Genomic DNA, 56,839 nt, shown 5'->3' with positions numbered 1-56,839 from the left:
GGTCGATCAGCTGGCGATACGCGCCCGCGTGGATGCTGCACCGCTCTTTACGCCCGCCGGCCCGGAAGCTCCCAGAGGGCTGATAGCCAGGCTGCTGAGCTTCCGTCCGTAAGTAATTAAACACAGGCAGGCCCGCGCCTGCCTGAATCGGCTTTCGTCCTGATCCGCATGAACGCGCTGCCGGCATCGCATAAAACCCCGGCGGCCCTGCGGGCCGGAAGTAACCGGTGCTGACGCACCGGTCACCTCCCTTCGCCTGCGCTTTCTCTCTCCGGGATGCTGTCTCCCGGTCTTCTCTCCATGCTTCCTGCTGCTCTCGGTTCTGCTGTGCTGCAGCTGCTTCTCCGGTTTCCTGTATCTGAAGGTCAACGGCATTAACAGCCTGATGGCCCCCTCCGGCTCCCCGGCGTTGCCGGGTCGTCGAGCCCTACTCCGCTAACCGGCAAAGCCGGTAAGCTCCGCCGAACCCCTGCGGGTTCCGGGCCTGTCGGCTAGGGTCTGATGGCGAACGGCAAGGTCAACCCCTGCAGCCGGCTGTGCCGGCGCGCTCACTGGCCACAAAAGGACGTGGCCGCTGCGGACCGGACCGGCACCGGGGTGTGCCGTTCCGGGGCTGTGCCCTGTTCATCCTTCCGCGTTGTGTTTCGTTTCCCGGGTCCCTTCGCCGTGCAGAAACCTGGCACCCGGGCGTCTTCACGCAAGGGTCGCGCGCTAAACGGCGGCACCCGGTCCCTTCGGGCTGCGGCTTTGCCGTTTCCCCCTGCGTTCAGCCTGATGCCCGGTCGCCCGTTCTGCCCCCACGGCGACGGAACTCGGAGAAACATCACATGCAACCACACGGGAGAAACAACATGTCACAGCAGAACGTCAACACCCCGGCTCCAGAATCTAAAGAATCATCTTTTTTTAACTGCGAAAACTATCGCGCAACGTATTCGCCGGATGACAACAAGCTGCGCCTGTATTCGCTGCACCGTCTCGATGAGGCAACGTATAAGCGCGTCAAGGATGCAGGCTTTAAGTATGCGCCGCGTCAGGCGCTCTTTGTGGCGCCAATGTGGACGCCCGATCGCGAAGACCTGCTGATTGAGCTGGCCGGCGAAATTGAGGATGAAGATCAGTCGCTCTTTGACCGCCAGGAGGAGCGCGCGGAACGGTTTGAAGAGTACAGCGAAAAGCGCGCCGCCGAGTCAGGGCAGGCGCTGGCCGCCGTAGACAGCCTGGCTTCGGCCATTCCCTTCGGGCAGCCGATTCTCGTCGGACACCACAGCGAGCGCCGCGCTCGTAAGCACGCGCAGAAAATTGAAAACGGCATGCGCCGCGCGGTCAGCCTGTTTGAAACGTCTGAATACTGGGAGCGCCGGGCAGAGGCGTCACTGCGTCACGCAGCTTACAAGGAGCGCCCGGACGTGCGCTGGCGCCGGATTAAAAAGATTGAGGCCGATCTGCGTAAGGCTGAGCGCCGGCTTCAGGACGTGCAGAAATTTATTAAACTCTGGTCGTCCGCGAACCTTGACCGGGCAATGGCCCTTGTTATTGCAGGCGTCGATCACCTTCACTGCTGCTTTACCCTGGAGAAGTACCCGCGCCCGCCGGAGAAAAGCCAGTATGAAGGCAGCCGCAGCATCTGGTCAGCCCTCGAAGACGACATTATTACCGCCGAACAGGCCCGGGACATCTGCATTCCGTGCCATGAACGCACCATCGCGCGCTTGAGCCGCTGGACCGCGCACTACCGCAACCGCATCGCCTACGAGCGCGCCATGCTGGACGAACACGGCGGCGTGCTGGCCTCAGATACCGAAATGGTGCCGGGCGGCCAGGTTAAAAGCCGCGGGGAGTGGCTGACCATCATCCGCGTAAACCGCAGCGGCGGAAAAATCAGCTCGCTGGTGACGCCTGAGTATTCATTTATGTCACGGGGAAACGGTGCCGTCATCACCATCACGCCCGATCGCATTACGGAATATAAAGCGCCCAGCGCAGAGGAAGCAAAAACGGCGAAGGCGGCCGCGAAGCGCCCGCCGATTGTGAACTATCCGGGCGAAGGTTTCGAGCAGATGACTAAGGAGCAGTGGAGCAAAAAGCACGCCGATTTTAAACAGGTGAAGGGCATAGCGGCCGGCGACGATCACAAGGCCTACCGCATCCGCCGTGTGATGTCCACGGGCTACACCCTGTCGCCGGTGTATATCACCGACATGAAAACGGTTGAGGTTCCGCGCTGACAAATCAGGCTCCCCGGCTCGCCCGGGGTTTTATGTATATACAGATGAATATACAAAGTGCCGGCGTTGCCGGCACGGGAGAACGAAAAATGCGTACCGAACTCAGCGCGCGAATCGCGCAGATGCAGCAGAAACTCAGCGGCCTGCAGCCCGCTACCCGGGTGCATGCAGATACACAGCTGTTTGTTTCGTCCGATCTGGTGTGCCGGAAGCTTGTCACCCTGGCCGACATCCGGCCGGGTAGTAGGGTGCTGGAGCCGAGCGCCGGGACCGGCGCCATTGTCCGCGCGGTGCTTGCGGCCGTGCCGGAGGTAATATGCCAGTGCGTAGAAATGAACGCGGCGCTGGCTGAACATCTCAGCGCGACGTTTCCTGAAGTGGCCGTGACCTGCGCGGACTTTCTGAGCTGCGCCCCGCAGCCCGTTTATGACCGGATTATCATGAATCCGCCTTTTCGCCACGGCGATGATCTGAAGCACATCCGGCACGCGCTGAAAATGCTGGCGCCGGGCGGTAACCTGGTGGCGGTCTGCGCAAACGGTCCGCGTCAGCAGCGGGAATTTAAGGATATTGCGACGCATCAGGAGGCGCTGCCGCGCGGGACGTTTGCTTATACGGACGTTTCAACAATGATTGTACGCATTGATGCCTGATCGCCTGCCTTACCGGCTTCGCGCCAGCGGGGCCGGATTAGTGCCGCCAGCTGGGGCCGCAAACGTCAACGGCGGCTGATAACGGCTGCGGCGGCTGCGCCGCAACGGCGGTTACTCTCCTTTCGCCTGCGCTTTCTCTCTACGCGATGCTGTCTCACGGTCTTCTCTCTCTGCTTCCTGCTGATGTTCTGCTGCTTCTCCGGTTTCATGTCCATGAAGGTCAAGGGCTCTGACAGCCTGATGGCCCCCTCCGGCTCCCCGGCGTTGCCGGGTCGTCGAGCCCCACTCCGCTAACCGGCTCTGCCGGTAAGCTCCGCCGGACCGCATAGCGTTCCGGGCCAGAAGGCTAGGGTCTGATGGCAAACCTACACAGAACAGCAATCCATAAGGTGAAGGTCTCTTAAGAGAGAAAAAACCGCTGAATTTATCAACGGAGTCTTAAGCAGGGACTGTAAAGCAATAGGCGATTCAGACGCCATGCCGATAGAGGTACGGCAGTTCATGATCGCCCAGATTCTTACGAATCATTGCCACAGGCAGATCGTAAGAAACTTCTGCGTTCAGACTGGAAATCATGCCTTCAACCAGTTTATAAGCTCTTTCACTCAGTTCAGCTGGCTCCAGGCAGTCAAACTCATAAACCACAGAAACTATTGCAAAAGCCAGGTGCTTACATCCTTCGCCCTTATAGCCCCACGAGTAGCCGCTTGTTGTCTGGTATAAATTACCACGCTGGATCAACACTTCTGGTGTTGAGTCGGGGCTGTATTGCCACAAAGCTACCCAGGCACCTTCCACAACGCGGAGAAGAATTCTGGCCGTGTTCTCAGTTGGTTTTCCAGGGTTCACCTCAACATTGCTGAAATCAAAATCATCCAGGGTAAGTCGCTTTTCATCTGACATATCAAAAACTCCATCTGTCATTGATCATTAATCATTGGTCATTGGGCATTAGTCATTAAAAACCCTAACTAATTTTTGAAGGGATTTCACTCAAAATCCCGGTATGTCTCGAATAGGCTGACCGGGCTGGCTTTTTATGGAAAATCCTGAAGAAACTCTGAATGTCTTTATCAGCTTCTCAAAGATGTATTAACGCCTGCTTTTGGTACAGAGCAGACATTCAAATCAAAACCCTGATGGCCCCCTCCGGCTCCCCGGCGCTGCCGGGTCGTCGAGCCCCACTGCGCTAACCGGCAGAGCCGGTAAGCTCCGCCGGACCGCGATGCGTTCCGGGCCTTTCGGCTAGGTTCTGATGGTAACGGCCAGGTCAACCCCTGCAGCCGGCTGGCGCCGGCGCGCTCACTGGCCACAAAAAGACGTGGCCGCTACGGACCGGCCCGGCACCGTGGCGTGCCGTTCCGGGGCCGTGCCCTGTTCATCCTTCCGCGTTGTGTTTTGTTCCCCTGAGCCCCTTCGCCGTGCAGAAACCTGGCACCCGGGCGTCTTCACGCAAGGGTCGCACGCTAAACGGCTGCACCCGGTCCCTTCGGGCTGCGGCTTTGCCGTTTCCCCCTGCGTTCAGCCTGATGCCCGGTCGCCCGTTCTGCCCTCACGGCGAGGAACTCAGAGAAACATCACTTAAACCACACGGGAGACACAACATGTCACAGCAGAACGTCAACACAACGGCTTCAGAATCTAAAGAATCATCATCTTTAAAAACCAAAAAACCACGTCGTCCCGCGAAGGCTGACAAAGCTGCAGCGGCGGCCGTCGAGCAGGCGCTGGAAAAAATCGACATCGAGATGATCCCGCTTTCACGCCTGGTGGTTTCCCCCCTCAATGTGCGCAGCAGGGTCTACGTGCAGTCGCGCATTGAGTCGCTTGCCGCCACCATCAAAAATGTCGGCCTGCTGCATAACCTGATCGCGCACGACATGGCTGACGGGATGCTGGGCGTAGCCTGCGGAGGTCGCCGTCTCACTGCCCTGCAGCTTCTGCTGTCGCAGGGCGTGTATCAGCCCGATCAGCTGATCCCGGTCAAGCGTGTCACGGAGGAGCTGGCGCGCGCAGCCTCAATGGTTGAAAACGGCGAGCGCGAGGATATGCACCCCGCCGAGCAGATTGCCGGTTTCCTGGCGCTGGCAGACGAGGGCAAAACGCCGGCGCAAATTGGTGACCTGATGGGCTACAGCTCGCGCCACGTTCAGCGCTGCCTGAAGCTGATCGACCTTGCTCCTGCCATCCTTGACGAGCTGGCTGCTGATAAAATCACGCTTGAGCAGTGTCAGGCGCTGGCGCTGGCCGACACGCATGAACGCCAGCTGGAAGTATGGGAGCAGGCCTCGGGGTATTACAACGCCTCCGCTGAAATCATTCGCAAGCTGATCACCTCCACTGAGACGGCAATCAGCCATTCTCCAAAGTTCGCCTTCATTGGCAAAGACGCCTATCTCGCGGCGGGCGGCTCCATTCGTGCTGACCTGTTCAGCAGCGACGACGAGGGCTATATCGACACGGCGCTGGTTGAGCAGCTGACGCTGCAGAAACTGCAGCAGATTGCTGACGCCGTGCAAAAGGAGGAGGGGTTTGCCTGGGCAGAGGTCAGGATGGACAGCCGTTTACAGAGCTGGAGCAGCGAGGTGACAAAAACGTATCACCTGCTGCCGGAGCGCTTCCCGGAGCTGACGCCGGAAGAAGACACCGAGTTGAGCGAGCTGCGGACAAAGCTGAAGCTTTCAGAAGATGACGCGCTGGACGTGACGCTGAGAAAGCAGATCGCCGCCCTGGAAGAAACGGGCCTGAAGCGCAGCTGGGCAGGCGCGGACAAGGATAAGGTTGGAGCGATGATCTGCTTTGAGCGCGGCAGCTGCTTCATTCAGCGCGGGGTTCAGCGTCGGGCCGATCTGCCCAAAAAAGAAAAACCCGAAAGCAAAGGCGATCTGCAGACCCTTTCCGAAGACTACTCCGCGACGCTGGTCCGCTCGATGTCCTGCGAGCGTTCGCTGGCCGTACAGGCGGCGCTGAGCACGGAGCCGGAAATTGCGCTTGCCATGCTCACCTGGACACTTTGCCGCAGCACCTTCAGCCATAAAAGTTATGAAGGGACCCCAATGAAAATCAGCCTCACGGATAACAGCACGGCGCTGGTAGCCGCAACGGTTGCGAAGGAGGAGACAAAAGCCTGGCGGTTTCTGCAGGCGCAAAAGGCGCAGTGGGAGGCAAAGCTCCCTGAAAACTGGTCGCAAGACTTCCGCTGGCTGATGGGCTGGAGCACGGACGAAGTGCTGCAGCTGCAGGGATTCTGCAGCGCCACGGCGGTGTGCTGCTTTCAGGACCGCGTCTATGGGCGCAGCCAGACCAGCAATCTCGATACGCTGGAAACGGCGCTGGGCTTTGACCTGGCGGAGTGGTGGCAGCCGACCGCTGAAGGTTTCTTTAAGCGCATCAGCAAAGAGCAGATTGCCGGGGCACTGACGGAGGCAGGCAAAACGGGCAACGCCAGCGACGCGGAGAAAATGAAGAAAGGCGACGCGGCTGAGTTTGCCGAAGAGGTCATGAAGGACTCCCGCTGGGTGCCCGCGTGGATGAAACCTCTGCGGCCTGCGGCAGAAAATGACAGCGCAGACGACACGGGCAGCGAAGGCTGACAGCGACAGACCGCCCTCCGGGGCGGTCATTAAAGACAAGGAGAAAAACCATGAACATGATCCCCCGTCATTTATCGCTCGTTCCCGCCTGCCCGTATACTCTTGCGGTCAGTCTGGCCGTCGCCGAGGTTGAAAAGCGCCTGCAGGGCAGGGCAACGCGCGGTGCACACCCCTACGCCAGCGCATTCATGCGCCATTACTGCGGGACGCGCACCATCAAGGCCGATCAGCTGCGCCAGGTCATGCCGGAATACTCACCTGGCGATCGTACCGCGCCACCCGCGCGGGAGTACCTGGCCGCGCTCGATATACTGATCGCCTCACGTGGCGAGCGCTGTCCCTCGCCGCTGTCGCAGGATACTGGCTCAAGGCTGTTTCCTCTGACCGCCGCCCGTTTCACGGAGCGACGGGAAAAACGGCTCTCGCTGCGTCAGAACAGGGAACACAACCGGGAATGCCGTGAGCGCGAACAGAAGCGCAGACGCTATCAAAACCGCCTGGCGCAGGCGGCGCTGGAGCTGGCGTTTCAAACGCCGCAGACGGCAGGGCGCTGGTACGTTCACTGGCAGGACAGGGACATCTATGAAAACGATCTGCTGTCGCTGGTTCTGACATGGCTGAAGCGGTTTGTGTCATGCAGGCATATCGATCTGTGGGAGTGGCATGACGAACCGTTGTGGCGCGTAATGCTCGACATCAGCATTCTGGCCGGAGAAAGGAGCACCTTTAGCAGAATGACTGAGCGGTTCGCGCTGCCCGTGCTGCTGACATGCCGACCCTGATCCTGTGAAACCGGGCGCATCGTGTCCGGCTTGCTGCCTGCCCTGGCCGCGACTGGAAAGCGGGCGACCCTGCGGGCCGGGTAAAGACGGTGCTGACGCACCGCCTCTCTACCTTCGCCTGCGCTTTCTCTCTCAGGGTCGCTGTCTCACGGTCTTCTCTCTCTGCTTCCTGCTGTGCTGCAGCTGCTTCTTCGGCTTCCCGGCGCTGCCGGGTCGTCAGCCCCACTGCGCTAACCGGCTGTGCCGGTAAGCTCCGCCGAATCCCTCCGGGGTTCGGGCCTGACGGCTAGGGTCTGATGGCAACGTTAAAAATTATGTGTGTCATAGCTATTCTGAATTGATAACAACATGAGATGAGCTTTGGATATTTACTGGTTCAATTATATGCGAGATAATGAAGGGGGGTTAGTGCAAAAATAGATATTTCAATAAGATATGAGGAAATGATATGGCTGGCGGATACTGGGAGAAAGGTCAAAATCCATACTGGAATTATGACTCTGATGCAGCTTTTGCAGATAAGCAAAGGATAAATGCAGAACTTGATACATTCAGAACCAAGCTTGAAATGCAAAAGGCAAAAGATCGCGAGGAATTTTCACGCAGGCAAGCTACTTTGGCGCTAAATACAGCAGTAAATACTCAAGTTAGTTTAACCAAAAAAATTGAAGATCTTAAGCTGGCGTTTTTTAGGTTAGCAATGAAATCAAATATATTTCAAAACACCTTAGAAGAATTGATTGTAAAACATCCCGAAATGATAGATGAAATTTTAGATTTAATGCAATTACATCGAGATAAGTGTAATAATGAAGAATATAGAAAAGAATGGTGGGGCTGGATATCAAATTCTGAACTTAACCATGAGCATAATTACTTGAAGTTTCCTTTTGAAAAGCGAGAGTTAAAGAAAGACTAACGCTGTAGTTTTCTGTTTCTGGAAATAACTTCTACGGTATCAATTATTAATATCACAGGTGCTTACTAAGCACTTTATTAAGGTGGTGTTAATATAATAGAACAGCTATCAATGTCCCTCGTTAGTATCCATTTTTTTATCTCAGTAAATCATTCATCGCAAGAACTCTTCTTTATGATGAACAAAGACTGGTATTAGTAATATCTGTTTTTGGCACTTAGCGGACACAAGTATCAACAACCTGATGGCCCCCTCCGGCTTCCCGGCGTTGCCGGGTCGTCAGCCCCACTGCGCTAACCGGCTGTGCCGGTAAGCTCCGCCGAATCCCTCCGGGGTTCGGGCCTGCCGGCTAGGGTCTGATGGCAACTGCCAGGTCAACCCCTGCAGCGGGCTTTCGCCCGCGCGTTCACTGGCCACAAAAGGACGTGGCCGCTAAGGACCGTTCCGGCACCGTGGCGTGCCGTTCCGGGGCCGTGCCCTGTTCATCCTTCCGCGTTCTGTTCTGTTCCCCTGAGCCCCTTCGCCGTGCAGAAACCTGGCACCCGGGCGTCTTCACGCAAGGGTCGCGCGCTAAACGGCTGCACCCGGTCCCTGCGGGCTGCGGCTTTGCCGTTTCCCCCTGCGTTCAGCCTGATGCCCGGTCGCCCGTTCTGCCCTCACGGCGAGGAACTCAGAGAAACATCACTTAAACCACACGGGAGACACAACATGTCACAGCAGAACGTCAACACCACGGCTTCAGAATCTAAAGAATCATCACTGGAAATAGCAGGGCACAATGTCAGCTTTTTCAGCAACCTGCATGTGCGCGACAGACAGGGCAATTATGCTATGGCTACCGTCAGCCAGATCCTTACAGAGGCAACGCGCGCGATAGATTTCCGCTACCCGACTGGCACGGTTTTCGAATCAGCGGCTGTATCAGCCGAATTTTTTCGGGCAAAGCTGTCCGGGCTTGAAAGAGAAGTATTTGCTGTGGCTTTTCTCAATAACCAGCATCAGCTGATGGCGTATGAAGAACTGTTTAAAGGCAGCATTGCATCGACTGAAATTCATCCCCGTGAAGTTGCTAGGGCAGCATTACGCCATAACGCAGCTGCAGTAATCATGAGTCATAACCACCCTTCCTTCAGCACAGAGCCGTCGCGTGCAGACGAGCAGATAACCGTTCGCCTGAAGAAGGCGCTTGAGCTGATTGGTGTGCGGGTAATCGATCACATCGTGGTGGCGGGTAATGATGCCATATCAATGGCAGAGCGAGGGCTTGTCTGATTCAGGACAGAAAAAAGGCAGGGTGTTAACCCTGCCAGATTCCGCCCCTGGTATCTACGACGAAGCCGGGGCATCAGAGAAACGCTGACCACAGAACAGGAGATCAATGTGTCTACAGCACAAACCTTATCACTGGATAACCAGCCAGTAAACCCGGAGTTAACCGGGACGCGCGAGCCGGTGCGAATGGACGTTATCGAGGAGATTGCCGCGACGGCTGCGGGAACTGAGCGACCGGCGCTTATCTGGGGCAATACGGACAGGGCAACGGTTGCAGCCGAAGCGCTTTGGGTATTTGCCCGGCGTACCGGTTTAGACGGAAGCGGGGACGAAGCTTACATCGCCGTGCAGGATCTGATAGCTAACCTGATGCACCTGTGTGAACAGGAGGGCATAACGGACGAAAGCGTAACATTTGCGTCGCTGGTCAGTTCGGCGGAAATGCATTATCAGGCCGAGCTGGGCGAATGTTAAAGGCAGTAAGCGCGGGGCTGGCTTTGGCCCTGCAGCTGCATAAGCCGCGGCTTAAAAGTGGGCGGCCCTGCGGGCCGGGAAAAACCGGTGCTGACGCACCGACTCTCTCCCTTCGCCTGCGCTTTCTCTCTCCGGGACGCTGTCTCACGGTCTTCTCTCTCTGCTTCCTGCCGCTGTGCTGCAGCTGCTTCTCCGGTTTCCTCTCCATAAAGGTCAACAGCATAAACAGCCTGATGGCCCCCTCCGGCTCCCCGGCGTTGCCGGGTCGTCAGCCCCACTGCGCTAACCGGCTGTGCCGGTAAGCTCCGCCGAATCCCTCCGGGGTTCGGGCCTGCCGGCTAGGGTCTGATGGCAACGGCCAGGTCAACCCCTGCAGCGGGCTCACGCCCGCGCGTTCACTGGCCACAAAAAGACGTGGCCGCTGGGGACGCCCGCGTTGCGGTCGGGTGTGTGCCTGCTCATCTCCGGTGCGGTGGTCATGTTGCGGTACGTCCCACGCGGCGGGCGAATCAAAGCACCGTCATTCATCAGATACAAGGGTGAAGTGCACGCCTGCGGCGCCCTTGTATCTGCTGCCTGCCGTTGCTTCTCAGCCCTTTGCCGCGAGGAACTAACCGAAACATGAATTAACCACCTGACAGGAGAACCAGCATGCACACACAAAACGTCAACGTCGCCGCTTCAGAATCTTCCAAAACATGGGTTAAAAGCCAAGGCAAACCTGCTGACAACCTGGTTTTCGTGCGCATCGATACAGGCAAGATATTCAGCCAGGCGATTACGCTTAAAGACGGGAGCATCGTAGCAGTATTTAACTTTGAAACGCTGGAAGAACTGCAATTGCAGTATGGCGACATGGCACTGATGACCGAATCCGAGGCTGATGCCCTGTTCTGTACGCGTCTTTTCAGGCCGTGGGAAGAAATTACCGAGGCGCGCTGGATTGATCAGCTGACCGTGCTGCCGCCGCTGGACTGGAAATCAACCCCGACAGGCGAAACGTTCAAGTGCAGCGAGATGTATTCAGGCAAGGTGACGCACATTTTTGCGCATATTCGCGGGCGTTATTTTGAGTGCCGGGACTATGCCTCGAAGAAACATGCGGATCTGCTGCTGAGTGCGGTGCTGGCAATGGCAGGGAATAACACGCATTAAAAAAGCAGGCCTGAGCCTGCTCTCTTAACGGCCGGGCGTGCAGCAACACGGTTCGGCCAACATCAAAACACGAAGGAGTTAACTTTATGTCTGATACACGCATCCTCGCACACGCGAACCTGGCTGTAAACCTCTCTACTCTGGCAACACCAGCACTGGAGCATGACACCCTGACGGCGGCACAATTTATGGATCTTTACGCATATATCTGCGACGCAGGAACGTTTGCGGGATTCAGCGCCGTACCGTGGGAGGAACTGGGCATGTGTAGCATTATTCATGAGCCGACCGACGAGCCGGAAGGGCTGCGCATTTATCTGCGCGAAAGCTGGCCGGTAGCCGTGCTTGAGTTCGACGTGGGCTACAGGGTGATCCCAGGCATGATCACTAACCGCTGGCTGCGGAGCTGAGGGCAGCAGATTAATAATAAGCCTGAATGAATTTTGTACGCTGGCGTGGAGTATAGCAGGCCAGCGGGATATACTGACAGCAGGCGCAGAACGGCTGCGATCCTGCCCGAAAGGGGAAAATACATGTCGGCAACTGATATGAACGAGCTGAACACCAACAAAATTAATGCTGAAATTGCCAAGCTTATGGCAGAGACGCAGAAGCTGAACGCGGAGGCGGGAAAGCTGACACGCGAAACTTTCTGGTATCCGGTGGCGATTGCCAGCGGCATGATTGGTGCAGTGGCAACGGTAACAGTGCTTGCAATGAAGGCACTTGGGCACTGACAGTGTATTACTGCAAGCGACATCAGCCCCGAAAGGGGCTTTTTTATGACTGAATATTGAGAAGGTCTGAACCGTTTGCGGGCACCGCTTTAAAAGCGGGCGGCCCTGCGGGCCGGGAAAAACCGGTGCTGACGCACCGGTCATCTCCCTCCGCCTGCGCTTTCTCTCTCCGGGACGCTGCCTCACGGTCTTCTCTCTCTGCTTCCTGCTGCTCTCCGTTCTGCTGCTGTGCTGCAGCTGCTTCACCGGTTTCCTGTTCCAGAAGGTCAACGACATTAACAGCCTGATGGCCCCCTCCGGCTCCCCGGCGTTGCCGGGTCGTCAGCCCCACTGCGCTAACCGGCTGCGCCGGTAAGCTCCGCCGAATCCCTGCGGGGTTCGGGCCTGCCGGCTAGGGTCTGATGGCAACGGCCAGGTCAACCCCTGCAGCGGGCTCACGCCCGCGCGTTCACTGGCCACAAAAAGACGTGGCCGCTGGGGACGCCCGCGTTGCGGTCGGGTGTGTGCCTGCTCATCTCCGGTGCGGTGGTCATGTTGCGGTACGTCCCACGCGGCGGGCGAATCAAAGCACCGTCATTCATCAGATACAAGGGTGAAGTGCACGCCTGCGGCGCCCTTGTATCTGCTGCCTGCCGTTGCTTCTCAGCCCTTTGCCGCGAGGAACTAACCGAAACATGAATTAACCACCTGACAGGAGAACCAGCATGCACACACAAAACGTCAACACCGCCGCTTCAGAATCTTCCAAAACATGGGTTAACGGACCAAAAATCTGCGTCAGTGCAAACGATCTGCGCACGCGCTGGCACGTCACAGGCAAAAACGGCGAAAAGGTCACGCCGTCAGAGGGGAAGCACTTCCCGGCGCGAAACGGCAGCTATGGCACGGACGTGCTGCTGCTTGATGAAACAGATGTCAGCGCGCTGATGGCTGCCGGACATACCGCGTTGCCGTGTGTGACGAGTTCAGGCGGAGGCATGACGGCGCTGTACGACCTGGGCGAAAACGCTGACGGGCGATACATCATTGCCAGCCGTGGCCAGATCTTTTACCGCACGGCTTTCTGGCAAGATGCTCGCCGGGAATATATGCGTCGTGCCTCTGCGGTGAGGGCTGAAGAGGCAAAAGCATTTTTTGACCGCTTCCACGAAGCGAGTGACGCAGGGCTGGATTATCACCTGGCCAGTGACGTCGCACGCGGCGTTATCTCGCTGGAAAACGCGCTCAATCCGGTGCCAAAAAATCAGGTAACTGCCGGTGCCGGTGATACCACCCTGAACGAGATCCCGTTCTGAAAACGTTGTGCGGCCTAGAAGGGCGGGCCGCTTTTTCGTCTCAACTGATTTAAGGAAAACTGAAATGAAAATGCACAATGCGCAGGCAGTGATTATCGGTCAGGTTGTCAGCACAATTCTTTACAATCGCGGGTGGGGTGTCGTGTTCGCCGTTCACTGTGAGCAGAAACCGGCATCAGTTGGGTCGCTTTCAGGCTGCGTATCTTATGGCGGTAATGCCACATTTGATATTGCGTTTGAGAGCGGCGGAATATCTCGCGGGCTGCCGGAAAGTATCCTGCACGGAAAACAGTGGAGTATATTTCCGGAAATAAAAAGCGGGGAAGAAACGGCGCGCATTGTAAAACATGCCGAGTCGGAAGAGCGCCGTAAGCAGCAGGAAAAAGAGGAGGCAGAACGCCTTTATGCAGCTGAGTGTGAGCGTTTAAAAACGGCCCGGAATATGCCGCGCTCTCGCAGGATAAAAACGGCGCTGTGCAGGTGACGTCTAACATCCGCAAAGAGCTGAAGGCAAAATTTCCGGGTGTTAAATTCTCGGTTCGTAAGCGCAGCTATGACAGCGTAAGCGTTAACTGGACTGACGGGCCGACAGAGGAAGAAGTAAAAGCCGTAACCGACAAGTACAAAGACAGTTATTTTGATGGTATGCAGGATATGTCCGTTTCCTGTGCCTCTCCTTTTAATCGCATTTATGGGGGCGTGGGCTACGTTTTTACCGATCGGGATTATTCGGACGCGCTGAAGCAAAAAGCGGTCGATGTGGTTTCTAAAAAATTTAGCGGCAGCCTGGACGGCGAAGAAATTACGCTGGCGCGCTTTAACGCAGGCAATTTATATAGGGTCGGGCGCGATTACTTCTGGCACAATCAGGGCGTGCAGGGTGAGATAAACCGAACGCTTGCGGAAATAAAATAACAGTCATCGGGGAGCCAATTGGTTCCCTTTTTTTTTGCCTATTATCCGCTGCCGATATTAAACCGGAGACGGATAAATATAAAGCGGCGCGATGCAGGGAACAGGCGTAATGTAAGAAAAAGGAGATGTTTCTGCTGCTACCCGTTCCCGGCATTGAGCCGGGGCGGGTAATTCTGCGCGCGAGCTTCTTTGTTGTCTTTAAAATAACCCTGCGCAGAATGATAAAGATGCATTGCGCGCTTTGTCAGTTTCAAAATCTGTTCAGCCGCTGAAAGCTTTTCGCGGGATTGTGCCTGATTTGATGGCCTTATAATGTTTGTCAATCAGCATCGCATAGTTATAGCGGTTCGTTACGGTGACAGGCTTGTTTTTCATTCCCGCGTTGTACATTCCTACCGCCAGCCACGTTGTGCCGTACTGATTGAAATTACGGCGCAGCAGCATCGCACCGATATAAATGTTCAGGCACGGATCGCTGAGCAGCTTTTCTTTACTGAGGCCGGGATACTCCTTCTTCAGCCGCCGCATCGTTTCCGAATTAATCTGCATGAGGCCGTAATCACTGCTGCCGGGTTTACCGTCCTTTGTCAGGTTAGTATTAATGGCCCCCGGGTTATAGCGGGATTCCTGCCAGGCGATAGCGCGCAGATAGTCCGGATCGATGGAATACCATTCGCCGGCTTTAATAAAACAGTCCGCATTCACGCTGGCGGAGAAAATGCCTGTCGCCAGCAGGGCTGCAGCGTGAGTGAATAAACGCATTGCGGCTCCTGATTTGAAAAGTTCGGGGGAGGTGTCAGGCTCAATAATATCATAAGAGTTGAGTTTTTACACACCACTCGCAAATTTATTTTTGCATATTAAACTATTTAAAATCAGCGAGTTAGTTGTAAATCGTAGAGCATTTAACCAGCGTTAACTTACCATGCGGTAACCCTGTGGGATCCTGAAGGTTTTTCAAAGGTTACCAAAAGGTTTGTTTTAATATTATCAGTAAGTTAAAATCAAATTTCAGCCATTGGTTTCCAGATGGTTACTCCATTTTAGACCGATTGTTACCTGATGGTTACCAGTAAACCTATGCCCGAAACTTTGCATCCGGACTGGTCCGATGTGAAACTTGTCTGCGTGAATTAAAATGAGAGAGAGAAAAAAATATGAATGATGAAAATTCAGCAAAGCGTAACAGGGTTAACCTTACCATCCCTTTTTCACTGCTGGAAAAGATTGATGCACACGTCGAAAAAAAGCTGGAAGACGGTGAGTCTCGCGATACTGCTAACCGATCAGCGTTTGTGATGGAAATGTTCAGGCTCGGCCTCCGTGTTTATGAAAATAAAATAAATAAAGATGCCTCTGAAAAGACACTTGACCAGAAGCTGGAATTTATCGCTAAAAATGTGCTCGTCAGTGGCTTTATCACTGACGCTATCTTTGGCATTCAGAAAGAAACTGTCGATCCCGAAAAGGTCATCAAAAATGAAATGGTTCTGGACCCGGAGTGGGTGAAGGCTGTCAATGAGCGTGTTGCAGGAAAATTGCAGGAATACTTTAAATAATTAATCATTACCTGATGCGCATCCCTTGCGCATCAGGTGAAATGGATTATCAGTCTTTATTACTCTCTGAATCAGTATCCTCTTGTCGCAATACTTCAAGCTCTTTTTTCTGCGCATCACGAATATAACGCCGCAGGGTAAGCGCATTTATTCCGTACTGCGTGTAAACCTGCTTACGGGTAATTCCGTCCCGCAGAACGGCGTTAACGGCCTGATCGCGGTCGCGTTTAGACAGCACGTTTCGATTATCGTACTTGACGCGTTTTTCCTGAATGTCGGGTGAGTCTTTCTTTTCCCTCCATGCATCTTTTACGGTAGAGACGGTCACGCCGAGAATATCGGCCGTCTGTTGCAGTGTTTTTCCCTGAACACGTAAACGAACCGCATCCTCTTTTAATTCTTCCGGGACAGGTCTGTAATCGTCGCTTGTGCCGACGTATTTTATCAGCGTTTCTGTAGAGATGTCGTATTCAGCAAGAATATGCTTCCTGAGCACGCCCTCGCTTAATTTCCTCTTTATCGTCTCAATGTCATCAGGCGTCAGCTTTCTTTCTCTTTCGCGGGGAGTAATTTCTGTGCCGTCACGTTCGGCTATTTTTTTGACAGCCTGATAAATGGCCGCGCGTGATACGCCGCAGGCTTTCTCAATTTCATCCAGTGTCATTTTTGGCTCGGCGTGATACATGCCCGCAATCAGCTCCCACTGCTTCCAGCGGTATTCCATTGCGGAATTTCCCTTACGTTTTTTAATCAGCTTGTAAACGTAAGATTCAGAACAGCCCTGTTCTTCGCATATATCTTTTACGCGCCAGCCGAGCATGACCCGCTCCATTATTTTATCCGAACTGGGGCCGCGTTTATTTCCGGGAAAACTCTCAGGCACGGCGTCTTTTTTACCATCAGCCGATGATTTCACACCAGACAGTGCAGGTTTTTTTTGTGGCTCCGTTATATCACCCGGATCAGTAAATACCGCCTTATTAAGGCTGTTCTTTAATTTACGGGCCTGCCAAAGATTTACGCCGGGGCGGGGAAGGGGAGAAAAAAAATCTGCATTAATCATTATCCAGGCGGCCGGATCGGCCACGTCTGAATAATCTTTTATCTGCGCGAGTGAACGTTCGGCCGTTGCCTGCAACAGTCTGGCCGGGACGCGATTTTTAATAAAGGCGAGCAGCGGAATGGTGACCAGCTGGCAGGCATAAAAGCGGTTTTCTCTGAAGGTGACCTCATACCAGCCCGGGTCACGCATGTAATGCAGAAGGGCATCATTGAGTAGTTCACTTAAGGCTTCCTCATGATTTGTCCTAAAAATCTCAGCCGCAAAGCCCGCCGGATCGGCGACAAGAACAACCAAATCGGCAGTTTCAGGCATGATTTTTCATTCTCATTCAATCGGTTAGGAACTTAAGTGAAATTTCTCACCATAACGATAAGTTAAATTGATCAATAAGATCAATAACTTAAATTGAAGTGTGCGATCCGGAAGCGTAAAAAAACGTCAGCCGGTTAAGAAACCGTAAGCATCTGTAGCAATTCCACAGATTTGTAAAGGAGGAGTAACCGGTAAGCCAGAAATTTGACTTAAGGCCATACAGGCAAAAACAAACGATAGTTCAACCGACTGATCATTATATCCCTAACTGAGGAAAAAACCTATGAAGGGCTCTCTCTCTTCGTCTTTAAACTACTGCCGCAAGGCAGGGGCGGTAGCGTGGAAGAAACTGAACAAGTCTGCACTGCTCTCAGCACTGGCGTTCCTGGCTGTTTCCGTGATGCCAGCCCACGCCCAGGACTACTTCGCAGGGGCGAAAACTGATGTTACGGATACGTTCGGCGGCAATTCTGCCGTTGTATATATCCTGTATGTGATTGAGATTGCTTTCATCGCTTTCACCTACATCAAAACCAAAAACCTCGCGCTGTTCGGCAGCATCGCCGCGCTGCTGGTTTTCGTAAACGTCGCCTTCAACGTCATTCCGGCTTAACGTCTGCTTATGGATAAACGTGACCGGTATACCTATGCGGCTACGTTTTCCGAGCAGAAGCGGTTCGTGGGGCTGCCACCTGATGAGTTCTGCCTGTATGTGCCACTGGCACTGCTGGCAGTTTTCCTCAACATGTGGATTTTTGGCCCCACGCTTTTAGCCGCCGTGGTTGGAATACGTCACCTCAAGAAAGGCCGCGGTTCTCAGTATCTTCTCAACCTTGCGTACTGGTGCCTGCCCACCTCAGTGATGCGCTTCTTTATCAGCATCCTGCCTGACAGTTACAAACGGCACTGGGTCGCCTGACCCCCCTCCGGAGACAACATGGAATTAAAGCTGCGTTCGGCGGGAAACCGCAATATGGCCGTGGCTATTCTGGTGCTGCTCGTTATCACGATCCTTGCGCTTCTTCTCTGCTGGCGCATCTACGGTGATAACCGGGCGCTGATGAATCAGCTCCTTAATAACAAACAGACCATTATCGTTCCCTACGGCGCGGACACGCCGTTCAGCTTTACCGGTGAGCGCGGCGACGCCCGCTACCTGCGCCTGATGGCGCTGGCGTGGCTGAACCTGCGCCTCAACATCTCCGACAAAAACGCAGAGGCCAGCCACGAAATGCTGCTGGCGGGCGCCTGCGACGGCGCGGAGAAATCACTTAAAGGCGTGCTGGCTGACGAAGCCTCGCGCGTTAAAGGCAACAGCGGCGGGTCGGTGTTCTACCCCAGAGACGTCAGCGTCTGGCCGGACAAGGGCATCGTGGACGTGACCGGCGACCTGCAGCTGAGCTACGGGCTGCACGACGGCAAGCCGGTTAAGAAGCACTACCGCCTGCGCACCGATACCCGTGCTAACCGTCTCTGCTGGAGCGCTTTCCTGGAGGTTCCCGATGCGTAAATCCCTGCTAATCAGCGCCGTGGCGCTGCTGACGGCGTTTGGCGCCCGTGCTGAACAGCTGACGCTTAACCCTGGTGCCCGCGTCAACGCGGCGGTGAGCAATAACAACCCGAACTACCTGCGCGTGAACGATGATCGCATCCTCAGTGTGCAGGCGGCACAGGGCGTGCTGAGTGCCAAATCCCCGACGCCGGAAGGCGCGGTTGTGTTTTCTACCGTGACTGATAAGCCGTTTACCATGTTCGTGCAGACCGCGTCCGGCTTTGCCTTCTCGGTACAGGCGACGCCGGGCAAACGCGCCGGCCTGAGTCTGACGGTAGACAACCGTGAGGTGAAGGGGACGGAGGAGGCGCGGGAGTACGAGCAGAAGCAGGACACTTACAGTGCGCTTATCAGCGGCCTGGTGGGAAGGTTCATCACCAACCGCAAGCCGGCAGGCTACGTGCTGAGTAAAAACACCGACGTGCCGGTGAGCGAGTCGGTGAAAAGCGCGTTTGCACTGCGCCCGGTGACAGCCTGGCAGGGCGACCGGGTGCGCATCGTGCGTACCGACATTACCAGCCTCTCCTCGCAGCGCATCCGCCTGAGCGAGCGCTACTTCTGGAGTCCGGGCGTGATGGCTGTGGCGTTTCACCCGCAGCTCGACGTGCTGGAGCCGGGAGCAAAGGTCTCCGTCGTGACGGTGTTCCGCACGAAAGGAGGCCCGGATGAACCTTAACAGCCTGGTCCGCAGCAAACAGCGACGGCTGTTTGGCATTATCCTCGCCGCTGCTGCCATCATCATCGGCGGCCTGTACCTCGCGAACCGGGGCGCAGCCGGAAAGAGCGGGAGTCAGGAAAGCAAGCCTGACCGTGCCACCGCCGAGCCGGATCTGACCGGCGGGGGCGTGGTCAACGCCTTTGACGGTTCCGGGCAGGGCTCGCTGCTGGTCAGCGCGCAGAACCGCGATAAAGAGGCGCGCGAACAGCTCGCCTCCATGCAAAAAGACTTCAAGTCGCTGAAAGACCAGATGTCCGACGTGATGAACAACAACAAGTCGCTGCAGCAGAACGTCTCAGACCTGATGGATCAGCTGAAAAATCAGCAGAACCAGCAAAAGACACCTCCTGCCGGACCGCAGGCTCAGCCGGCCGCGCAGCAGGGCGCGGGCTACACGCCGCCGCGCACGGAATACTCCTTTGCGCCCGCGCCGGTGCAGACGGGGCAAATCGACAGCCAGATGTTTGACTACTCGCAGTTTGAGCCTAAAGCGAAAGACACCTCGTTCTGGGTCCCGACCGGCACGTTCTCTGACGCCATCGTGATCGAGGGGGCAGACGCCAACGCCTCGGTGCGCGGGGAGAACAACCTGGTGCCGATGCAGTTCAAGCTCAAGGGCAGGGCGCACATGCCGGGTAATAACAAAATGGGGCAGCTGGATAACTGCTTCGTGACGGCCGCAGCCTACGGCGACATCTCCAGCGAGCGTGCCATCGTTCAGCTGCAGCGCCTGTCCTGCATCATCGACGGTAAGCACGTCGATCAGGCAGTGAAAGGACATGTTGCCTTCTACGGCAAGAACGGCATCAAGGGCGTGCCGGTGATGCGCAACGGCAAAATCCTCGGGCTGGCCTTCACCGCAGGGGCGCTGGGCGGTCTCGGTCAGAGCGCCTCGCAGGTCGGCCAGACGGTCACCGGCATCGGCGCTACCAGCACAATCAGCGGCGGAGACGTGGCGCGCGGCGCCGTAGGCGGCGGCGTGGGCAAGGCGGCGGACAAGCTGGCCGACTACTACATCGAGCGGGCCGAGCAGTATCACCCGATCATCCCGATCGGCGCGGCGAACCGCGTAGAGGTGGTGTTTATCGAAGGCTTCCGCGCGAAGTTTATTGAGGATGAAGAGGCCGCGAAGCTCGCGAAAGAACAGCAGCGCTCGGGCGGGCAGCAGCAGGACACGCAGACGCGCGAGCAGGGCAACAGCGGCCTGCCGCCGGATCTGGTAGGCAAACTCGGTGACGCCACCCGCCTCAACATGAATGACTTTGTGACCCCGACCAGTGGCGGACAGGCGAGGGGTACAACCCCGCAGGGCGTGGCGCAATGACGGCCGAAAAGATCCGGCTTCGTCACGCAGAGCACTGCGGCTGGATGGTGTTTACCGAACGGACGGTGAGCTGCTTCGGGCGCGACGCCGACGCCCGCATTCCGGGGCTTCAGGCGCTGGGGTTTGGCGTGAAAAAACTCTACTGCAAGCCCGGGCGCATTCCCGACGACGGCTACGTCGCCCTGTTCGGGGAAACGCTGCGCCGCCTGCTGGAGGTTGCCCCCGGCGATGCCTTTGCCATGAGCATGCTGTCCCGGCTCGGGACCAGCGGAAAAAACGGCGATCTCTTTATCGACTTTACCGAAATCGACGCGCTGTCATCCGGTAGCGCTGGCGGAGAACACCATGAATAACCCGACAGATGTAAGCAATACACAGCCTGCTGATGACCAGGCTCCTGCTGGTCATCTTCTGATAACGGGCGAAGCCGGCGCGGGAAAAACTACGCTGGCCATGACCCTCATGAAAGGCCTTCTCAACCAACACGCAGACGGAGAGCACCATGACTAAAGCTCACTCTTTTATCATCAGCGCGCTGGCCGTGATGCTGAGCGGCTGCGCGGGCATGAACGGCGACTTTGAGTTCGACAAGCCCGCTAAGGATTCCGGGGTCTGGATGTCGCAGGCCGACGATATGTCGGCCGGCAGCAGCGGCAACGCGCCAGCGGCTAACGCGCCGAACGGCTTCACCGGCGCGGGCATTCGCCTGGACGACTACCGCCTGATTGATACCGGCACCATCCGCCTGGACCCGCAGACGGAGGCGCAGGCGGGGCGCAGCGGCCTCAACGACGGCATTCCGGTGCGCGTGGCGTCATCCGGCGGGGTCCGCCCGTTCACCCGCGAAAACGGCGTGCTGCGCACTGACGCTCGGCAGACCGCGTACTGCAGCGCGGCGCACTGCTTCCCGGAGCCGGCCGCCGCGTTCCGCCGCCCTGACGGCGTGGCGCGCATCTGGATTGCGCCGTACATCTCCCCCGACAACAACGTCCACATGGGCGAGGTCATCTACAGCGTATCCAGTCACGGCGACTGGAGCGGCATTCTGATGTGAGGTCTGCATGAAATTTCTGAAAGGCTTCCGCTTTGACCCGCTGAACGTGGTGGAGACGGTGGCGGGCATCCTGGGTGAGCGGGACACCACGAACGAGACGCGCCAGAAGCTGCAGGACATGGACTACCCGCACATCCGTGACCTGCTGCCCTACAAGGATTACGACTCCGAAAGCCAGATCTGGGTGAACAAAGAGTCGGTGGGCTTCGTGGTGGAATCGCAGCCGCTGATTGGCGCCAACGAGAAGCTGGCCGAGAGCCTGGAGTATCTGCTGCGCGACGTCGCCCCCCGCGATATTCCGCTGCAGGTGATGCTGGTTTCTTCCCGGGCGGTGAAAGAGCAGGTCGAGCAGGGGCTGAAAAACTTCGCCTGGAAGGGGCACCGGGCGGACGAGTGCAACGATGTGACCGCGCGCTTCTTCCTGAACGGCGCACGCTACACCTACAGCAACGGCCTTGACCATCCGCTGACCCTTCGCGACTACCGCCTGTTCTTTATCTGGGCCATGCCGGTGAAGCACCTGAGCGAAACCGACATGATCCGCGTGCGCGACGTGCGCCGCAACCTGCTGAACGCGCTTAACGCCGCCGACCTGTGGTCCTCAGCCATAGGCGTCAGCGAGTTCAGCAGCGTGCTGCGCGAGTTCTTTAACCACGATCCGGCGCGGCTTGAGCGCTACGACAGCGAGTACGATCCGGCGGCCGACCTCGGCACGCAGTTCGTGGACCGCACCACGTCCTGGCGGGTGAAGCCCTCGCATATCCGCATTGAGGGCAGCGACGCGAAGAACAAGCCGTTTGCCGCGCGCATGGTAAACCTGAACCTCGATCGCAATCCGCAGGAGCACTTTTTGTGGCAGAACGGCAACATCATTCAGGACCTGATGTCGCCGACCAACGGCATTCCCTGCCCGTTTATCTGCACGATGGTGCTGACCACCGAGGAGCAGATGAAAAGCCAGGGCGAGGCCAACAGCCGTTTTCTGTCACTGGATTCGCGCGTGAACACCAGTTACGCCAAGTACATTCCGTCCACCACGCGTCAGCATGCCGAATGGAAAGACGCGCGCGCGCGGCTGCTGTCGAATCAGACGTCGCTCACGAGCTACTTCTACGGCATTACGCTGTTCTGCCCGGACGATGACGATCTGACGTCGCGCTATACCGAAAAGACGCGCAACGCCTTTGCCGCGCAGGGTCTGCGCTTCGTGCGCGCCGACTTTATGCAACTGCGCAACCTGCTGGCCACGCTGCCTTTTGCGATGGTGAATAAAAAGCTGCGTGACGACTGCCGCAAGACCGGCGGCATTCAGCGCTCGGAGTCGTTTCACGCGGTGAACCTGATGCCGGTCATCGGCGACAACAAGCTGTGCGCTTCGGGCATTCTTATCCCGAGCTACCGCAACCAGGTCGCATTTATCGACGTGTTTGACGAAAGCCTGCCGAATACCAACTTCAACTGGTTTATGTCCGGCACATCCGGCGCAGGCAAGTCGGTGCTGGCGAACTCCATTGCGCGATCGGTGCTGGACAAGGGCGGGACGGTCGCAGTGCAGGACATCGGGGACTCCTACAAGGCGGCCTGCAGCAGCCTCGGCGGCACCTACATTAACGGTGACTCGCTGCGCTTTAACCCGTTTGCGAACGTCACGGATATCACGCTGGCGGCCGAGCGCATCCGCGATCAGCTGTGCATTCTGGCGAGCCCTAACGGCCTGCTGGACGAGGTGCACGAGTCCATGATCCTGGAAGCCATCACCGAATCGTGGCCGACCTATCAGCAGGACATGCGTATTGACCACGTCATTGACTATCTGACGAAACGACAGGCCGCGATTACCCGCGAACACTCTTCACTGATTGGCGGGCGCATAGATGAAATCACGACGCTGCTCGGCAAGTACAGCACCAAAGGGATTTACGGCCGGTTCTTCAACTCATCCGAACCGACCCTGAAGCCAGACCTGCAGTTCGTGGTTACCGAGCTGGGCGACCTGCGTAAGCAGCAGGACCTGCTGTCGGCGGTGCTGTTCAGCATCATGATCTGGAACGAGAACATGATGTACACCACGCCGCGCAGCATGCGGAAGATGAACATCATCGACGAGGGCTGGAAGCTGCTCGGCGGGTCCAGCACCAAAATCAAGGATTTTATCGAGGAGGGCTACCGCACCGCCCGCCGTCACAACGGTTCATATGGCACGGTGACCCAGGCGATACGCGATAAAAACCTGTCTACGGCGGCCCTCGCGGCCTACGACAACAGCTCATTCAAGTTCACCTGCATGCAGGACGCCAAGTCGTTCACCACCTTCCAGAAGGAGGAGCCGCACGCGTTTAACGAGCTGGAGTGGGAGATGATCAGGAAGTTTCCGCCGGCGAAAAAGGCGCGCTACAGCTCGTTCCTGCTGAGCGTGGGGGAATTCTCCAGCTTCCACCGCCTCATTCTCGACCCTTTGAGCGACGGGCTGTTCTCCTCCAAAGGCGAGGACTTTACCTATCGCGAGAAGCGCCTGCGCGAGGGCGCGGACATCAAAGACATCCTGTTTGAAATGGCCGACAACGACGCACACAAGCGCGACATCATCCACATGCTGAAGGAGATGCAGATTTGAACCCCAAGTTCATAAAATACCTGATTATTTATCTGTTCATGGTAGGCGTTGGCATCCTGTTGGCCTACCTGGATTAATCGGGTGAAGAACCCATCCCTATCTATTCCCTGCAAAGGAGTCTGAAATGGACTTAAAACAGAGCGCGGCCTGTATCGCAGCATCCATGTTGCTCAGCGTGAGCGTATGCGCGGCCGCCTGGTTCCTCTGGCTGAAGCCGCCGGCGCTGGTCACCTTCGACATGAAGGGCACGACTAATGCGCTTATCCGACAGACTGCGAAGCTGGACCTGAACGATGATCAGCGTAAGGCGCTGCTGACCCGCTTTGACCGCAGCGTCACCACCGCAACGGCGGAATATGCCAGCGAGCACGGTGCGGCCATTCTGGTGAGCCCCGCCGTGGTCACTGGCCTGCCCGACGCTACGCCAGAGATTCAGGCACGCCTCGCCGAGCTGATGAAGGCCGGTAACCCGCCGCAGTAACCCTGTCCGATCACCCCAACGGGAGCCTCCCGATGACACACGCAACTTCGCTGGCGCGCCTGGCTGCCGGCGCGCTGCTCGCCACGCTCAGCCTGCAGGCGAGCGCGGTCGAGCTGGGCACATACGGCGATACCTGGGATATCCGCGAGCGCAACCTGATCGCGGTCCTGAAAGACAACCTGAAAGAGCACTTTGCTGGCCGGTCGCAGGCCGACATCGAGCGGGACATGCAGAAAAAGGCCGAGGACGAGGCGATGCGCCCGCCGCCGGTGGAGGGACTCACTACCGCGCGCGAGACGCACAGCCGCCTGTTTGACCCGTCGTTCACGGTGCAGCGCGACATTGCCGACCAGAACGGCGTGGTGTTCGCGCATAAAGGCCAGGTGGTGAACCCGTTTGACGTCATACCGGTGTTTGACGAGACGCTGTACTTCATCGACGCCGACGACGACCGGCAGATTACCTGGATGAAGCAGCAGGTGCCCCGCACAACGACTTCCCGCGTCATTCTGGTTAACGGCAACGTGCGCGACAGCGCGCAGGCCCTCGGCAGCCGGGTCTACTTCGACCAGACCGGCAACATCACGAAAAAGTTCGGCATCACGCAGGTGCCTGCGGAAGTAAAGCAGGCGCCCGGTCAGAAACTCTTCCTTATTACTGAATTCGGTCTTCCCGACCGCTAACGGAGCCACACATGAAAAAGCACATCCTCGCCGCCGCCCTGACGCTGAGCCTGTCCGGCCACGCGATTGCCGCTGACAACGCCTTTAGCGATGCGCAGAAGGCGCAGATCGGCGAGATTGCAGCAGACTACCTGCGCGCGCACCCGGAAATCCTGATTGAGATGAGCCAGAAGCTGCAGGCGCAGTCGCAAGAAAAACAGATGGCCTCCGCCGCCAGCGCAGCGCTGAAGGAGCAGGACGGGCTGCTGAACGATCCGACCTCGCCGGTGCTGCACCCGAAGGGCGACGTCGCGGTCATCCAGTTCTTTGACTACCAGTGCATCTACTGCGCGAAGGTCGCACCGACCGTGGAGCAGTTCATCAGTCAGAACCCGAACGTGCGCTTCATCTATAAGGAGTGGCCGATTTTCGGCAGCCGCTGGCCCGCATCGGTACAGGCGGCGAAAGTTGGCCTGTCTGTGTACAGGAAAGGCGGCGCAGAGGCGTACCACCGCTACCACGCCGCGCTCTACGCGACCGGCCACAACGAAGGGAAGCTGCTGGATGAAGACATCCGCCAGGCGGCGGTGAAGGCGGGCGTGACCACGACGCCGAAAGAAGAGGTTGAGGCAACGGCTGCGACGCTGGAGAACAACAACCAGCTGGCCCGACGCCTCGGCATTCAGGGCACGCCGGCATTCTTCATCATGCCGGTGACGGGCGCCACCGCTGAGAACGTCAGCGTTATCCCGGGGGCGACTGACCTGCAGGCGCTGCAGGCGGCGGTGGAAAAAGCGCGCGGCGGCGTGAAGAAAGGAGGCTGATATGGCCTGGCGCACGGTTTTACTGGCGCTCGCGGTGTGGGTCTGCCAGCCGGCCGCGGCGGCGGACAACGGCAACACGTCCCTGACCTGCGAGGGCCGCTGGGTCAACCCTATCACCGACGTGTGCTGGGAGTGCCTGTTCCCGATGAGCATTGGCAGCGTGCAGGTCTCGGCCGGATCGCTGCCGGATACCGAAAACCCGTCATCGCCCATTCAGTTCTGCCCGGCGCCGCCGCCCATTTTTGAGCGCCCGGGCATCGCGATTGGCTTCTGGGAGCCGTTTGCGATGACCGACGTGACGCGCTCGCCCGGCTGCATGGTGAACATGGGCGGCTTTAACATCAACATTCCGAACACCGGCACCGGCACCGGCACGAAAACTGCGAACGAGAACCCGGGCACGTTCTATCACGTCCACTGGTACAAGTACCCGCTGATCTCCTGGCTCAACATTATTACCTCGGAAATGTGCATGCAAGGCGGGGAATATGACATCGGCTACCTGTCAGAGCTGGACCCGACCTGGCAGAACGACAACCTGGCGCTGTTCCTGAACCCGGAAGTGATGCTGTTTGCGAACCCGATTGCGCAGATGGCCTGCGCCGCTGACGCGGTCGCGGCCGGGGTGAGTAAGCCAATTGATGCCCTGTTTTGGTGTGCAGGCTCGCACGGCTCGATGTACCCGTTCACCGGCAACATCGTGAACGAGTCGAGCGGGCTCAACAGCGGGGCGCTGCTCTCCGAGCGCATGGACTTCAAGCTGCACCGCGAGGGACTCATCCTCGATACCGTGCCGCAAAACACCGCCGTCTGCTACGAGTACCCGTCCGCGATCATGCCAAAAAGCCGCTATCGCTATCAGATGGTTAACACCATCCCGGACGTGGCGTCGTGTCATCCCTTTGGGCGCAACGTGATGTTGTGGCAGACCGGCAAGGAAATGCCGACCACCAAAAAGAATTACGGCTATCTCATCTGGAAAAAGCGCAACTGCGTCGTGCTTTAAGCGAGGACACATGAGGAAAACACGCAACACGCTGCTGCTGGCCGCTGGCCTGACGGCTGCACTGACGGCCGTGGCGGAAGACGCGCCGCAGGGCACGCAGGTCGGCAGTACGGAAAACGAGACGGCCTATTTCCTGTCTGCCTCCGTACCCGAAAAGGAGATGGCCATTCTGATGAAGGCGGCCGAATCCCGGGATATCCCGGTGTACTTCAGAGGACTGGTCGGCGACAGCATGGAGCAGACCGCAAAGTACATGATGTACATGGTCAGCACCTATAAGGTCCGCGGCGTGCAGATAGACCCGGTGCGCTTTGACCGCTACGGGGTGAAGCAGGTGCCGGCGCTGGTGAAGAAGTGCGGCGACCGCTTCGACATCGTGTACGGCAATGTGGCGCTGAATCAGGCGCTGAGCATGATCGAGACGCGCGGCGACTGCCGCAACAGGCCCTGACCGACCCCGCTGCCCGCTGCGGCGGGCAATTCTTATCACCTTACCGGAAACCCTGATGAAAAAAGCAACCCGCTCTCTGCTGCAGGGCCTGCTGCTGACCTGCCTGTCGGCCGGCGCCCTGGCGGCGTCGATGGACGCCTCAAACCAGGAAGGCATTAACGCCGGCAAATCCGCAGACGGCACGACCAGCGCCGATCCGAACGGCTATTTCGATAATTACAGTTCAGACGCGCCGCAGCGCGGCTACTACAGCGGCCCGACCCAGACGTCATCGAACATTGACGTTAAGGGGCAAACGGAATTGAGCGAGTCTGACCTCGGGCAGACCGCGCGCGAGTCCTACGTGAACAACCCGGCGGACAAAATCAGTTACGACTCGGACATGATGAAGTACAGCGACGAAATCCGCGAAAACGCCAACGCTATCACCGGCGTAAACGGCAGCCAGTGCGTGGCTCAGGAGCTAAACAAAACCACCTACACCACGCACAGCTGTGAAATGGCCACCCCGCTTTCGCAGTCCTGTACGCGCAAGGCGACTATCGTGACGAGCGGATCGTATGAGGAGTACAGCACGCAGCTGGTGCTCAACGCCGGCAGCTCGACGGCCGTTTTGCTCGATAACTACTGGATACGCTATGACTTTACGGTTCCTGAAGACGGCACCATCAGTAGTGGAGTCTGGGCATATGAATATCCGCGCGCGCCTTCATATCACGGAGAATCAGGTAACCGCCTCTGGTACTCCATCCAGGCGTTTGGCACGACAGTCAAGGCCAAACCGAACCGAAACGGAGACTTTGGCATTGCGACGCAGAAAGTGAGTAAAGGGCAGACGGTATCGATGTTTGTGCGTTACGACACGGATGGTCATTACTCAGAGGCGCGGGATAGCCTGATTAAAGCAATTGCCAGCGGTACAAGCATCTTTCACGTCACTTTGCCCATGCAGGCGCTGCGTGACACGGTCCAGGCAGGCATCGAATGGACCGACAGCTGCCCGGCCGACATGGGCGACGCGGTGAAGATGAGCGAGGTCTGCAGCGACCCGGGCGGCACCCGTTCGGTGACCGTGGGCGGGCAGGCCTACAGCGTCTACAGCGACTGCTGGGGCTACACCACCCAGTGGAACGTGTTCGAAGACGATACCAACACCTGTCAGGCATATATCGACGATCCGAACTGCAGCGAAGGCACACGCACCTGCACCCAGAAAATCGGCAACCTCTGCGTCTACAGCAAGCTGACCTATCAGTGCGCGCACACCGTGAAAAGCACCGGCTACGTCTGCGGCTCGGAGTTTTACTGCTCGGACGGCAGCTGCTCGGCGATGCAGGCGGGCCAGAACCAGAACTTTGAAATGGCGGTGTCGCAGCTGGCCGCGCTCGCCGCCGCGGGCAAGGACTTCGCGGGCATGGATCCGAACTCAGTGACGGCTTTTACGGGCAAGGCGATGGCCTGCCGCAAGAGCGCGGCGGGCTTCAGCAACTGCTGCAAAAGCGGCGGCTGGGGGCAAAGCGCGGGGCTCGCGCACTGCAACACCGAGGAGAAGGAGATCGGCACCGGCAAAGAGAAAAAGCTGGTCGTGAAGGTCGGCTCCTACTGCTCGAAAAAGGTGCTCGGGGTCTGCCTGCAGCAGAAAGAGGGCTACTGCGTATTTGACAGCAAGCTTGCCCGCATCGTGCAGGAGCAGGGGCGCCGCGACCAGCTGGGCATCAGCTTCGGCTCGGGTGAAAGCCCGGACTGCAGGGGAATAAAGGTTGCCGAGCTGCAGGGCATTAAGTTCGATCGCATCGACTTCAGCGACTTCTACGACGACCTCAACAGCAACATCAAACTGCCCGACCAGGACGCGCTGAACCAGCGCATCACCTCCGACATCCAGAACAGCCTCAAATCAGGAGATTAAGCGTGAGAAAACTCATCAGCCTCGCGCTGCTGCTGGCGGTATCGCCGCTGCACGCGGCAGAGGAAAAAAAGCCGGACGGCTACAACTATGATCCGGCGGTCGGCTGGTACTGGTACAACGAGCCGGTAAAAAAGGACGAAGAAGAGCAGCCGGCGCCGCCGCACGCTGCGCCGCAGGAAACACCCACGCAGAAGATGAAGCGCCTGCAGGCGTTTCGCGACAACTTGATGAACGAGGCGATGCTGCACCCCTCCACCGAGAACATCCGGCGCTACAAAATCGTGCAGGACTGGATGGTCAATCAGGCCAGCATGTTCGCCTCGCGCTGGGAGAAGGTGCTGCTGGACAACCCGGAGCTGGACTACAGCCTGAAGCACCCGTTCTACAACGGCACCGCCAACATCCAGTACACCGAGCAGCGCCAGAAGCAGCAGGCGGCGATCCGCTACGTCAACCAGCGCTATGGCGTGTTCTTCTTCTATCGCGGAAACGAGCCGCTGGATAACCGGCTCGGCGGCGTGGTGAAAGAGTTCAGCGAGCAGTACGGCCTGACCGTGATCCCCGTGACCGTGGACGGACGGGCCAGCCCGGATCTGCCGGACACCCGGCAGAACGCCGGTCAGGCGGAAAAGATGAAGATAGAACACTTCCCGGCCATCTACCTGGTGGAGCCGCGCACGAAGAAATACCAACCGCTGGCCTACGGGTTCATCACCCAGGACGACCTGGCGCGCCGCATGCTCAACATCGTTACCGACTTCCAGCCCGAGGATTAACCCATGATTGCAAAACTTTTTGCCGTACTGCTGATGCTCACGCCGGTGCTGGCCACGGCCAGCACGATTGACGACATTGCCCGCCTGGAGCAGGCGAAAGAGGGGGCAGACGCGTCCGCGTCCGCACAGCCGGATAGCCAGCCAGAGAAAAGCGCCACCTCAGATACGCCCGCTGCACGACCGCAGACGTCGGTGGCAAAGCCGGTCTGGTATCACCTGAGCGACGGTCGCCGCGTGGACGTGGGCCACTGGCAGATCGTGCACTTTGTCCGCTCCGACTGCCCGTACTGCCACCGCTTCAACCCGACCCTGAAGTCGGTGTCCGAGCAGACCGGCATCGGGGTGTTTGTCTATAGCTTCGACGGCAAGGGTGACGCGGTGTTCCCGAAGGTTATGCCCGTGAACAACGGCATCCTGAAGGACTTCTTCGCAGAGCTGCCGCAGGCGACGCCCACTGACTTTATTATCAACACGCAGTCGCTGGTGACGATCCCGCTGTCGCAGGGGGAAATGAGTGAGGAGGCGCTGAAGCAGCGTCTGGACGAGTCTTTTGCACTGGCCGTGCGGCTGGGGGTGCTGTGATGAGTAAGTTTGTGCTGAATGCCGGCATTGCGGCCGGCCTGCTGTTCTCCGCTGCCGCGAACGCGGACGTGCAGAACGACATCAACAAGTTCTTTAACGACATGGGCGGCGGCGGCGGTAACTACACCCAGGCGGCCGCGTGGCAGGGACAGTCGGCGGGCTACCTGACCGGCGGTAACCTCTTTATCCGCACGCCGGTGCGCAACATCCAGCTGATTTCGGTGACGCTCCCGGACATTAAGTCGGGCTGCGGCGGCATCGACGCCTATCTGGGCTCGTTCAGCTTCATCAACAGCGACAGCATCAAAATCATGGGCAAGCAGATCCTGAGCAACGCCGCCGGTTACGCCTTCGACCTCGGGCTCGAAACCATCTGTCCGCAGTGTAAAGCCGTGAAGGACTACCTGCAGAAGCTCGCGGCGGACACCAATAATATGAACATCTCCACCTGCCAGGCCGCGCAGTCTATCGTCGGTGGCCTGTGGCCAAAAACCCAGGCGGCCAGCTCGCAAATCTGTCAGGACCTCGGCACCAAGCACGACGTGTTCTCTGACTGGGCGGCATCCCGTCAGGGCTGCGGCGTGGGCGGGGAGACGAACAGCGTATTCGACAAGGCGACCGAGGAAGAGAAAAAGCGCATCCCGCGCAACCGTAACCTGACGTGGGACACGTTCACGAAGCTCAACCAGTTCTTCAGCAACGATCGCGCGCTGAAGGAGTTCATCATGTCGATGGTCGGCACGGTGATTTATGACGCGAACGGCAACCCGACATTCCTGCAGCCGCGCGGGGGCAGCGAGTCGATGTTCAACACGCTTCTGAACGGCGGGACCGAGAAAATCTACCGCTGCAACGACAACAATACTTGCCTGTCGCCGACTATCGCGGAGCTGACGCTTTCGGAAGATGAGGGCATGACCGGCCGGGTGCGCAGCATGCTCAACGACATCTTTGATAAGGCGCGCAGCGACACTGCGCTTAACGACAATGAGAAGGCGCTGGTCAGCAGCACCCGAGTGCGCATCCTGCGTTACACCATCGACTCTGCGTCGGTGGGTATGGATCAGAGCGTGGTCAGCAGTCTGGCGGAGTATATTGCGGCTGACATGGTGATGTCCTACATCAACGGGCTGATCGACGTGGCCGCGAGCGGGGCGGCGGGCACGCTCGATACCGAGGAAGAGAACAAGCACTTTCGCGAGAACCTGCGTCAGGTGCGCAACGAGCTGAGCCAGCGCGTCGCGCGCATCCAGGTGCAGCAGAACGGGCTGGCGGAGTATGACCGCAGCCTGTCTGAAACGCGGCAGCAGCTCTCGTCATCCGTTTCCGACAGCGTGCTGTCTAACTATCAGTTCGGGGGGTAAGCATGGCGCTTGATATATGGGTGGTCAGCTCCGGCGGCATGATCACGATGGGCCTAAATGCGGTTGCGGCCGTGATGGAGAACGGCGGCTGGAAAAGCACCGTGTGGGTGGCGGAGATGCTGGGCATCGCCTTCTGCGTGATGACTTACCTGCGCACGCACAACATGACGGCCATGTTCGGGTGGGGGCTGACGTTCGTGCTGGTCACCGCCCTGCTGCTGACGCCAAAAGTCACGGTGGTGGTTAATGACCTGACTGCCCCGGACACCATCGGGCGGGTGGATAACGTGCCGGCGGGACTTGCCCTGCCACTGTATCTGGTCACCGGCGTCGGATACACAATAACGACCACCTACGAAGACTTCTTCCACTTCCCGGACGAGCGTGCCTACACCAAAACCGGCATGCTGTTTGCGAGCAGGCTGATGCAGGACAGCTTCACCATTCAGAGCCGTGACCCGGTGCTGACATATAACATGGGAGAGTTCGCAAAGAACTGCGTGGTGCCGGACATCATGCTGAACCACAAGTACAGCATGCAGGACGTGATGGAGTCGGAGGACGTGGCATCCCTGATTTTTGAAAACGCGAGTCCGCTGCGCGGCGTCTACTGGCGCGACGCCACCGGCACCACGTTTATGGTCTGCCGCGAGGCCGCGCCGCGACTGAAAACGCTGCTGACGGCACAGGGTAACAATACCGGCGCGACCTTCATGGACCATGCAGCCAGAATGCTGCCGGGCAACCGGGCGCCGCAGACGGTGTACGCCGAGCAGCTGGCGGGCTCTTACGACTACTTTTTTGACAGCAGCAAGTCGGCACAGACGATCATGATGCAGAATATCGCCGTCGCGGGCCTGCGTCGGGGACTGAACAGCTATGTGAAGGGCATGAATGATACCGCCTCAATGGTGGACATCGCGTCCGAGCAGTCGCTGATGAAGCTGCGCCTGTCGCACGCGGTCAGCTACACCATCGCGACGGAGGTGCTGCCGCAGCTGCACACGGTGCTGATGCTGTTCTGCATCTGCATCTTCCCGGTCATGGTGCTGGCGCTGTACGTGCGGGAAATCGCCTGGTCCGTCATCAAGAGCTATCTGAACTTTATGTGCAGCCTGATGCTGTGGCCAGTGATGTTCGCCATCTTTAACTTTGCGGTGAACTACAGCACGCAGAACAGCTTTCACGCCACGGGGCCGACGCTCTCTAATATGAACCGCCTGATGGAAACCAGCACCACCACGGCGGGCATCGCCGGCTGGCTGATGCTGTCCATCCCGTTCCTGGCGTTCCGGCTGTTCACCGGGCTTGGTCAGGGCTTTGCCAGCCTCAGCTCCAGCCTCGGCAGCGCGCTCAGCAGCGCATCTGCAGCAGACTCCGGCGCGGTGGCATCGGGCAACGTGAGCGTGGGCAACGTGCAGGTGGATAACATTAACGGACATAAAACGGACCTGAACCGCGCTTATCGTGAGGGTAACACCTCCATGCAGCTGGGCAACAGCGCCATGCGAACCGTGACGCAGGACGGGCAGACGGTGTATGACGCCTCCGGCGCAACCAGCCGCCTGCCGGTGGATCTGCATCTTGACCGGAATCTGGCGAGTGCCGCGCAGCGCTCGGTGCGCGACAGCATGGCGCAAACCGAAATGGCGGCGCAGGGCTATAACCACTCGGTGCAGGAAACTGGTTCGCAGCTCAAACAGTTCCATGAGCAGTTCGGCAACAGCGATTCGAAAACCCTGTCCGCGTCAACCGGCATGAGCATCACTGACGCTGAGCGCGTGAACAAAATGCAGAACGTGGCGCAGGACTACGCGACCCGTAACCATATCAGTCTGAATGAGGCCTACTCGGAGCTTGAAAACAAATCGCGCGATCTGACTGTTAACGGCGGTGCGCGCGTACAGGCAAGCTTTGACAGTAATAAATCACTCTGGGGCAAGGTGGGCTCATATGCTACGGGCATATCAGGTAAAGCTGACGTACATGGTGGGATTGAAAAAACAGGACGTGTGGGATCAACCTCGCAAACGACCGAAGGTGGTCAGAGCGGTAACGACAATTCACAAACTATCTCTGCACGCGAGTCTCAGGACTTCAGTCAGGGTATGGACGTGCTGCGTAACTACAGCACGACCTATAACGGCCAGCACGTTGATAATAACGCGTCCGGCCTGATGAACCAGATTTCCTCCGGTATCACCACCTCTGACAGCAAATATGCGCAGTACACAGCCAGCCAGGCGCACACGCATGAAATGCAGAAGATGGCCTCTGAGACTGAAACGCTCAGCGCGGGCGCGCGTGACAACTACACACAGCAGTTTGTACAGTGGGCAATGCAGCGCTCCCCGGGCAATGCAGAAACCATCCTTACCAACACGTCTGATGAAGGCGTACAGAAACAGCGTGACGGGCTTGTTCAGGAGTTCTTTGCTGAGAAGCTGCAGGGACGCATAGACGGAGACTACGCTCGTAACTCCGGAAATACCGGTGAAGGAATGGGTGCACCGGCAAACACTGCAGCTGCTCAGTTCGGCGGTGCATATAACAGCGCGAATGCGAGCATTGAGGCCGGTGTGGCCAGAAACAATATTCGCACAGACGTAAACAACGAGGTTGAAGCTCAGCAGGGCGTGGTCAAGAATAGGGCAAGTGCTGCACAGCAGCAGCTTAATGAAGGAAAAGGCCAGACCGACGATGCAATAGCCACCCGGATGGGCGAATTTACAGAAAGGTCAAATGAGTATGGACGTAATAAAAATGCTGCCGATGAACATCAAAAATCGATGCCACATATCAGATCAGAATCTTACAAGGATTACCTTAAAGATAATCCCTTGATAGATGAAAAAGGAAAGGAAAAATAATGAAAATAACTTACGACGAAATTAGTAGTGAGTCTAAGTTGATAGTAAATGCGATGTCATCATCGCAAAAAGTTGTGCCATCCGCCTTTCATCCTTTAAAAAGAGTGCTGGGTCATTTTTTACTGTATATGTTTTTTTGTTTAATAAGCTACATTTCCTTCGCCCTTAAATATGATGACTCAAAAGGGGAGTGGTTCTTATTCTTTGGTTTTGGATTTTTAAATTGGTTGTTTATTTTCGCTTTCTTCTATGGCTATGAGGTTCTTTTCTCGATGATTGATGAAAAGAAAGTTGATAGTTTAAAGATCGTGAAAATAATGAAAGGGAAAGTTAAGCACTATGGACTGGCTTGGGCTGTTCTTATCATTCTCTTAGGCGTAGGGTCAGCTATAACGGAATTGAATGTAGCATTGTTGGTTGTGGGGAATTTCGTAGGGTCAATTTTACTCATGTTTGTCTTTAATATGGATATTTCTCGGTATCAAGTTTCTGCCATCGTGGGTGCGATAAGTGCAGTGAAAGACAATATTAAGAGATAGTATTCAAGTGAAAATCTTGCTTTGTTAATAATGCCCCTTTCACAGGGGCTTGCTGTTCTATTCCAAAGAGGCCTTATGATCATTCATCTAACTCCTTCTTTTTTTCTCAACTACTCCGATGTCTCTGTTAATTTAATTGATGTGGAAATTCCTGAGTTAGGCCTGCATTTGCAGAATGAAAGCGATATAACCGTCCGGTTCCCTGCGCCCAATAAACGGCTGCATTATGTATGCCGTAAAAAAGGGCGCAAGGCGGTGTACGGCATTCTGCTGAACACGGATAAGCACGTAACGGACATTACCGTCATTACGCGCTGGGCCGTGCAGGGTGAAGTCTCTACGCACCGCGTACACATGCACATCGTGGGCGCCGACGATGCGGCCACCGATGTTATTCACCTCTGGAGCGGGGTTTTCAACACACCTTTCCGGGACAAATCACCGGACCTGACTAAAAACTGGATACCGGCGTCGTGTCAGCCGCGCCTGAGCGTCTGCGCCGGCGACAGGCCGTCCGAGCGCGAGCCGGCAATCTGGCGACTTGCGGACGCGGCCGGGATTATCCGTCAGCAGACGGAATACTTCACCGCCGCCACCGTGGAGCCCGAACGCCTGCTGACGCCTACCCGCAGCAATGACCGGCTGCCGGCGCTGGAAGACGCGTTTGACTGCAAGGTGCGGGAATATGCGGACACGCTGCGCGTGCTTTATGCGTATCCGGGCGTGACCGTCTGTCCGGTAACGGAGCATGAGGATCTTATCGAAAGCGACCTGACGGAAGAGGGAAAGCGCGACGCGTTCACCGCGATAATCCAGCCCGTGCTGCAGGAGGTTCGCGCCGTCTGCCCGGTGTTTTTTACCAATACCACCAACCTGATGAACAGCATCCGCCGCTTCTCCACGCACTTTCATGCGCTGAGCGACACTGAAAAGCAGTTTGTCGAATACCAGATTAATCAGCCCCTGTTTCGCGTTTCAGTGAGCTGAGACCGCCCGCCGCACAGCCTGACGCGCCCTGCGTCTGGCGGAGGAGGCGGAACATCACGTCAGCCCATCCGGGCACGTTCGCACCTTAAGTAAACCCCGCGCAGCTTTCTGCCTGGCTTTCGCCTGCCCGCAGCCCTGCGCGCCTGTCTCTGTTTCCACATAAAGGACTTTCCATGAGCCTCAACGCCCGCGACTTTACCCAGGGCGGTCAGGTGATGAAATACATGATCGGCATGTTTGTGCAGATCATGAATATCGCCTCCTACTGGGTTGTGCTGTTTTCTGCACTGGTATTCTTCAGCTGGATGCTGCTGCGCCTCACGCTGCAGGAGTTCGTTCACGGCAGCGCCTACTGGCTTATTAAGTGGCTGATTATGCCACTGGCGAAGCTTTCCGGTAAGCCTTCACAGGCCGGCTGGACGTTTCACTTTGAACGACCCAACGGTGAAGTGGTGGCGTTCAAGCACACCGCGCTGCAGGTGATGAACGACCCGTACTTCGTGCTCATGGGTCAGCACGTCAAGGACACCGCGTTTTATGGCTGGGGCATTTCAGCCTTCAGCTTTGTCGCCGCCATTATGGCCATTACCTGGTTTCTGGGCAGCAAAGGCGCGAAGCAGCGTGAAAGCGAACTCACCGGCGGCCGCATTCTGGCGACGAACCCTTCTGTTGTGAACCGCCTGCTCAAAAAGGCCGGCGTGATGTCCCCGCTCAGCATCTGCGGTCTGCACATCCTGAAAGATTCTGAGATGCAGAACTTCGGCTTTCACGGCACCGTCGGGTCGGGCAAGAGTACCGCGCTGAACGACCTGCTGCGCCAGCTGCGCGAGCGCGGCGATCGCGTCATCGTGTACGACAAAGGCAATAACTTTATCCCGACTTTTTACCGTCAGGATAAAGACCTCATCCTTAACCCCTTCGACGCGCGCTGTGCCCCGTGGGACCTGTGGGAAGAGTGCAAGACGATAGGAGACTTTGAAAACTTTGCGACCTCCCTGCTTCCTGACAGCAGCGGCAGCAGCGATCCGTTCTGGGTGTTGTCGGCGCGATCGCTGTTTGTGGCCACCGCGCGGCGCATGGCTCGCGAAAAGGACCGCAGCATCGGCGAGCTGCTGAAAAAACTGATGTCCATAAGCCTGGCAGACCTGCGCGCGTTTCTGGAGGGCACGGACGCGGCGAACCTGGTGGACGGCAGCATCGAGAAAACAGCGATGACCATCCGTACCATTCTGACCACCTACGTCCGCTCGCTGCGCTATCTGCAGGGGCTCGATCAGGACGGCCGCCGGCCGTTCAACATCCGCGACTGGCTGCACACCGAAGACGCGAGCGGCGATAACCCGTGGATTTTCATCTCCAGCGACGGCCAGAACCACAACGCGCTGAAGCCGCTGCTCAGCGCGTGGCTCTACATGACCATGTCCGGCATCCTCGGGCTCAGGGCTGACCGTAACCGCCGCATCTGGATTTTCCTGGATGAGCTGCCGTCCCTGCACAAGCTGCCCATTCTGCCGGAGTTCTGCGCAGAGGGCCGCAAGTTCGGCGGCTGCACCGTCGCCGGCCTGCAGAACTTCCCGCAGCTGGAAGAAACCTACGGCACCAACGCGGCCAAATCCATCTGGGACCTGCTGAACACCCGCGTATTTTACCGCGCGCCCAGCGGATCGATTGCTGACTGGGTGCAGAAGGAAATCGGCGAACAGCGACACAAGAAGTTTAAAGACCAGTACAGCTACGGCATCGACATCATCCGCGACGGCGTGCAGTTCTCCAAAGACGAGGTGAATGAGTTCCTGGTCAGCTATTCCGACGTGCAGAGCCTCAACGACCTGGAGTGCTACATCACCCTGCCGGGCGAGTGGCCGGTGGTACGGATGAAGCTGCCCTGGAAATCCTACCGCGAAATTGCTGAAGGGCGCATCCCGCGCGACGTTGAGGACGTGTTTGACCCGGACATCGAGGCGACGCTTGCGGGCGAAACCGCCGACAACCAGGCCGGCCAGATTGTCGGACGGCTGTTCGGTGACGCAGCTGCAGCGGCTGCAAAACCTGAAGACGAACAGAACGCGGGCAACACCGGGACCGCTGCCGGTACGCAAAGCGCCGGGGCGCCCGCTGAAAACGCTACGGCGTCGTCTCCAGCGGCTCAGGCGGCAGCTGCCGAAGCAGGCGGGCGCGTTGTGGCGCTGCCGCCTCCTGCAGCGGAAGCATCACCATCACCATCCCCCGAAACCACAGCGCCTGCGCCGGCCGCACAGCAGGAGGCAGAGCAGCGCCTGCAGGTTATGGACGTGGTTAAACATAACAGCGCGGATTTTGGTCTGGACCGCAACTGAGGTGAATTATGCTGTCAGTCTCTGCAGTCAAAAGCGCCGGTAAGGCCGGCGCCTACTACACCAACGAAGACAACTATTACTTTCTCGGGGAACAGTCCACGGAATGGTACGGCACGGGCGCGGAAAATCTGGGCCTTGAGGGACCGGTTAACCGCGATACCTTTGTCGCGGTGCTGGAAGGCCAGCTGCCGGACGGCACCGACATGCGGCGTATGGAGGGCGGGGTCAACAAACACCGTCCGGGCTATGACCTGACTTTCTCCGCGCCCAAGAGTGCCTCGGTGCTCGCCCTTGTAACCGGGGATACATTCCTGGTGGACGCGCACAAGGAGGCGGTGCGCCGCACGCTGGATGAGGTGGAGAAGCTCGCCACCACGCGCACCATGACCGACGGCATCACGGAGATGGAGAAAACCGGCAACCTGGTGATCGCGACCTTCATGCACGATACCAGCCGCAACCTGGACCCGGCGATGCACACCCACGCGGTTGTGGCCAACGCCACGCTTTCGCAAAACGGCTGGAAAACCCTTTCCACCGACATCAACGGGAAGCAGGGCTTTACCGACGTGGTCTGGAACGAGCAGGTCAGCATCGGGGCGCTCTATCGCGGTCATTTTCGTTCCATCATCGAGCCCGCAGGCTACCAGACCGAAGACACCGGGCCGCGCGGGGAGTGGGACATCACCGGCGTGCCAGTTAAGCCGTTTTCCTCGCGTCGGCAGGACATCCTCGATCTGGTCGGCGACAACGCCACGGCAAAGCAGAAAAGCATGGCCGCGCTCGATTCACGCCAGGCCAAGCACTTTGAAGACCCGGAGACCCTGCGCGAGCACTGGCAGGCGGTCCTGAAAGATACCGGCTTTGACGTGCAGACGTTCAGGGAAGAGCTGGCAGAGCGCCTCCAGCAGCGTGAAATAGACAGCGCCGGCGAAGAGAAAAAGGTGGCCACGCCGTCCCTGCTGGAGGGCGCGGTGCGGGAAGCCATTGCGCGGCTGTCGTCAAAAAGCGTGCGCGTGACCTACGACGACGTGATGACCAGCGTGCTCAATCACGTGCCTGTCAGTGAAGGGGTTTACGGTCAGGCGCGGAGCGCCATTGACAGCGCCATCGGGCGCGGCCAGCTGATCGCCGTGGACAAAAACCAGACGCTGTTCACCACCGCCGCCCACGTCCGGGACGAGGCGCGGCTGGCACAGCTGGCTGCCGGGCTCGCGGAGAAGCGCGGCGGACTAACGGCGCCAGCGAATGAACGGGGCGTGCTGGCGCAGGTGGCCGACGCCGATCGCGCGGTGTCGCTGATTGACGTGCGCGGAGGGACGCAGTTCATCAGCGACCTGAACCGCAGCATTATGGCGATGGCCAGCGAGAGCGGGCGGCCGCTTGTCGTGGTGGCGGCCGACGGCGCCGCACGCAAGCGCCAGCTGGCTACCTTTGGGGACAGGACCGGGGTAACGCTCATGACGGCCGAAGAGATGACGGCGGCCGAATTGCCGGCGCGCCCACTGGTGCTGGTTGCCGAGTCCGAGCGCTTTAACACCTCCGGTCTGCACGACGTGCTGAAGACGGCGGCGCAGCACGACGGCGCCGCGCTGGTGACTGATACCCATGCGCGGCGCACGGCAGGCTTCGCGTCGGAAGTGCTGAGCGCGGCGGGCGTAAAACAGTTCACCGCCACGCCGAAGACCGAGAACGTGCGCGTGACGATGGTGCAGAAGGACACGGTGGAAGACCGGCTCAGCGTGGCGGCACGCTACTACGCGCAGGAAAAGGTGCAGGGCCGGCCGGTGTCGCTTCAGGCGGGCAACGCGCGCACGCGCGACCAGCTCACGACCCGGACCCGGGAAATCCTCGCTGACGAGGGGCAGCTCGGCCGGGTGCTGGGCGAGGCCACGGTGCGGGTGCCGGTGTGGCTGGACGCCAGCAACCGCAACGACCGCAGCGTCTATCGTGCGGGCATGGTGCTGGAACATCACGAGGGGCAGGGGGAGAAGTCGGTGTTCACCATCGCCGGCGTCAGCGAGCGGCATAACCTGCTGACCCTGAAAGACGAAAAGGGGCAGACGCAGGGCGTGAGCATCAGCAGCATCGACAGCCACTACCGGCTTTACCGGGAGAAAAAGCTGGAGCTGCGCGAGGGCGAGCAGCTGCGCGCCACGGCGGATCTCGGCAGCCGCGCCGGCAGCGGGGAGCGGCTGACAGTCACCGGCGTGAAGGAGGGGCGCTGGCTCTTTAAGGACACCATCACGATGGAGAACGCAAAGGGCGATCGCGTCAGGCTCGACCGCAACGCGCCGCTCTACGCCGACTACGCCTACGCCGAGTCTTTTGGCGCCACGCGCCGCACGGAGGGGCGCGTTGTGGCGGTGCTGGCGGGCAAGGAGGTGAACGACGCGACCGTCAACATGCTGCGCCGCAGCGGCTCGGACGTGATTGCATTCACCCCGCTGGACGAGGCCACCATCGGCCGCCGCCTGGAGGAAAACCGCCCGGTGGTCAGCGTGACGCAGGGCATCAAGTCGCTCGCCGGGGAAAGCGAGCTGACGGACGCCCTGCGCGAGCTGGAGTCCCGGAAGATGTCGCAGCCGGAGCGCGCGATGCGGCTGGCCATCGAGAAAGCCACCGGCACCGAGGTGACGTTCACGGGCGTCCGGGCGCTGGCCGGGGTGATTAACGCCGACCGCAGCATCACGCCCGCGCGCGCGCAGGAGGAGCTGTCACGCCTGGTGCAACGTGGGGAGATTTTTTCGCTCAGCGCGGAGCAGGGCGCGGCCGGGAAGTACATCTCCCGCGAGAACTTTGAGAATGAGGTGTCCATCCTGCGCCACGTTGCCGAAGGCAAAAACAGCGTAAAACCCCTGCTGGGCGGCGGCCTGAGTGAGGAGAAAGCCGCCGGGCTCACGGACGGCCAGCGCGAGGCGGGTAACCTCATTCTGACCACCCGCGATCGCTTTACCGCCATTCAGGGGTATGCGGGGGTGGGGAAAACCACGCAGTTCCGCACCGTGGCAGCCGCACTCGCCGCCGCAGACAACGCCCCGGACATTCGCGGGCTGGCACCCACGCACCGCGCAGTCAGCGAGCTGTCCGACGCGGGTATCCCGGCGCAGACCATCGCCAGCTTTCTGAGCGAAAGCAGCCAGTGGCAGGCCGCCGGACAGGCGCGCGACTTCCGCAACACCGTGTTCGTTATCGATGAGTCCTCCATGAACGGCAACGCCCAGATGGCCTCCCTGATGAACGTCATCGCCGAAGGCGGGGGACGCGCCGTGCTGAGCGGGGACCAGGACCAGCTGAAGTCGCTGGAGTCCGGCGCCCCGTTTGCGCTGGCCCTGGAGCGCAGCGCCGCCGACGTCGCGGTGATGAAGGAAATCGTGCGTCAGATCCCTGCGCTCAGGCCCGCCGTGGAGGCGGTTATCGCCGGCAACGTGCGCGAGGCGGTGCGCATCACAGCGGACACCAGCCCGCAGAGCGTGCCGCGCCAGCCGGACGCATACGTTCCGGAGAGCAGCGCAATGGATGGCAGCAAGCTGGCGCAGGCGGCAGGGCCCGCAGGTGAGGAGGCCGAAAAACCCGACCTGACTGGAATGATTGCAGACGACTACGCCGGCCGGACGCCGGAGGCGCGCGATAACACGCTTATCGTGGCGGAGCTCAACGCCGACCGCGAGGCCATCAACAGCGCCGTGCACAACCGGCTGCAGGAGCAGGGCGCGCTGGGTGACAGCGTCACGGTGCCACTGCTGGTACGCATCAACAACAGCAATGCCGATCTAGGCCGGCAAAAGTTCTGGGAGGCGCAGGAGGGCAAGGTGGTGCGCCGGGGCGAGCAGTATTTTCGGGTGGGTGAAACCGACACGGAGAGCGGCGTGGTGCGCATAGCCGGGCTTGATGGCGCGCCGGACCGCTGGATCAGACCTGCCGAGATGCGCAAGGAGGACGTGGCGGTGTTTAAGGAGGTGGAGCGGGAAATCAGCGCCGGCGAAAAAATCCGCCTGACGGCAACAGACCGCGACCGCAAGGTGCGCGCAAGCGACATGGCCGTGGTGTCAGGCATTACGGAGGAGGGAAAAATTCTGGTCGATACCGGCGACCGGCAGCTGTCTTTCGATCCTGCCGCGCGCTACGCCGACCGCCACATGGACTACGGCTACGCCGTCACTACCTACAGCTCGCAGGGCGCGTCCGTGAAGTACCTTATCGGCCTCTTTGGCGAAGAGGGGGCCCGGGGGCGGATGGCGGCGATGGACAGTACCTACGTCGAGCTTTCAAGGTCAAAGGAGCACGTTCAGACCTACTTCGACAACCTGTCCGGCTGGGCGGCGAAGGTGGAGAGTAAAAGCGGGCGGCGCCAGACGGTGCACGACGTGCTGATGCGGGCGGAAGACGTGCGGGCTGACCGGGAGATACAGGCGTGGGACAAAAGCCTGCCGGTATCAGGCACGCGCCTGGCGGACCGGGTGGATCAGGACCTGACGGCGGACGCACGCTTTATGGCCGGGAAAACGCCGGAAATGCTGTGGCCGGTTATCAACGAGCACGGCCGGCAGCGCGGGAACTGGCACGTTCCGGTGTCGCCCTCCAGCGGAGAGGTAGACTTTTCAGCCGCCCACTATGAAGGGGCAGCGGACGGCAGCCGTATCGTGCTGCAGCGAGGGGAAAAGCACGGAAAGGTGCTGGAAGCCGCGGATGTCGCGGAGGCGCTACAGCTGATGAAGGACAACCCGGAAAGCCCTGTTGTGCTCTCTGCTGACCACAGTGAACGTCCGGATGCCAGAGGCGCGTCGGCAGCAGCGACGTCGGGTGGGGAGGAGCTGGACCGCCGCGAAGCCGAGGCGCTGGAGAAAGCCGTTAAGGCCGCGCAGGGGCAGGAGGAGAAAGAGCCGGAGCCTGTTGCACCTGAAGAGGCGCGGAGCGCACCGGACGAACGGGAGAGCGAACGCGAGGCCGCCCTGGCCGCCGCACTGGAAGAGCTGCAGGAGGAGGCATTTGATTATCGCGACTACGACCTGACCCCGGAGCGGGACGACCGCGCCATGATGAACGACGAAGTAAACGTGATGCGCCACGAGCGCAGCGAACCCCAACCTGACTTTGGCCATAAACCTCAAAAGACCCTGGAGTAGACCCTATGACATTAATGCTGATTGCGGCCACCGTGGCCGTTTGCCTGATGATGCTGATGGCCTGGCTGCCCGAGTTCCGGGCTGAAGGCGCGCTGCTTCGCCGCTGGAGTAAGGGCGGCGGTGAGCCCCGCTGCAGTGAAACCGTGCAGAACGTGGTGGACGGCTTCATTGAGAATTTCTCTGCAGCGCATAGCCTGACGGAAGCCGAAACGGCGCGCATCCGGGAGATGAAGACCCGACCGGGCATGATGCCGGTGACCCTGCTGCTGCATCCGCAGCTGGTCACGCGTGAAAAGGGACGCTTTGGGCGTGGGCGCAACCTTACGTCCGTGTTTGTGGCCACGGGCGTAAGCGCGCTTATTATGCCGCCGCTGGCCGGTATGGCCATGCACAATATGAGTCTGTGGCTGCTGCCCTTCCTGAACACGGCGGTATTTTTTGCCGGGCTGCAGCTGCTGCGCTACGCGTACTCGGATTTAGGTCTGCTGAACGTGCTGGTCACGGGTAAGCCTGACTGAAAAGAAACGGCCTGTCAGCGCGCGGATAATGCCGCCGCTCGCGGGCATGGCGCTGCATGACGTGAGCCTGAGCTTGCTGCTGCTGAACGTGGCCGTGTTTTTTACTGGAGTGCAGCTGGTGCGGCAGACCTGGTCAGATATGAGCGTGCTGAATGTGCTGGTGACCGGAAAACCGGACTGAATACAGGGTTGCCGTTCTGGTGTGATTCTGTAAGGTCAGAGCGTCAAACTGATGGTTTAAAAGGAGGTTTACTGAGTGAAAGATGAAGAGTTTAAGCGAAAAACAGAAAAAGCCTTTGCGCTGATGTGTGAAAAGAAGCTGAAGAAAACCACGCGTATCCCTTTTACCTACCGACTGCTGTGGTCGATGGGAATTAAGATTCCCCCCGCGATATTTGCCAGTTTTGGCAGCAACCTGTGTTTTCTTGGCGCCTATTTTGCCATTTCTTACGGATGTATTATGTGGTTTTTCAGTTGGCAACCAAGGGGAATGAGCCTGTTAACAGGCCTGATAACCTCCCTGCTTGCCGGTCTCTTTTATGGCGTCTGTATGGCCTTTGTCTTCCGTAGACGCCGTAAAGCGGCGCGTCTCCCTGAATGGGAACAGCTGTAATGGTGCCTGACTAACATGTACCTAACGGCCTGCCGCCCTGCGGTTGGCCGGTCCCTCGCGTCCAGGATTGAAAATCGTGAACGCAAGGGACTCTAGAGAAATCAGTGAGAACACATGACTTGCCGTTGAGCGACCGAATAAAATTATAATTTATTCATCCCACCAATTGGAGGTGGACTGTTTGGTTTTAATTTGAGTTGAAGAGGATTGGCTGGGGTCGCTATGAATATAAGTGTTACCAACCTGAGTCGTATGAGAACCGTCAGAATGTATGTATTCATTTCCTACATGTGTTGTTGTTGAACCATCAGAATGAATTGCTGTATTTCCAACGTAATTAGTATATGACCCATCTGAGTTGACAACCATTTCTGCAGAAACCGATGTTGATGCTAAAACTATAGAAATAAAGATTAACTTTTTCATTTTATTTTCTCTAAATTTGCTAGTGCGTATCACGAGACACTCCTGTGTTCATTTTAATGATGACAAAATTAAGAGATAGCCGATAGTGGGTTTTGACTGAAAAAGAGGATGCATGTTTTAGACAGCTTACAGCTTTATAAAAATGGTTCTGCAAACCAGCTTTATCAATCATAAGGATTTATATAAAGAAATACATTAAATTCAGATAGATAGATGCAGTAACTGCTTCGCTATTGCTTCAGTGTACTAGTGTATTGAATCAAATAGAGAAAATGCATTGAACATTATAGATATGATGGAGCTTGGTGGTAGCCGCCTGTGGCACAGACAGCCGCGCTTGGGTACTAAACTTGAGTAGATTGCCTTGCTAATACACCCGCTCAACCTTCCATAACGCCGCATCAGCCTGTTCGCCAGTGGCTGAGAGGTATCACAATTAAGGCATATTACTGATTTGGCTTATGCTATGCTGCGGAAAGTCTTATTTTGCAGCAGGGTACGAGCATGAGCCCCCGTGATTCAGTAACATCAGCTCCCGAAAAGAAACGCACGCGCAGCCGGACTAAACCTACGCCTGATAATGAGCGTGCAAAAGCTTACCAGGCTCGGAAGCGTGAAACGCATAAAGAGATAAAAGTCTTTATCAGAACTGAGGTTAAACAGGCGCTGATAAAGCTCTGCGAGGCAAATGGCCTGACGCAGGCTGAAGTTCTTGAACGTCTTATCGAGAACGAAATCGGACGTGTAAAATAGGCCGTGAAGGGTTCACTTTATTGCTGAATGCTTCATCAGGTGATAGATTACGGATAGTTGAGAATTTATGGCTGGCCACGCCACAAGGTGGCAAGGATCTGAGGCGGTAGTACCAAATCAGAAAAGAAAAGCCCCAATAATCTTTCTAGTTTGGCGACAGGACAAGATTACCGGGGCCCCACTACACTACCGCACAGGACTATTGCCCTATGCGGGGAGTATAGATTTATGCGCGGAAAAAGACAATTCGTTCTGAGCGTACTCCTGCCGTGCAATTTAAGCGCAGGGCGGGGTGGTTAAGCTCACTTCATTTCCACAGGCGATACGGCCTGACAATCGCCACCGTGGCGATCACTCAACTGCCTGCAAATGCTCTAATCCTGAGTGGTTCGCGCCGAAGGGCTATCGCCGGCTGCCAGGTCAGATGGGCCATGCCATGAGCCGCCTCGTCATTAAAGACAAGCGCACAGGCAAAATGACCCTGCGGCAGCGTATGTCGCGCCATCCCTACTTTGTTCAGCTGCGCGACGTCGCTGGCCGTAAGCGCGATTTCCGGCCTGAAAAACAGGCGTTGTATGACGCGATGTGGCCACTGTGCGTACAGCGTGCGGATCTCGCCACGTCGGTTGTAACCTTCAACGGCAGCAAGCTGGCTGACGAGCTCAGCCCGAAAGATGAAAACGGCAACGTAATACCGGAAACGCGCGTAGAGCCCAGCCGATTGTCTCGCCTGTTTGAAGAGTGGGAGCGCTACGGCCTGATTGAACGACCCGATCTGGAAATGGACCCCGTAACGGGCTACTGCATGCCGCGCCATATCGTGCTGACCGATCAGTTCTGGCAGCTGTGCGGCATCGACATGGACAAATTTCTGGCGGAGCGCAACGAGCGCCTTGCCGCACAGGCCGACGGCATCATCGAGCCAGGCACTCATGCCTCAGTTCGCGCCGCGCGCCGGCGCTGGTATGAAAATATGCGCATGGCCACGCTGATTAGTCGTCGTGATAAAGCTTCAAGGCAAAAGCGGCGTAAGCGGCTCAGTAAACTGCCACTCGATGACAGACGTAACGCAATGGCCAAGCTGCTGCGCGCGCGTCCGGCTCACGAGTGGAAAATGCTTCCCCCGGAAGACTTCGATCGCCTGGTCTGGAAATGTCTGCGCCAGCTGGAACTGGGGCTCGACTATGAGCCCGTGCTCCCTGAAGTACCCGATATAGTCCACTGACATACCTGCTGATTTTAACCGCCTTGACTGGCGGTAAAGTCGTTTGTGCCGGGCGCTGAACGCCCTCTGTTGTGCCGGTATTTCTTACGATAGCCAGTGAACTGTGGCCGCAAAATCACTGCGGCCTTTTTTACCCACAGTTACCCGCAATCAACATCAGAAAATTACCTGCAATTACAGTCAGCGCTACGCGCAATACAGTCCTGACTTACGTCAGAAAGAATAATCAAAATAATAATAAGGTTTTCATGCAGACATCTGGCGAGGATAAATTTAATGCCTTCGCTTGCAGCGGCCGCAGGCGTCCGCGCCGCTCAGAATCTGAAGTAGCTCCCGCCGGCAGGCGGCGGGCAATGCCCATTAGTTACATCATTCATAAATGCTTCCTTTTAACCCCACCCGAGCAGAATCTGAAACCCCACGCCCCTCTCCGGCAAACCCCCGGAGCCGGACCTGAAGCCCGGTTGCCCCCACTGACCAGCCCCGGCCGCCCGGCCCGAAGGGCCGGAACTGCAGTGGCTGATGAATGGGTGTTGTAACTATAGCTTTCGAGTAGATGTGAGTAGTGCTGCGGATTCTTTCTTTCGTCTGCGACCGTCTGGCTTCTATGCGCCTGAAAGGCCGCTGCTTCAACGGCGTCTGGCAGGGCGTGGTTGGATTTGCGCAATATATGCGTCAGGAAGCGGCTGCGCCGCGCTACCGGCGCCGTTCAGCTGCAGAATGATATGTGGTCCCAGCTGGCGCCTTCATGCCGCTGCGCGGCATACAGAGAGCTGGCTGCGCACTGCTCACCAGCCCGATAGCTGCAAATTGACATCCGCTTTGTGCCAGAAGCGGACATTACGCATGGTCTTTGTAGTCAAGTAACACAGCAAAATATGATAGGTTATCCTAATCACTTCAGAGACAAGCAAAATTATTATCACATTATGCAAGAAAAAATCTGAAATCATTAAGATATTAATATTAATTAATAAAAGGATTATAATTACATGGCTAAGCAATTCATGTTGATGGAACCAAAAAATGAAAATTTTAATGAGCTAATTGGTGGGCCGGTAATGACTCCAACTTATTGATAGTGTTTTATGTTCAGATAATGCCCGATGACTTTGTCATGCAGCTCCACCGATTTTGAGAACGACAGCGACTTCCGTCCCAGCCGTGCCAGGTGCTGCCTCAGATTCAGGTTATGCCGCTCAATTCGCTGCGTATATCGCTTGCTGATTACGTGCAGCTTTCCCTTCAGGCGGGATTCATACAGCGGCCAGCCATCCGTCATCCATATCACCACGTCAAAGGGTGACAGCAGGCTCATAAGACGCCCCAGCGTCGCCATAGTGCGTTCACCGAATACGTGCGCAACAACCGTCTTCCGGAGCCTGTCATACGCGTAAAACAGCCAGCGCTGGCGCGATTTAGCCCCGACGTAGCCCCACTGTTCGTCCATTTCCGCGCAGACGATGACGTCACTGCCCGGCTGTATGCGCGAGGTTACCGACTGCGGCCTGAGTTTTTTAAGTAACGTAAAATCGTGTTGAGGCCAACGCCCATAATGCGGGCGGTTGCCCGGCATCCAGCGCCATTCATGGCCATATCAATGATTTTCTGGTGCGTACCGGGTTGAGAGGCGGTGTATGTGAACTGTAACTGCCATGTTTTACGGCAGTGAGAGCAGAGATAGCGCTGATGTCCGGCAGTACTTTTACCGTTACGCACCACCCCGTCAGTAGCTGAACAGGAGGGACAGCTGATAGAAACAGAAGCCACTGGAGCACCTCAAAAACACCATCATACACTAAATCAGTAAGTTGGCAGCATCACCCAGACTGATTAACGGTAAGTCCGTTTTTGTTCTTCTGCTTAAGAATAATCTCAAAACATAAAACAGAGCGGTATTAAAGAATAAAGCCAATTTACGGCTCGCTAGCTAATGTCATAACATTTTTGTTAATTGACTTCTCAACTAATATAAACACGGCGCTTGGGCTCAAGCCGCCAGGGGGAAACATGCGTGCTGTTATAACTGGAGCGCTCATTGCAATCACGAGCGGGCTTACGGGAGCTGCGCTTACTAATAATCATTTTCTATTCAATACCCTGCCTGATTCTTCTGTCAGCGTTTCAAAAGAGCAACCTGCTGGCTTTTGGGAGACGCCAGCGGTGAAAGGCTATGGCGAAATTCACTATGACCGCAGTGCTGCCTTTCAGCCTACTCCAGACCTGAATAATAAAATTGTTTTCAAAGTGGGCAAGGCCGGAGCTAACGCCTCATTGCCGAATCCGGCACTGGAAAAAGTTGCGCAGGTGGTTAACCTCTATGTGGCAGCTGGGGTTCCAGTAAACAAACTCAATTTTGTCGTTGCGGTGAACGGCGGAGCAACGCCGGCGATGCTTGATAATGTTTATTATCAAAAAATATTTGGCACTGACAATCCAAACCTCAAGCTCATTTCGGCCCTTCAAAGCCAGGGCGTTAAGGTGAGTATATGCGATCAGGCTATCGCCTGGCATCATTATAGAAAGGACTGGATCGCTGGTTCGGTTATACATACGCCTTCCGCACTGACCACAGTAACAACTCTACAAAACAGCGGTTATGCCTACCTGGAAATGTAAAGCGAGCTTCATGGTGGGCTGGAGAGCGTTGAAAGCGGGTTGCTTGCTGAAATGAATCCGCTCACCCGTAACGCTTGATACCGAACGATGACATTACGTCCGCTTTTCGCTCATAGCGGACAGTTCACGGTTTTGGACCTGCTTAGTTCCAGAAGCGGACGCCAGGAGTGGTTATTTGCTGCAACAGGTAAAGTTCGATCTATAGCCGATATTGCCGAACCACCGCGCAGAAACGAAAAAAGGCAGGGTGGTTAACCCCTGCCTTTGTTCAAGTTCCTTCAGCCCTTACGGGCGTCCGGTCAGTTGCTTGACGGCAACGATAATCTGCAATGTAACGTGAATTATCTTCAGCGCTACTAGGATAGTAGCCAGACTTATCACTTCGGCAGCCTCCTGTTAAGGAGAGCGCCACACGGCGCAGGTGCTTTTGGGTTACCCCCCTACGTCGCGCACCGGTAGTTAGCAGGTACAAGCAGCACTCTTTAGGTGGAAGCAGACCGGACAGCACCACCTGTTTCCGGCCGGGGTAAATCTCTGCGCGACTGAGCTTTAACCCACTTTTGAGAGGCTGCAACAGCGTAGCGCTGCCAACTACGACGAGTATAAGGCTGTGCGGTACGGGCCGCAACGTTGACCGAATCGTCAATCAGCGTTAATATTGAGCACAGTTAGCAGGTACAAGCAGCACCGTACCGGCAGTGGTCACCAGCCGCACCCGGTACAGAAAATTAACTCGGTTCACCAGACCGGGTTTTTTTTCGCCTCAAAGATGCCGTTTCAGGTACACGGGCGGGAGATTTCCTGATGCAGAAAGCTGAAGATGACGAAATCGAATCGACTTACTGGAAAGCATGCAGGCTCACCGGCATGATTTGTTTGAGCAGAGCGGCGGATGGCAAGGAAATCAGCCGAGAGAAGATCAAACGTGAACTCGTGCTTTTGCTTAAACAACAGATTTATAGAACCGGGGAAGCAGAACCGGCGCTCATCTTTGCAATCGAGCAGCTGATGGAACCGCCAGTTTAATACGGCAAGAAGCACTTCCGGGGCTTACAGCTTGAAGACTCCAGAAACGTCAAAATCAAACGTTGTGCGCTGACAGCAGTTTGTTTATCTCTTTACCCTTCCCTACACGGAAATCGAAAGCATACGTACAGTCCTTTGCAGACAGAACGCGATACAGCTCGTAGATAAGATCCCGATTAGGCCCCTCACCAGTTTCAGCCTTTTCCAGTGCCAGCGGTGAGGCGGTAATGAATACCACATGGTGAGGGCTATCGAGATGCAGTACAGCATCAATCATGCCCTGAATCTGGCTGCGCTTATAAGTAGTGTTTTCATAGTTAAAGATAACCGGCGTTTTTCGGGAACCCTGCTCAATCAGGACGCGTGCAAAACCGAGCCGTGTATCTGAGTTTCCACTGCCTGTTACGTAGATATGGGCTGTTTTCATTAAGTTACTTGTCAAAGTATTCCTCGGGTAACACATCAAAACGAGCTACAGCAGCTCTTCTTATGCCGATGTTTATAAACTGGAGAATCATTGCAGCTCAGAATGTTTATAAACAGGAATGCTTGTTAGGCGCGATGTATGCAAACTGGATAACCCCATGAGTATCGGAGCTCACGATCTCAGTCTAAGGATGACAAGCCATTTAAGTGTTTATAAACAGGGAAAGTATCTCTGATACCTCAAATGGAACGAACCGTGTGCCTTAGTTTATCCAGTTTATAAACACTTTTTTCTAAGTCAGCCAGTAAGAGGCCGTGCTCACCAGTTTATAAACATAAAGCACGCTTGGATTGAGAATGCCTAAAGTGTTTGAGGTGCTGATTACCTGTTTACAAACATAAAACTGCGATTGGTCATCGATTACGTACTAACTTATCCGATTTATAAACATATCCTCAGACGCTTCTACTGAGTGAAATCGGTTAAAAAGTCAATATCTTCAATGCCTTTACAGCGTGAGTTGCGGCTGTGTATGTTCAGATACCACTCTTTGCCTTTTTTTATCACTGAGCCATCAAGATAACCTGTTAACTGCAAGTCTTCGATAGCCTTCTTGATGGTGCGATTTTGCTGCGCATCTGCAGAGGTGAGCAACAAACGTTTCTTAATGCGTGTGAAGGAAAGAGGTAGCGGCTTCTGTGGCAAGCTTTCAATAAAAGTGTAAAGCGCCTGGGCAGAACCTTTGTTTGCAAGACGTCTGAGAACAATCATCTGAAGCAAAACCTGATTATCGATACGGTAAAGCTCCCAAAGCGATTCATCTGCCTGAAGCTTGATTGTATCTGCTTCAATATCGTACTGCCCACGTTGAAGTAAACCAGTAACTGTATGTTTACTTTTGTTTTTTGAAGAAAGACTGATCGTTGTGCCTCGTAAACGTGTCAACGATTCCGAGATACGAGTACGTAGAACAGTTGTTTTTTCTTTATCAGGATAGCCAGCGAATGATGCGAATTGTGTAAAGGGCAGCTCGATTGAATTGGTAGCTTCACCATACCGGCTAAAGGAAACGATGATAGCAACCCATACTTTGAAATCTGTCTCCATCGATAAGCGGGGACCAGAAATCCTTATATCGGAATAGCCTTCAGCCTGCGCCAGTTCGAGCTCAGCCAGCTCTTTAGATGCATCTATCGTGACACTCTCAACATTGGCACCTTTCCGCTTGAGAGTAGGAACGAAGAGGCCGAGGCGCATCAGTGCAACTGGCTGGACGGTACTGTTACTGGTTGGGGTTAACTTTTTGCCAGTAGTGCTGACGCTCAATACGTCATTAAGATGTAAGACTTTGTTTTTACTATCCATATTAGAATTTACCCACAGGCTGAAAAACTGATTGAGTAGCTGAGGTGTGCATCCAGTTTACAAACATTTATCTTCCCGTTTATAAACACACTTTTCCCGTAAGTAAACATTTTTATCCCGTTTACAAACATTTTTTTCCAGTTTATAAACATCAGATCGTCTCTTCAGGCCTTGCCACATAAGGGTTTAACCGAGCCTGGATCTTTATGGTCCTATAAGGATCTATACGGATAATTAATTGGATCTAGCCTGTGGAGATGTGGATAAAACCTTAAAAAGCTTCTGAAGATGAAACCTAAAATCTCTAACGCGCCTCCGGCTTGTTCAACTGCCATGAAGCCACAAAAAATTTGAGGCTTACATGGCAGTTACTGTAAAACCAACTAACTCATATCTCGATTATTTAGGAGCTGCGCATGGCATTTCAAAACCCTGCACAAAACTTTGCAGAACAGCGGCTCAGTCTGGGCGATCTGGTCACGCTATCTCCTCATTCTACTTTCCTTGTGCGTAGCGACAGCAGCTATCCTGAAGCAGGAATAATGCAGGGCTCAGTTCTGGCCATCGATCGTGCGCTCACCCCGCAACACCGACACATCATTGTCGCTGAGATTGAAGGAGAGCTCGTGCTTCGCAGGCTTCTTATAAACCCCGTACCGGCGCTGCAAGAGCTAAAAGGCGATGAGACTATTACTCTGCTCGATGAAAGTCAGGAACTGCCTGTCTGGGGCGTTGTAGCCTATGCACTTACCGATGTAGCAGGACTGGGGTTCAATCATCCGCCAGGTGAATGAACCAGATAAGCTATGGGGTGTATAAGCTGTAATGAGCGAGAACAGCCGGAGTTAAAAAAATGTTCGCACTGGCCGATGCCAATAATTTCTACGCGTCCTGCGAAACGGTGTTTCGACCCGATTTGCGCGGTAAACCCATATGCGTAGTGTCAAATAATGATGGCTGCGTGATTGCCCGTTCTGCAGAAGCCAAGCGCATGGGTATCAAAATGGGTGCCCCGCTGTTTAAAAATGAGCGCTACTTTCGGGAGAATGGCGTTCATATCTTCAGCTCTAACTACGCTTTATATGGCGACATGTCCGCCAGAATGATGGCCATCCTGGGTGAAATGGCGCCTGGACAAGAGATTTACTCAATAGATGAGTCATTTCTGGATGTCAGCGGTATCGCCGCGTACATGCCCCTGGAAGAATTCGGGCGGCAAATGCGTGATCGGATAAAGAAAGAGATCGGGCTAACGATTGGCGTAGGATTTGGTCCATCCAAGACGCTGGCCAAGCTGGCAAATTTTGCTGCTAAAAAATGGACGCGAACAGGAGGTATCGTCGATTTAACCAGCCCGGATCGCCAGAGAAAATTACTCGCACTGGTAAGCGTCGATGACATCTGGGGAATTGGTGGCAGGCTGAGTAAGCGACTGCATACGATGGGGATTAGTACAGCGCTCCAGCTGGCTGACAGTAACATCAGCATGATTCGGAAAAGCTTCGATGTGATAGTTGAGCGTACGGTTCGCGAACTTAACGGTGAATCCTGTCTGGCTCTTGAAGATGCCCCTCCGCCAAAGCAGCAGATTGTTGTGAGCCGCAGTTTCGGACAGCGTGTAACCAGTATCGAAGACCTGCAGCAGGCTGTCGTAACGCACGCCACGCGTGCCAGTGAAAAGCTCAGAGAGCAGGGCTCAAAGTGTCAGCACGTCAGTGTGTCAGTCAATACAGGGCGATACGGAAACGAACCACAGTATGCCAACTCAGCGGCTATGACGTGCGAATATCCAACCAGTGACACCCGGGATATTATCGGCCTGGCATTACGTGCTCTCGACGCAATATGGCGCGACGGTTACCGGTACGCAAAAGCGGGCGTCACCCTGGGAGATTTTTACCAGTCAGGTGTCGCACAGCTGGATATGTTTAGTCAGCAGCTGCCGCGCGCAAACGCGGATGCTCTGATGTCTGCTGTAGATCAGATAAACCGTTCGGGGCTGGGTAAGGTGTGGTTTGCAGGACAGGGAACAGACAACGTATGGAAAATGAAACGCGAAATGCTTTCTCCACGTTACACCACCTGCCTGAGCGAAACTTTGCGAGTAAAGTAACGTGTGTGCTCACAGGTAAAATGCAAAAGGAACTAAATGATGACTGAACGCAGCGAGAACAATATAGCCCGGCGATCGACCGAGGAGCGTGAACGGGTCAATATTGATCTGGCTGCTTCCGGCGTTGCATATAAAGAGCGCATGAATATGCCGGTGCTGGCTGCTGAAGTTGAACGTCAGCAGCCAGAACAGTGGCGCGAATACTTCCGTGAACGACTGACTTTTTACAGGAATGCTGCACTGCAGTTCCCTCGCGGGAATGATCCTGTTTATGCAAAGCCGGAAGCTGATAAATAGGCTTTTTAACCTTTAACCGGAAACGCTGGAATGTTACTTAAGGCATCAGCTTTATGCGCATCCCAGCTCCACCAGTTACCCTCCCCGTACTCTTCGCGATAATGCTCAAGCTTCACAGCTTTACGTTCCAGGTAATCTGGTGTGTTCATGCCGAATACCTCAAGCGGCACGATCTCCCGGCCAGGCACGTCTTTCAGCAGGAAATCAGGAAACACGTCTGCCTCACCGTCATAGCGCAAAGGCTTAATGAAATGACGTTTTTCCTGCCAGAGTTTTTCCTCAATGACACCTTCCCATGACGAATCGAGAGGAATAAATCTGGGGCTGACTGTCATCAGCGCCGCATCAATGACGGTACAGGTGTTGTAGGGAACAGGTTTGCCGTCACGCTGCCTGAATTTTTTTACCGGCGGATCGGTTTCAGCTATCAGCATAACTTTTTGCCCGCGGCGCCAGTCGCCCAGCTCGCGAGAAAAGCTCCGGTTAAGCCGGCTGATCAAATCTGCCGGCACATCAAGAGACGGAAAGCCCGCCGCCTCAGCGAGCGGAAGCGTGCCGTTCAGGCAGCCCTCTTCCTCAGTTTTGCATGACTTCAGGCTGGTAATCATTACGAGACGCTTGTTTGACGCAGCTGCCGCATCAATCGTTGCCCAGTTGTTCCTGATCTCCTGCGTACCTGGTCGCGCCATTATGACCAGAACAGATTTCAGAAGAGTTTTCCCAATGCTGATTTTTTCTGCAACCTGCTTCAGGCGCCATGCAGCCCAGGCATTATCGCGGGTACGCTTGTCAAAATTAGGATGCCAGTGATTAATTTCTGCCTGTTCCCACATGAAGTGAAGCAGGCCAAGAAGACGCATAGCTGGCTGTCGTTTGCGTTTTCCTTCTGCTCTTGTATCTGTTGGCTGCGCCGTCGCATCGCGCTCCGTAGCCGCTTTTTTTTGTAGCCCGGTAGGTAATTTGATACGGAAATGACCTGGAGAGACGGCCTTTACTACGTCTGAGGTGTAAATCTCACCCTGCTTTTCATCTGCCCATACAGAATAGAAACGACAGTCCGGTGCGTGTTCTGAACCACTGTAGGACCAGCGAGCCAGCCAGTAATTATCATGCGTGGAGGAATAGCAGGCTTTAAGGCGGCGGCGGTTTTCGCCTTCGCCGTCCTTCATGCACTGGCAGGTAATCAGCGTCGTTGCTTTGTTCTGTCGTGCAAACCGAATGTAGTGTTTGAATGTCTCTGCCTGATCCTTCTGAAATGAGGCATCACACTCAACGCTTTTTAACTGTCCCGTGAAGCAGACAGGATATGTTTTGATGTCTGACAT

The 56,839-nt window shown here is 56.5% G+C and carries 56 protein-coding genes (1 of these 56 cut by a window edge); 48 read left to right on the top strand and 8 right to left on the bottom strand.

The window, feature by feature from the left end; all coding sequences use genetic code 11:
• The 3 genes from LZU96_RS23310 to LZU96_RS23300 form a co-directional block, all read left to right on the top strand.
• On the top strand, nt 1-112 hold the end of the coding sequence (locus LZU96_RS23310; RefSeq protein ID WP_159222885.1) for a hypothetical protein. Its footprint begins 248 nt before the window's first position; only the last 112 of its 360 coding nucleotides appear in the window; its start codon lies off the left edge, out of view; the stop codon is at nt 110-112.
• Between the two features lie 739 nt (nt 113-851).
• On the top strand, nt 852-2,228 hold the full coding sequence (locus LZU96_RS23305) for a DUF3560 domain-containing protein (RefSeq protein WP_233988970.1): 1,377 nt from the start codon (nt 852-854) through the stop codon (nt 2,226-2,228).
• 89 nt (nt 2,229-2,317) lie between these two features.
• Nucleotides 2,318-2,881: a methyltransferase gene (locus LZU96_RS23300; protein WP_069729383.1), complete on the top strand. Its 564-nt coding sequence runs from the start codon at nt 2,318-2,320 to the stop codon at nt 2,879-2,881.
• A 468-nt stretch (nt 2,882-3,349) separates the two neighbouring features.
• Here LZU96_RS23300 and LZU96_RS23295 read toward each other — a convergent pair whose 3' ends face one another.
• A complete protein-coding gene (locus tag LZU96_RS23295) occupies nt 3,350-3,784 on the bottom strand; it encodes a hypothetical protein (RefSeq protein ID WP_233988969.1) in 435 nt (144 codons plus the stop codon).
• A 626-nt stretch (nt 3,785-4,410) separates the two neighbouring features.
• Between LZU96_RS23295 and LZU96_RS23290 the strand changes: the two genes are divergently transcribed.
• The 11 genes from LZU96_RS23290 to LZU96_RS23240 all read left to right on the top strand — a co-directional run bounded on the left by LZU96_RS23290 (nt 4,411) and on the right by LZU96_RS23240 (nt 14,023).
• The gene (locus LZU96_RS23290) at nt 4,411-6,474 is read left to right on the top strand and encodes a ParB/RepB/Spo0J family partition protein (protein WP_233988968.1); all 2,064 of its coding nucleotides are present in this window, start codon (nt 4,411-4,413) and stop codon (nt 6,472-6,474) included.
• 50 nt (nt 6,475-6,524) lie between these two features.
• Complete coding sequence (locus LZU96_RS23285; protein ID WP_233988967.1) at nt 6,525-7,256, top strand: plasmid SOS inhibition protein A; 732 nt, start codon at nt 6,525-6,527, stop codon at nt 7,254-7,256.
• A 448-nt stretch (nt 7,257-7,704) separates the two neighbouring features.
• Nucleotides 7,705-8,175 (top strand): hypothetical protein, encoded by a 471-nt coding sequence (locus LZU96_RS23280; protein WP_233988966.1) that lies wholly within the window; start codon nt 7,705-7,707, stop codon nt 8,173-8,175.
• 831 nt (nt 8,176-9,006) lie between these two features.
• The gene (locus LZU96_RS23275; protein WP_233988992.1) at nt 9,007-9,447 is read left to right on the top strand and encodes a JAB domain-containing protein; all 441 of its coding nucleotides are present in this window, start codon (nt 9,007-9,009) and stop codon (nt 9,445-9,447) included.
• A 108-nt stretch (nt 9,448-9,555) separates the two neighbouring features.
• Complete coding sequence (locus LZU96_RS23270; protein ID WP_233988965.1) at nt 9,556-9,921, top strand: hypothetical protein; 366 nt, start codon at nt 9,556-9,558, stop codon at nt 9,919-9,921.
• Between the two features lie 651 nt (nt 9,922-10,572).
• Nucleotides 10,573-11,076: a hypothetical protein gene (locus LZU96_RS23265; protein WP_233988964.1), complete on the top strand. Its 504-nt coding sequence runs from the start codon at nt 10,573-10,575 to the stop codon at nt 11,074-11,076.
• Nucleotides 11,077-11,162: 86 nt separating this feature from the next.
• Nucleotides 11,163-11,486 (top strand): hypothetical protein, encoded by a 324-nt coding sequence (locus LZU96_RS23260; RefSeq protein WP_233988963.1) that lies wholly within the window; start codon nt 11,163-11,165, stop codon nt 11,484-11,486.
• Nucleotides 11,487-11,609: 123 nt separating this feature from the next.
• Nucleotides 11,610-11,813 carry a hypothetical protein gene (locus LZU96_RS23255; RefSeq protein ID WP_233988962.1) on the top strand — a complete coding sequence of 68 codons (204 nt, stop codon included), beginning with the start codon at nt 11,610-11,612 and terminating at the stop codon, nt 11,811-11,813.
• 704 nt (nt 11,814-12,517) lie between these two features.
• Nucleotides 12,518-13,108, top strand: a complete 591-nt coding sequence (locus LZU96_RS23250; protein ID WP_233988961.1) for a hypothetical protein — start codon at nt 12,518-12,520, stop codon at nt 13,106-13,108.
• Between the two features lie 64 nt (nt 13,109-13,172).
• Nucleotides 13,173-13,592, top strand: a complete 420-nt coding sequence (locus LZU96_RS23245; protein ID WP_233988960.1) for a hypothetical protein — start codon at nt 13,173-13,175, stop codon at nt 13,590-13,592.
• Nucleotides 13,589-14,023, top strand: a complete 435-nt coding sequence (locus LZU96_RS23240) for an LPD29 domain-containing protein (RefSeq protein ID WP_233988959.1) — start codon at nt 13,589-13,591, stop codon at nt 14,021-14,023. Before LZU96_RS23245 ends, LZU96_RS23240 begins: the two co-directional genes overlap by 4 nt.
• A gap of 261 nt (nt 14,024-14,284) precedes the next feature.
• Here LZU96_RS23240 and LZU96_RS23235 read toward each other — a convergent pair whose 3' ends face one another.
• Entirely contained in the window at nt 14,285-14,785 is a 501-nt protein-coding gene (locus tag LZU96_RS23235) for a lytic transglycosylase domain-containing protein (protein WP_233988958.1), read from the bottom strand.
• A gap of 395 nt (nt 14,786-15,180) precedes the next feature.
• Between LZU96_RS23235 and LZU96_RS23230 the strand changes: the two genes are divergently transcribed.
• The gene (locus LZU96_RS23230; RefSeq protein ID WP_233988957.1) at nt 15,181-15,582 is read left to right on the top strand and encodes a relaxosome protein TraM; all 402 of its coding nucleotides are present in this window, start codon (nt 15,181-15,183) and stop codon (nt 15,580-15,582) included.
• Nucleotides 15,583-15,631: 49 nt separating this feature from the next.
• On the opposite strand, the gene LZU96_RS23225 is transcribed toward LZU96_RS23230, so the two are convergent.
• Nucleotides 15,632-16,957 carry a hypothetical protein gene (locus LZU96_RS23225; RefSeq protein ID WP_233988956.1) on the bottom strand — a complete coding sequence of 442 codons (1,326 nt, stop codon included), beginning with the start codon at nt 16,955-16,957 and terminating at the stop codon, nt 15,632-15,634.
• Between the two features lie 283 nt (nt 16,958-17,240).
• On the opposite strand from LZU96_RS23225, the gene LZU96_RS23220 reads away from it, so the two are divergent.
• The 26 genes from LZU96_RS23220 to LZU96_RS23095 all read left to right on the top strand — a co-directional run bounded on the left by LZU96_RS23220 (nt 17,241) and on the right by LZU96_RS23095 (nt 45,263).
• Complete coding sequence (locus tag LZU96_RS23220) at nt 17,241-17,570, top strand: type IV conjugative transfer system pilin TraA (RefSeq protein ID WP_233988955.1); 330 nt, start codon at nt 17,241-17,243, stop codon at nt 17,568-17,570.
• 9 nt (nt 17,571-17,579) lie between these two features.
• On the top strand, nt 17,580-17,876 hold the full coding sequence (traL, locus tag LZU96_RS23215) for a type IV conjugative transfer system protein TraL (protein WP_039390120.1): 297 nt from the start codon (nt 17,580-17,582) through the stop codon (nt 17,874-17,876).
• Nucleotides 17,877-17,894: 18 nt separating this feature from the next.
• Nucleotides 17,895-18,467 (top strand): TraE/TraK family type IV conjugative transfer system protein, encoded by a 573-nt coding sequence (locus LZU96_RS23210; RefSeq protein ID WP_233988954.1) that lies wholly within the window; start codon nt 17,895-17,897, stop codon nt 18,465-18,467.
• Nucleotides 18,460-19,185 carry a TraK domain-containing protein gene (locus LZU96_RS23205; protein ID WP_084884170.1) on the top strand — a complete coding sequence of 242 codons (726 nt, stop codon included), beginning with the start codon at nt 18,460-18,462 and terminating at the stop codon, nt 19,183-19,185. Before LZU96_RS23210 ends, LZU96_RS23205 begins: the two co-directional genes overlap by 8 nt.
• The gene (locus LZU96_RS23200; RefSeq protein ID WP_084884172.1) at nt 19,175-20,551 is read left to right on the top strand and encodes a TrbI/VirB10 family protein; all 1,377 of its coding nucleotides are present in this window, start codon (nt 19,175-19,177) and stop codon (nt 20,549-20,551) included. The genes LZU96_RS23205 and LZU96_RS23200 overlap by 11 nt, the downstream gene beginning before the upstream one ends.
• Nucleotides 20,548-20,904: a hypothetical protein gene (locus LZU96_RS23195; RefSeq protein WP_084884175.1), complete on the top strand. Its 357-nt coding sequence runs from the start codon at nt 20,548-20,550 to the stop codon at nt 20,902-20,904. Before LZU96_RS23200 ends, LZU96_RS23195 begins: the two co-directional genes overlap by 4 nt.
• The gene (locus LZU96_RS23190) at nt 20,897-21,061 is read left to right on the top strand and encodes an ATP-binding protein (RefSeq protein WP_143807625.1); all 165 of its coding nucleotides are present in this window, start codon (nt 20,897-20,899) and stop codon (nt 21,059-21,061) included. The genes LZU96_RS23195 and LZU96_RS23190 overlap by 8 nt, the downstream gene beginning before the upstream one ends.
• Nucleotides 21,054-21,605: a TraV family lipoprotein gene (locus LZU96_RS23185; protein WP_233988953.1), complete on the top strand. Its 552-nt coding sequence runs from the start codon at nt 21,054-21,056 to the stop codon at nt 21,603-21,605. Before LZU96_RS23190 ends, LZU96_RS23185 begins: the two co-directional genes overlap by 8 nt.
• A gap of 7 nt (nt 21,606-21,612) precedes the next feature.
• On the top strand, nt 21,613-24,219 hold the full coding sequence (traC, locus tag LZU96_RS23180; protein ID WP_084884179.1) for a type IV secretion system protein TraC: 2,607 nt from the start codon (nt 21,613-21,615) through the stop codon (nt 24,217-24,219).
• Nucleotides 24,220-24,343: 124 nt separating this feature from the next.
• On the top strand, nt 24,344-24,700 hold the full coding sequence (locus LZU96_RS23175) for a TrbI F-type domain-containing protein (protein ID WP_084884181.1): 357 nt from the start codon (nt 24,344-24,346) through the stop codon (nt 24,698-24,700).
• Between the two features lie 32 nt (nt 24,701-24,732).
• The gene (gene traW, locus LZU96_RS23170) at nt 24,733-25,383 is read left to right on the top strand and encodes a type-F conjugative transfer system protein TraW (RefSeq protein ID WP_233988952.1); all 651 of its coding nucleotides are present in this window, start codon (nt 24,733-24,735) and stop codon (nt 25,381-25,383) included.
• 11 nt (nt 25,384-25,394) lie between these two features.
• The gene (locus LZU96_RS23165; RefSeq protein WP_233988951.1) at nt 25,395-26,186 is read left to right on the top strand and encodes a DsbA family protein; all 792 of its coding nucleotides are present in this window, start codon (nt 25,395-25,397) and stop codon (nt 26,184-26,186) included.
• 1 nt (nt 26,187) lies between these two features.
• Nucleotides 26,188-27,192 carry a conjugal transfer pilus assembly protein TraU gene (gene traU / locus LZU96_RS23160; protein WP_233988950.1) on the top strand — a complete coding sequence of 335 codons (1,005 nt, stop codon included), beginning with the start codon at nt 26,188-26,190 and terminating at the stop codon, nt 27,190-27,192.
• Between the two features lie 10 nt (nt 27,193-27,202).
• Entirely contained in the window at nt 27,203-27,643 is a 441-nt protein-coding gene (gene trbC / locus LZU96_RS23155) for a type-F conjugative transfer system pilin assembly protein TrbC (RefSeq protein ID WP_233988949.1), read from the top strand.
• 55 nt (nt 27,644-27,698) lie between these two features.
• Nucleotides 27,699-29,552, top strand: a complete 1,854-nt coding sequence (locus LZU96_RS23150; protein ID WP_233988948.1) for a conjugal transfer protein TraN — start codon at nt 27,699-27,701, stop codon at nt 29,550-29,552.
• 2 nt (nt 29,553-29,554) lie between these two features.
• A complete protein-coding gene (traF, locus tag LZU96_RS23145; protein WP_233988947.1) occupies nt 29,555-30,328 on the top strand; it encodes a type-F conjugative transfer system pilin assembly protein TraF in 774 nt (257 codons plus the stop codon).
• A gap of 3 nt (nt 30,329-30,331) precedes the next feature.
• Nucleotides 30,332-30,910: a type-F conjugative transfer system pilin assembly thiol-disulfide isomerase TrbB gene (gene trbB / locus LZU96_RS23140; protein WP_233988946.1), complete on the top strand. Its 579-nt coding sequence runs from the start codon at nt 30,332-30,334 to the stop codon at nt 30,908-30,910.
• Complete coding sequence (locus LZU96_RS23135) at nt 30,910-32,274, top strand: conjugal transfer protein TraH (protein WP_233988945.1); 1,365 nt, start codon at nt 30,910-30,912, stop codon at nt 32,272-32,274. Before trbB ends, LZU96_RS23135 begins: the two co-directional genes overlap by 1 nt.
• A gap of 2 nt (nt 32,275-32,276) precedes the next feature.
• Nucleotides 32,277-35,144 carry a conjugal transfer mating-pair stabilization protein TraG gene (traG, locus tag LZU96_RS23130; protein WP_233988944.1) on the top strand — a complete coding sequence of 956 codons (2,868 nt, stop codon included), beginning with the start codon at nt 32,277-32,279 and terminating at the stop codon, nt 35,142-35,144.
• Nucleotides 35,144-35,683 carry a hypothetical protein gene (locus LZU96_RS23125; RefSeq protein WP_233988943.1) on the top strand — a complete coding sequence of 180 codons (540 nt, stop codon included), beginning with the start codon at nt 35,144-35,146 and terminating at the stop codon, nt 35,681-35,683. The genes traG and LZU96_RS23125 overlap by 1 nt, the downstream gene beginning before the upstream one ends.
• Before the next feature lie 75 nt (nt 35,684-35,758).
• Nucleotides 35,759-36,670, top strand: coding sequence for a DUF6012 family protein (locus LZU96_RS23120; RefSeq protein ID WP_233988942.1), 912 nt, complete (start codon nt 35,759-35,761; stop codon nt 36,668-36,670).
• A gap of 173 nt (nt 36,671-36,843) precedes the next feature.
• Nucleotides 36,844-39,006 carry a type IV conjugative transfer system coupling protein TraD gene (gene traD / locus LZU96_RS23115; RefSeq protein ID WP_233988941.1) on the top strand — a complete coding sequence of 721 codons (2,163 nt, stop codon included), beginning with the start codon at nt 36,844-36,846 and terminating at the stop codon, nt 39,004-39,006.
• Nucleotides 39,007-39,014: 8 nt separating this feature from the next.
• Nucleotides 39,015-44,132, top strand: a complete 5,118-nt coding sequence (gene traI / locus LZU96_RS23110; protein WP_233988940.1) for a conjugative transfer relaxase/helicase TraI — start codon at nt 39,015-39,017, stop codon at nt 44,130-44,132.
• 5 nt (nt 44,133-44,137) lie between these two features.
• Complete coding sequence (locus tag LZU96_RS23105; protein ID WP_233988939.1) at nt 44,138-44,650, top strand: hypothetical protein; 513 nt, start codon at nt 44,138-44,140, stop codon at nt 44,648-44,650.
• A 28-nt stretch (nt 44,651-44,678) separates the two neighbouring features.
• Nucleotides 44,679-44,831 carry a hypothetical protein gene (locus LZU96_RS23100; protein WP_233988938.1) on the top strand — a complete coding sequence of 51 codons (153 nt, stop codon included), beginning with the start codon at nt 44,679-44,681 and terminating at the stop codon, nt 44,829-44,831.
• 75 nt (nt 44,832-44,906) lie between these two features.
• Nucleotides 44,907-45,263, top strand: coding sequence for a DUF6404 family protein (locus LZU96_RS23095; RefSeq protein WP_233988937.1), 357 nt, complete (start codon nt 44,907-44,909; stop codon nt 45,261-45,263).
• Between the two features lie 150 nt (nt 45,264-45,413).
• Here the strand turns inward: LZU96_RS23095 and LZU96_RS23090 are convergent, their stop codons facing one another.
• On the bottom strand, nt 45,414-45,689 hold the full coding sequence (locus LZU96_RS23090; RefSeq protein ID WP_233988936.1) for a hypothetical protein: 276 nt from the start codon (nt 45,687-45,689) through the stop codon (nt 45,414-45,416).
• A gap of 504 nt (nt 45,690-46,193) precedes the next feature.
• On the opposite strand from LZU96_RS23090, the gene repA (LZU96_RS23085) reads away from it, so the two are divergent.
• Nucleotides 46,194-46,442, top strand: a complete 249-nt coding sequence (gene repA, locus LZU96_RS23085; protein ID WP_233988935.1) for a replication regulatory protein RepA — start codon at nt 46,194-46,196, stop codon at nt 46,440-46,442.
• 292 nt (nt 46,443-46,734) lie between these two features.
• Entirely contained in the window at nt 46,735-47,667 is a 933-nt protein-coding gene (gene repA / locus LZU96_RS23080) for a plasmid replication initiator RepA (protein ID WP_267965528.1), read from the top strand.
• Nucleotides 47,668-48,739: 1,072 nt separating this feature from the next.
• Here repA (LZU96_RS23080) and LZU96_RS23075 read toward each other — a convergent pair.
• A protein-coding gene (locus LZU96_RS23075) for an IS1-like element IS1A family transposase (RefSeq protein ID WP_233988933.1) occupies nt 48,740-49,437 on the bottom strand; the annotation gives its coding sequence in 2 pieces (ribosomal slippage) (nt 48,740-49,191 and nt 49,191-49,437; 699 coding nt in all).
• Between the two features lie 240 nt (nt 49,438-49,677).
• Between LZU96_RS23075 and LZU96_RS23070 the strand changes: the two genes are divergently transcribed.
• Entirely contained in the window at nt 49,678-50,286 is a 609-nt protein-coding gene (locus LZU96_RS23070; RefSeq protein WP_084886281.1) for a DsrE family protein, read from the top strand.
• A gap of 804 nt (nt 50,287-51,090) precedes the next feature.
• Nucleotides 51,091-51,312, top strand: a complete 222-nt coding sequence (locus LZU96_RS23065; RefSeq protein WP_233988932.1) for a hypothetical protein — start codon at nt 51,091-51,093, stop codon at nt 51,310-51,312.
• A 55-nt stretch (nt 51,313-51,367) separates the two neighbouring features.
• Here the strand turns inward: LZU96_RS23065 and LZU96_RS23060 are convergent, their stop codons facing one another.
• Both LZU96_RS23060 and LZU96_RS23055 read right to left on the bottom strand, forming a co-directional pair.
• Nucleotides 51,368-51,739 carry a hypothetical protein gene (locus LZU96_RS23060; RefSeq protein WP_084886279.1) on the bottom strand — a complete coding sequence of 124 codons (372 nt, stop codon included), beginning with the start codon at nt 51,737-51,739 and terminating at the stop codon, nt 51,368-51,370.
• 465 nt (nt 51,740-52,204) lie between these two features.
• The gene (locus LZU96_RS23055) at nt 52,205-53,104 is read right to left on the bottom strand and encodes a RepB family plasmid replication initiator protein (RefSeq protein WP_233988931.1); all 900 of its coding nucleotides are present in this window, start codon (nt 53,102-53,104) and stop codon (nt 52,205-52,207) included.
• A gap of 416 nt (nt 53,105-53,520) precedes the next feature.
• Between LZU96_RS23055 and LZU96_RS23050 the strand changes: the two genes are divergently transcribed.
• From LZU96_RS23050 to LZU96_RS23040, 3 genes are read left to right on the top strand one after another with little or no spacing between them, the layout of a single operon-like run.
• On the top strand, nt 53,521-53,898 hold the full coding sequence (locus LZU96_RS23050; protein ID WP_084886276.1) for a S24 family peptidase: 378 nt from the start codon (nt 53,521-53,523) through the stop codon (nt 53,896-53,898).
• A 59-nt stretch (nt 53,899-53,957) separates the two neighbouring features.
• Complete coding sequence (gene umuC, locus LZU96_RS23045; protein WP_084886274.1) at nt 53,958-55,217, top strand: translesion error-prone DNA polymerase V subunit UmuC; 1,260 nt, start codon at nt 53,958-53,960, stop codon at nt 55,215-55,217.
• A 39-nt stretch (nt 55,218-55,256) separates the two neighbouring features.
• On the top strand, nt 55,257-55,514 hold the full coding sequence (locus LZU96_RS23040; RefSeq protein WP_084886289.1) for a DNA polymerase III subunit theta: 258 nt from the start codon (nt 55,257-55,259) through the stop codon (nt 55,512-55,514).
• Between the two features lie 5 nt (nt 55,515-55,519).
• On the opposite strand, the gene LZU96_RS23035 is transcribed toward LZU96_RS23040, so the two are convergent.
• Nucleotides 55,520-56,839, bottom strand: a 1,320-nt coding sequence (locus LZU96_RS23035) for a DUF1173 family protein (protein WP_084886271.1), incomplete at its 5' end; no start/stop codon positions are given.

This window comes from Pantoea agglomerans (assembly GCF_021397715.1).
In the GTDB taxonomy this organism is placed as follows: domain Bacteria; phylum Pseudomonadota; class Gammaproteobacteria; order Enterobacterales; family Enterobacteriaceae; genus Pantoea; species Pantoea astica.
The sequence above is the reverse complement of the archived record's forward strand: the minus strand, read 5'-3'. Positions and strand labels throughout refer to the sequence as shown.

Bases quoted from the DNA above. Each gene is read 5' to 3' on its own strand.
- LZU96_RS23305 (WP_233988970.1), top strand. From the start codon at position 852: ATGTCACAGCAGAACGTCAACACCCCGGCTCCAGAATCTAAAGAATCA.
- LZU96_RS23300 (WP_069729383.1), top strand. From the start codon at position 2,318: ATGCGTACCGAACTCAGCGCGCGAATCGCGCAGATGCAGCAGAAACTC.
- LZU96_RS23295 (WP_233988969.1), bottom strand. From the start codon at position 3,784: ATGTCAGATGAAAAGCGACTTACCCTGGATGATTTTGATTTCAGCAAT.
- LZU96_RS23290 (WP_233988968.1), top strand. From the start codon at position 4,411: ATGCCCGGTCGCCCGTTCTGCCCTCACGGCGAGGAACTCAGAGAAACA.
- LZU96_RS23285 (WP_233988967.1), top strand. From the start codon at position 6,525: ATGAACATGATCCCCCGTCATTTATCGCTCGTTCCCGCCTGCCCGTAT.
- LZU96_RS23280 (WP_233988966.1), top strand. From the start codon at position 7,705: ATGGCTGGCGGATACTGGGAGAAAGGTCAAAATCCATACTGGAATTAT.
- LZU96_RS23275 (WP_233988992.1), top strand. From the start codon at position 9,007: ATGGCTACCGTCAGCCAGATCCTTACAGAGGCAACGCGCGCGATAGAT.
- LZU96_RS23265 (WP_233988964.1), top strand. From the start codon at position 10,573: ATGCACACACAAAACGTCAACGTCGCCGCTTCAGAATCTTCCAAAACA.
- LZU96_RS23260 (WP_233988963.1), top strand. From the start codon at position 11,163: ATGTCTGATACACGCATCCTCGCACACGCGAACCTGGCTGTAAACCTC.
- LZU96_RS23255 (WP_233988962.1), top strand. From the start codon at position 11,610: ATGTCGGCAACTGATATGAACGAGCTGAACACCAACAAAATTAATGCT.
- LZU96_RS23250 (WP_233988961.1), top strand. From the start codon at position 12,518: ATGCACACACAAAACGTCAACACCGCCGCTTCAGAATCTTCCAAAACA.
- LZU96_RS23245 (WP_233988960.1), top strand. From the start codon at position 13,173: ATGAAAATGCACAATGCGCAGGCAGTGATTATCGGTCAGGTTGTCAGC.
- LZU96_RS23235 (WP_233988958.1), bottom strand. From the start codon at position 14,785: ATGCGTTTATTCACTCACGCTGCAGCCCTGCTGGCGACAGGCATTTTC.
- LZU96_RS23230 (WP_233988957.1), top strand. From the start codon at position 15,181: ATGAATGATGAAAATTCAGCAAAGCGTAACAGGGTTAACCTTACCATC.
- LZU96_RS23225 (WP_233988956.1), bottom strand. From the start codon at position 16,957: ATGCCTGAAACTGCCGATTTGGTTGTTCTTGTCGCCGATCCGGCGGGC.
- LZU96_RS23220 (WP_233988955.1), top strand. From the start codon at position 17,241: ATGAAGGGCTCTCTCTCTTCGTCTTTAAACTACTGCCGCAAGGCAGGG.
- traL (WP_039390120.1), top strand. From the start codon at position 17,580: ATGGATAAACGTGACCGGTATACCTATGCGGCTACGTTTTCCGAGCAG.
- LZU96_RS23210 (WP_233988954.1), top strand. From the start codon at position 17,895: ATGGAATTAAAGCTGCGTTCGGCGGGAAACCGCAATATGGCCGTGGCT.
- LZU96_RS23205 (WP_084884170.1), top strand. From the start codon at position 18,460: ATGCGTAAATCCCTGCTAATCAGCGCCGTGGCGCTGCTGACGGCGTTT.
- LZU96_RS23200 (WP_084884172.1), top strand. From the start codon at position 19,175: ATGAACCTTAACAGCCTGGTCCGCAGCAAACAGCGACGGCTGTTTGGC.
- LZU96_RS23195 (WP_084884175.1), top strand. From the start codon at position 20,548: ATGACGGCCGAAAAGATCCGGCTTCGTCACGCAGAGCACTGCGGCTGG.
- LZU96_RS23190 (WP_143807625.1), top strand. From the start codon at position 20,897: ATGAATAACCCGACAGATGTAAGCAATACACAGCCTGCTGATGACCAG.
- LZU96_RS23185 (WP_233988953.1), top strand. From the start codon at position 21,054: ATGACTAAAGCTCACTCTTTTATCATCAGCGCGCTGGCCGTGATGCTG.
- traC (WP_084884179.1), top strand. From the start codon at position 21,613: ATGAAATTTCTGAAAGGCTTCCGCTTTGACCCGCTGAACGTGGTGGAG.
- LZU96_RS23175 (WP_084884181.1), top strand. From the start codon at position 24,344: ATGGACTTAAAACAGAGCGCGGCCTGTATCGCAGCATCCATGTTGCTC.
- traW (WP_233988952.1), top strand. From the start codon at position 24,733: ATGACACACGCAACTTCGCTGGCGCGCCTGGCTGCCGGCGCGCTGCTC.
- LZU96_RS23165 (WP_233988951.1), top strand. From the start codon at position 25,395: ATGAAAAAGCACATCCTCGCCGCCGCCCTGACGCTGAGCCTGTCCGGC.
- traU (WP_233988950.1), top strand. From the start codon at position 26,188: ATGGCCTGGCGCACGGTTTTACTGGCGCTCGCGGTGTGGGTCTGCCAG.
- trbC (WP_233988949.1), top strand. From the start codon at position 27,203: ATGAGGAAAACACGCAACACGCTGCTGCTGGCCGCTGGCCTGACGGCT.
- LZU96_RS23150 (WP_233988948.1), top strand. From the start codon at position 27,699: ATGAAAAAAGCAACCCGCTCTCTGCTGCAGGGCCTGCTGCTGACCTGC.
- trbB (WP_233988946.1), top strand. From the start codon at position 30,332: ATGATTGCAAAACTTTTTGCCGTACTGCTGATGCTCACGCCGGTGCTG.
- LZU96_RS23135 (WP_233988945.1), top strand. From the start codon at position 30,910: ATGAGTAAGTTTGTGCTGAATGCCGGCATTGCGGCCGGCCTGCTGTTC.
- traG (WP_233988944.1), top strand. From the start codon at position 32,277: ATGGCGCTTGATATATGGGTGGTCAGCTCCGGCGGCATGATCACGATG.
- LZU96_RS23125 (WP_233988943.1), top strand. From the start codon at position 35,144: ATGAAAATAACTTACGACGAAATTAGTAGTGAGTCTAAGTTGATAGTA.
- LZU96_RS23120 (WP_233988942.1), top strand. From the start codon at position 35,759: ATGATCATTCATCTAACTCCTTCTTTTTTTCTCAACTACTCCGATGTC.
- traD (WP_233988941.1), top strand. From the start codon at position 36,844: ATGAGCCTCAACGCCCGCGACTTTACCCAGGGCGGTCAGGTGATGAAA.
- traI (WP_233988940.1), top strand. From the start codon at position 39,015: ATGCTGTCAGTCTCTGCAGTCAAAAGCGCCGGTAAGGCCGGCGCCTAC.
- LZU96_RS23105 (WP_233988939.1), top strand. From the start codon at position 44,138: ATGACATTAATGCTGATTGCGGCCACCGTGGCCGTTTGCCTGATGATG.
- LZU96_RS23100 (WP_233988938.1), top strand. From the start codon at position 44,679: ATGCCGCCGCTCGCGGGCATGGCGCTGCATGACGTGAGCCTGAGCTTG.
- LZU96_RS23090 (WP_233988936.1), bottom strand. From the start codon at position 45,689: ATGAAAAAGTTAATCTTTATTTCTATAGTTTTAGCATCAACATCGGTT.
- repA (WP_233988935.1), top strand. From the start codon at position 46,194: ATGAGCCCCCGTGATTCAGTAACATCAGCTCCCGAAAAGAAACGCACG.
- LZU96_RS23070 (WP_084886281.1), top strand. From the start codon at position 49,678: ATGCGTGCTGTTATAACTGGAGCGCTCATTGCAATCACGAGCGGGCTT.
- LZU96_RS23065 (WP_233988932.1), top strand. From the start codon at position 51,091: ATGCAGAAAGCTGAAGATGACGAAATCGAATCGACTTACTGGAAAGCA.
- LZU96_RS23060 (WP_084886279.1), bottom strand. From the start codon at position 51,739: ATGAAAACAGCCCATATCTACGTAACAGGCAGTGGAAACTCAGATACA.
- LZU96_RS23055 (WP_233988931.1), bottom strand. From the start codon at position 53,104: ATGGATAGTAAAAACAAAGTCTTACATCTTAATGACGTATTGAGCGTC.
- LZU96_RS23050 (WP_084886276.1), top strand. From the start codon at position 53,521: ATGGCATTTCAAAACCCTGCACAAAACTTTGCAGAACAGCGGCTCAGT.
- umuC (WP_084886274.1), top strand. From the start codon at position 53,958: ATGTTCGCACTGGCCGATGCCAATAATTTCTACGCGTCCTGCGAAACG.
- LZU96_RS23040 (WP_084886289.1), top strand. From the start codon at position 55,257: ATGACTGAACGCAGCGAGAACAATATAGCCCGGCGATCGACCGAGGAG.